Source organism: Pseudomonas sp. NFPP07 (assembly GCF_900115645.1).
GTDB lineage: Bacteria > Pseudomonadota > Gammaproteobacteria > Pseudomonadales > Pseudomonadaceae > Aquipseudomonas > Aquipseudomonas chlororaphis.
Map to the genome: position 1 here is coordinate 1 of NZ_FOXG01000001.1, position 57,671 is coordinate 57,671.

General features: G+C 65.0%; 46 protein-coding genes (1 of these 46 running past the window's edge). 30 read left to right on the forward strand and 16 right to left on the reverse strand.

Features of this window, described 5'->3' with window-relative positions; genetic code table 11:
- Positions 1-599: 599 nt before the first annotated feature.
- On the forward strand, positions 600-1,487 hold the full coding sequence (gene rhtA, locus BM019_RS00010) for a threonine/homoserine exporter RhtA (protein ID WP_092417315.1): 888 nt from the start codon (positions 600-602) through the stop codon (positions 1,485-1,487).
- Positions 1,488-1,656: 169 nt separating this feature from the next.
- Positions 1,657-1,938, forward strand: coding sequence for a hypothetical protein (locus tag BM019_RS00015; protein WP_009050041.1), 282 nt, complete (start codon positions 1,657-1,659; stop codon positions 1,936-1,938).
- An 11-nt stretch (positions 1,939-1,949) separates the two neighbouring features.
- On the opposite strand, the gene BM019_RS00020 is transcribed toward BM019_RS00015, so the two are convergent.
- Complete coding sequence (locus BM019_RS00020) at positions 1,950-2,519, reverse strand: TetR/AcrR family transcriptional regulator (protein WP_009044878.1); 570 nt, start codon at positions 2,517-2,519, stop codon at positions 1,950-1,952.
- A gap of 93 nt (positions 2,520-2,612) precedes the next feature.
- On the opposite strand from BM019_RS00020, the gene BM019_RS00025 reads away from it, so the two are divergent.
- Together BM019_RS00025 and BM019_RS00030 are read left to right on the forward strand one after the other, a co-directional pair.
- Positions 2,613-3,353 (forward strand): SDR family oxidoreductase, encoded by a 741-nt coding sequence (locus BM019_RS00025; RefSeq protein ID WP_092417317.1) that lies wholly within the window; start codon positions 2,613-2,615, stop codon positions 3,351-3,353.
- 36 nt (positions 3,354-3,389) lie between these two features.
- Positions 3,390-3,980, forward strand: coding sequence for a 2-hydroxychromene-2-carboxylate isomerase (locus BM019_RS00030; RefSeq protein ID WP_062825135.1), 591 nt, complete (start codon positions 3,390-3,392; stop codon positions 3,978-3,980).
- 69 nt (positions 3,981-4,049) lie between these two features.
- On the opposite strand, the gene BM019_RS00035 is transcribed toward BM019_RS00030, so the two are convergent.
- The 3 genes from BM019_RS00035 to BM019_RS00045 all read right to left on the reverse strand — a co-directional run bounded on the left by BM019_RS00035 (position 4,050) and on the right by BM019_RS00045 (position 7,670).
- On the reverse strand, positions 4,050-5,858 hold the full coding sequence (locus BM019_RS00035; protein WP_092417319.1) for an aminopeptidase P family protein: 1,809 nt from the start codon (positions 5,856-5,858) through the stop codon (positions 4,050-4,052).
- 55 nt (positions 5,859-5,913) lie between these two features.
- Complete coding sequence (locus BM019_RS00040; RefSeq protein WP_092417321.1) at positions 5,914-7,083, reverse strand: cysteine desulfurase family protein; 1,170 nt, start codon at positions 7,081-7,083, stop codon at positions 5,914-5,916.
- A gap of 320 nt (positions 7,084-7,403) precedes the next feature.
- Complete coding sequence (locus BM019_RS00045) at positions 7,404-7,670, reverse strand: hypothetical protein (protein WP_062825132.1); 267 nt, start codon at positions 7,668-7,670, stop codon at positions 7,404-7,406.
- 402 nt (positions 7,671-8,072) lie between these two features.
- Between BM019_RS00045 and msuE the strand changes: the two genes are divergently transcribed.
- The 4 genes from msuE (at position 8,073) to BM019_RS00065 (ending at position 12,280) form a co-directional block, all read left to right on the forward strand.
- The gene (gene msuE / locus BM019_RS00050; RefSeq protein ID WP_092417323.1) at positions 8,073-8,636 is read left to right on the forward strand and encodes an FMN reductase; all 564 of its coding nucleotides are present in this window, start codon (positions 8,073-8,075) and stop codon (positions 8,634-8,636) included.
- A gap of 9 nt (positions 8,637-8,645) precedes the next feature.
- Positions 8,646-9,797, forward strand: coding sequence for an FMNH2-dependent alkanesulfonate monooxygenase (gene ssuD / locus BM019_RS00055; protein WP_092417325.1), 1,152 nt, complete (start codon positions 8,646-8,648; stop codon positions 9,795-9,797).
- Between the two features lie 165 nt (positions 9,798-9,962).
- Positions 9,963-11,150 (forward strand): acyl-CoA dehydrogenase family protein, encoded by a 1,188-nt coding sequence (locus BM019_RS00060; protein WP_007930413.1) that lies wholly within the window; start codon positions 9,963-9,965, stop codon positions 11,148-11,150.
- Between the two features lie 23 nt (positions 11,151-11,173).
- The gene (locus BM019_RS00065) at positions 11,174-12,280 is read left to right on the forward strand and encodes a sigma-54 interaction domain-containing protein (RefSeq protein ID WP_009044886.1); all 1,107 of its coding nucleotides are present in this window, start codon (positions 11,174-11,176) and stop codon (positions 12,278-12,280) included.
- On the opposite strand, the gene BM019_RS00070 is transcribed toward BM019_RS00065, so the two are convergent.
- A complete protein-coding gene (locus tag BM019_RS00070; protein WP_062825128.1) occupies positions 12,277-12,642 on the reverse strand; it encodes an antibiotic biosynthesis monooxygenase in 366 nt (121 codons plus the stop codon). The two genes, BM019_RS00065 and BM019_RS00070, sit on opposite strands and share 4 nt — an antisense overlap.
- 118 nt (positions 12,643-12,760) lie before the next feature.
- Here BM019_RS00070 and soxR point away from each other — a divergent pair, with 118 nt between their 5' ends.
- The 11 genes from soxR (at position 12,761) to BM019_RS00125 (ending at position 21,460) form a co-directional block, all read left to right on the forward strand.
- The gene (soxR, locus tag BM019_RS00075) at positions 12,761-13,216 is read left to right on the forward strand and encodes a redox-sensitive transcriptional activator SoxR (RefSeq protein WP_092417327.1); all 456 of its coding nucleotides are present in this window, start codon (positions 12,761-12,763) and stop codon (positions 13,214-13,216) included.
- Between the two features lie 202 nt (positions 13,217-13,418).
- Entirely contained in the window at positions 13,419-13,880 is a 462-nt protein-coding gene (locus BM019_RS00080) for a VOC family protein (RefSeq protein ID WP_009050054.1), read from the forward strand.
- Positions 13,881-14,163: 283 nt separating this feature from the next.
- A complete protein-coding gene (locus BM019_RS00085; RefSeq protein WP_092417329.1) occupies positions 14,164-15,375 on the forward strand; it encodes a PepSY-associated TM helix domain-containing protein in 1,212 nt (403 codons plus the stop codon).
- A 17-nt stretch (positions 15,376-15,392) separates the two neighbouring features.
- Positions 15,393-15,914: a thiamine pyrophosphate-binding protein gene (locus BM019_RS00090; protein ID WP_092417331.1), complete on the forward strand. Its 522-nt coding sequence runs from the start codon at positions 15,393-15,395 to the stop codon at positions 15,912-15,914.
- On the forward strand, positions 15,911-16,255 hold the full coding sequence (locus tag BM019_RS00095; protein WP_092417333.1) for a hypothetical protein: 345 nt from the start codon (positions 15,911-15,913) through the stop codon (positions 16,253-16,255). Before BM019_RS00090 ends, BM019_RS00095 begins: the two co-directional genes overlap by 4 nt.
- Positions 16,252-16,824 carry a DUF6162 family protein gene (locus BM019_RS00100; RefSeq protein WP_092417335.1) on the forward strand — a complete coding sequence of 191 codons (573 nt, stop codon included), beginning with the start codon at positions 16,252-16,254 and terminating at the stop codon, positions 16,822-16,824. Before BM019_RS00095 ends, BM019_RS00100 begins: the two co-directional genes overlap by 4 nt.
- A 34-nt stretch (positions 16,825-16,858) precedes the next feature.
- Positions 16,859-17,788, forward strand: coding sequence for a metal ABC transporter substrate-binding protein (locus BM019_RS00105; RefSeq protein ID WP_007930423.1), 930 nt, complete (start codon positions 16,859-16,861; stop codon positions 17,786-17,788).
- Positions 17,785-18,540, forward strand: coding sequence for a metal ABC transporter ATP-binding protein (locus tag BM019_RS00110; RefSeq protein WP_087092966.1), 756 nt, complete (start codon positions 17,785-17,787; stop codon positions 18,538-18,540). The genes BM019_RS00105 and BM019_RS00110 overlap by 4 nt, the downstream gene beginning before the upstream one ends.
- Positions 18,540-19,439 (forward strand): metal ABC transporter permease, encoded by a 900-nt coding sequence (locus BM019_RS00115; protein ID WP_009044895.1) that lies wholly within the window; start codon positions 18,540-18,542, stop codon positions 19,437-19,439. Before BM019_RS00110 ends, BM019_RS00115 begins: the two co-directional genes overlap by 1 nt.
- On the forward strand, positions 19,440-20,426 hold the full coding sequence (locus BM019_RS00120; RefSeq protein ID WP_092417337.1) for a metal ABC transporter solute-binding protein, Zn/Mn family: 987 nt from the start codon (positions 19,440-19,442) through the stop codon (positions 20,424-20,426).
- Positions 20,427-20,632: 206 nt separating this feature from the next.
- Entirely contained in the window at positions 20,633-21,460 is an 828-nt protein-coding gene (locus tag BM019_RS00125; RefSeq protein WP_092417339.1) for a class I SAM-dependent methyltransferase, read from the forward strand.
- A gap of 290 nt (positions 21,461-21,750) precedes the next feature.
- On the opposite strand, the gene BM019_RS00130 is transcribed toward BM019_RS00125, so the two are convergent.
- The 4 genes from BM019_RS00130 to BM019_RS00145 all read right to left on the reverse strand — a co-directional run bounded on the left by BM019_RS00130 (position 21,751) and on the right by BM019_RS00145 (position 25,746).
- On the reverse strand, positions 21,751-21,975 hold the full coding sequence (locus tag BM019_RS00130; protein WP_053280257.1) for an MbtH family protein: 225 nt from the start codon (positions 21,973-21,975) through the stop codon (positions 21,751-21,753).
- An 81-nt stretch (positions 21,976-22,056) separates the two neighbouring features.
- Positions 22,057-23,469 (reverse strand): aspartate aminotransferase family protein, encoded by a 1,413-nt coding sequence (locus tag BM019_RS00135; RefSeq protein WP_087092798.1) that lies wholly within the window; start codon positions 23,467-23,469, stop codon positions 22,057-22,059.
- A 273-nt stretch (positions 23,470-23,742) separates the two neighbouring features.
- The gene (locus BM019_RS00140) at positions 23,743-25,068 is read right to left on the reverse strand and encodes an ATP-binding protein (RefSeq protein ID WP_175510545.1); all 1,326 of its coding nucleotides are present in this window, start codon (positions 25,066-25,068) and stop codon (positions 23,743-23,745) included.
- On the reverse strand, positions 25,069-25,746 hold the full coding sequence (locus BM019_RS00145; RefSeq protein WP_007922871.1) for a response regulator: 678 nt from the start codon (positions 25,744-25,746) through the stop codon (positions 25,069-25,071).
- A gap of 154 nt (positions 25,747-25,900) precedes the next feature.
- Between BM019_RS00145 and dsbD the strand changes: the two genes are divergently transcribed.
- Genes dsbD through dsbG form a run of 3 tightly spaced genes read left to right on the forward strand, consistent with a single transcriptional unit; the run spans position 25,901 to position 29,255 of the window.
- The gene (gene dsbD, locus BM019_RS00150) at positions 25,901-27,640 is read left to right on the forward strand and encodes a protein-disulfide reductase DsbD (RefSeq protein WP_092417341.1); all 1,740 of its coding nucleotides are present in this window, start codon (positions 25,901-25,903) and stop codon (positions 27,638-27,640) included.
- Positions 27,640-28,512, forward strand: coding sequence for a TlpA disulfide reductase family protein (locus BM019_RS00155; protein WP_062825117.1), 873 nt, complete (start codon positions 27,640-27,642; stop codon positions 28,510-28,512). Before dsbD ends, BM019_RS00155 begins: the two co-directional genes overlap by 1 nt.
- Positions 28,488-29,255 (forward strand): thiol:disulfide interchange protein DsbG, encoded by a 768-nt coding sequence (gene dsbG / locus BM019_RS00160; protein WP_092417343.1) that lies wholly within the window; start codon positions 28,488-28,490, stop codon positions 29,253-29,255. Before BM019_RS00155 ends, dsbG begins: the two co-directional genes overlap by 25 nt.
- Positions 29,256-29,376: 121 nt before the next feature.
- On the opposite strand, the gene BM019_RS00165 is transcribed toward dsbG, so the two are convergent.
- The 4 genes from BM019_RS00165 to BM019_RS00180 all read right to left on the reverse strand — a co-directional run bounded on the left by BM019_RS00165 (position 29,377) and on the right by BM019_RS00180 (position 45,379).
- Positions 29,377-29,721: a DUF6124 family protein gene (locus BM019_RS00165; RefSeq protein ID WP_092417345.1), complete on the reverse strand. Its 345-nt coding sequence runs from the start codon at positions 29,719-29,721 to the stop codon at positions 29,377-29,379.
- A 466-nt stretch (positions 29,722-30,187) separates the two neighbouring features.
- Positions 30,188-31,240: a hypothetical protein gene (locus tag BM019_RS00170; RefSeq protein WP_092417347.1), complete on the reverse strand. Its 1,053-nt coding sequence runs from the start codon at positions 31,238-31,240 to the stop codon at positions 30,188-30,190.
- A gap of 94 nt (positions 31,241-31,334) precedes the next feature.
- On the reverse strand, positions 31,335-32,153 hold the full coding sequence (locus BM019_RS00175; RefSeq protein ID WP_092417348.1) for an alpha/beta fold hydrolase: 819 nt from the start codon (positions 32,151-32,153) through the stop codon (positions 31,335-31,337).
- A gap of 197 nt (positions 32,154-32,350) precedes the next feature.
- Positions 32,351-45,379 (reverse strand): non-ribosomal peptide synthetase, encoded by a 13,029-nt coding sequence (locus BM019_RS00180; protein ID WP_092417349.1) that lies wholly within the window; start codon positions 45,377-45,379, stop codon positions 32,351-32,353.
- Between the two features lie 375 nt (positions 45,380-45,754).
- Here BM019_RS00180 and BM019_RS00185 point away from each other — a divergent pair, with 375 nt between their 5' ends.
- A complete protein-coding gene (locus BM019_RS00185; RefSeq protein ID WP_007922891.1) occupies positions 45,755-46,303 on the forward strand; it encodes an RNA polymerase factor sigma-70 in 549 nt (182 codons plus the stop codon).
- Between the two features lie 56 nt (positions 46,304-46,359).
- Here BM019_RS00185 and BM019_RS00190 read toward each other — a convergent pair whose 3' ends face one another.
- The 3 genes from BM019_RS00190 to BM019_RS00200 all read right to left on the reverse strand — a co-directional run bounded on the left by BM019_RS00190 (position 46,360) and on the right by BM019_RS00200 (position 48,403).
- A complete protein-coding gene (locus BM019_RS00190; protein WP_062825110.1) occupies positions 46,360-46,797 on the reverse strand; it encodes a hypothetical protein in 438 nt (145 codons plus the stop codon).
- Positions 46,798-46,880: 83 nt separating this feature from the next.
- Positions 46,881-47,672, reverse strand: coding sequence for a substrate-binding periplasmic protein (locus BM019_RS00195; RefSeq protein ID WP_009044909.1), 792 nt, complete (start codon positions 47,670-47,672; stop codon positions 46,881-46,883).
- Positions 47,673-47,779: 107 nt separating this feature from the next.
- Positions 47,780-48,403: a TetR/AcrR family transcriptional regulator gene (locus BM019_RS00200; RefSeq protein WP_009044910.1), complete on the reverse strand. Its 624-nt coding sequence runs from the start codon at positions 48,401-48,403 to the stop codon at positions 47,780-47,782.
- A 211-nt stretch (positions 48,404-48,614) separates the two neighbouring features.
- Between BM019_RS00200 and BM019_RS00205 the strand changes: the two genes are divergently transcribed.
- The 7 genes from BM019_RS00205 to BM019_RS00235 all read left to right on the forward strand — a co-directional run.
- Positions 48,615-50,405 carry an acyclic terpene utilization AtuA family protein gene (locus tag BM019_RS00205; RefSeq protein ID WP_092417350.1) on the forward strand — a complete coding sequence of 597 codons (1,791 nt, stop codon included), beginning with the start codon at positions 48,615-48,617 and terminating at the stop codon, positions 50,403-50,405.
- A 12-nt stretch (positions 50,406-50,417) separates the two neighbouring features.
- Positions 50,418-51,302 carry an SDR family oxidoreductase gene (locus BM019_RS00210; RefSeq protein WP_062825107.1) on the forward strand — a complete coding sequence of 295 codons (885 nt, stop codon included), beginning with the start codon at positions 50,418-50,420 and terminating at the stop codon, positions 51,300-51,302.
- Between the two features lie 3 nt (positions 51,303-51,305).
- Entirely contained in the window at positions 51,306-52,922 is a 1,617-nt protein-coding gene (gene atuC, locus BM019_RS00215) for a geranyl-CoA carboxylase subunit beta (RefSeq protein ID WP_092417351.1), read from the forward strand.
- 210 nt (positions 52,923-53,132) lie between these two features.
- Entirely contained in the window at positions 53,133-54,290 is a 1,158-nt protein-coding gene (gene atuD, locus BM019_RS00220) for a citronellyl-CoA dehydrogenase (protein ID WP_007930006.1), read from the forward strand.
- The gene (locus BM019_RS00225) at positions 54,287-55,084 is read left to right on the forward strand and encodes an enoyl-CoA hydratase/isomerase family protein (protein WP_092417352.1); all 798 of its coding nucleotides are present in this window, start codon (positions 54,287-54,289) and stop codon (positions 55,082-55,084) included. The genes atuD and BM019_RS00225 overlap by 4 nt, the downstream gene beginning before the upstream one ends.
- Before the next feature lie 115 nt (positions 55,085-55,199).
- Positions 55,200-57,158 (forward strand): acetyl/propionyl/methylcrotonyl-CoA carboxylase subunit alpha, encoded by a 1,959-nt coding sequence (locus tag BM019_RS00230; protein ID WP_092417353.1) that lies wholly within the window; start codon positions 55,200-55,202, stop codon positions 57,156-57,158.
- 69 nt (positions 57,159-57,227) lie between these two features.
- Positions 57,228-57,671: the 5' portion of a 3'-5' exonuclease gene (locus tag BM019_RS00235; RefSeq protein WP_009044917.1), read on the forward strand. It continues 99 nt past the right edge of the window; the window shows 444 of its 543 coding nt (coding positions 1-444); the start codon lies at positions 57,228-57,230; its stop codon lies off the right edge, out of view.

Below are 57,671 nucleotides of genomic sequence, written 5' to 3' on the forward strand. Positions count from 1 at the left end.
TCTGACTATCAGTCTGACTCCACAAGCACCCACACGAATTGCTTGATTCAGTTGTTAAAGAGCGGTTGGTTAAGTCTTTCGTCTCAACCGAGGCGCGCATTCTACAGCAGCCTCTGTATCTGTCAAGCGGTTATTTTAAGAAGTTTTCAAAGTTTCCTTTGCAACTTCAACCACTTGCGCTTCCGATCTCTCGTCAGCGGGAGGCGAATTCTACAGCGTTACACGCTGCTGTCAACACCTCTTTTTCTCCGCTTTCGACCGAGAAGATCGAATCGTTAACCCGGCGAAAACATACTGCCGAATCAACTCCTTCGGGCTTCGATGAACTGAAGCGTGAGCGCTGTCGAAAACCGCGCAACTCATTGAATCTCAAGGAGTTTTCCGTTTCGACTGCGCCAGAAGTGGGGCGAATTATAGACTTCCAGAATCTGCCGTCAACCCCTAATTTGTCTTTTCTATCAATAACCTGCAAAAACGGATGAATCCTTCTCTATATAAGAAGAACAGAAACATCATGAGCAATATATTGCTCAAGCGTTTTTAGTTAAGCATCATGTCGGCGCACCAAACCTCCCCCCTGACCCGGATGATGCCTTGCCATGAATGACCAGCCCCGCAGCCTAGCCTCGACCCTGTTCCCGGTGGGACTGCTGCTTATTGCCATGGCGTCCATCCAGTCCGGCGCCTCACTGGCCAAAAGCATGTTCCCGATCGTGGGCGCACAAGGCACCACCACATTGCGTCTGATTTTCGCCAGCATCATCATGCTGCTGCTATTGCGCCCATGGCGCGCGAAGCTCACCGCCAAGTCCCTGCGCACCGTCATCGTTTATGGCATGGCGCTGGGTGGAATGAACTTTCTCTTCTATATGTCGCTACGCAGCGTTCCTCTGGGAATCGCCGTGGCCCTGGAATTCACCGGCCCACTTGCCGTGGCCATTTATGCTTCGCGAAAAGCCATCGACTTTCTCTGGATCGCCCTGGCGATTATCGGTCTGCTGCTGTTGATTCCAACCAGCGATACGAGCGCTGGTATCGACTTGATCGGTGCGGGTTATGCCTTGGGGGCTGGGGTGTGCTGGGCGCTCTATATTCTGTTCGGGCAAAAGGCCGGGGCCGACAATGGCATCCAGACTGCAGCGCTGGGGGTGATGATTGCTGCCTTGTTCGTGGCGCCTATCGGCATTGTGCATTCAGGGGCCGCCTTGCTAACGCCCAGCCTGATCCCCATAGCCATCGGCGTGGCCATTCTCTCCACCGCCCTTCCCTACAGCCTGGAGATGGTCGCCCTGACCCGAATGCCGGCGAGAACCTTCGGCACGCTGATGAGTATCGAGCCTGCTTTTGGTGCCTTGTCCGGGCTGCTGTTCCTCCACGAATTCCTGTCGCTCGCGCAGTGGCTGGCTATAGCCTGCATCATCCTGGCGTCAGTGGGTGCGACCCTGACCATGCGCAGCGAATCGAAACCTTTGGTCGCAGCGGATTGATTCCTGGTTGTACATAGCTCTGGTATTTGCCGCTCAATTAGGCCATGTTTAGACGCTGTAACTCAGCGCCAGTCATGGATTTTTCAGGCAAGGACCGCACAGACGCCAAAGTGACAGCTAACGCAGTCGAACCCGGACAACAGATCCGGGATCAGCAATAGGGACAGGAATGAAACGTTTTTTGATTCTGTTAGCCGTACTGGCCATCGCAGGTTGCGCCGCAACTTCGAAAACCGAGGTCAAGCGCGGAAAGAAGGGCCTGCATATCAACTGCTCCGGCCTGTCCTCCTCCTGGGACAAATGCTACGCCAGCGCTGCTACCTCCTGCGGCCCCAAAGGCTACAAGGTGATCGCCAAGTCCGGAGATACAGTTGAGGATCCGGGCGACTATCCCTTCGGCCTGAATCCCGCCGGCTATACCAGTCGCAGCATGATCGTCATCTGCAAGTAGGCAGCGCCTGCCTACTGCACATCCTGCGTTGGCAATTGACGAACAATTTCGTCATGGCTCGACTTCAGGACCTGGCGCTGAATGTCCGGACTGACCAGCATTCGCGCCACCACCAACGCCCCCACGCATTGCGACAGAATCGACCAGGCCAGGCTGTCGCTGCCCAGGGTATGCGCCCAACTCTGCTGCAAACGGCAAATCCAGTCTTGCGCCTGCTGTCGAACCACCTCGTCCGCCCGTGAGATTTCCGCGCCCAAGGTTGGCAAGGCGCAGCCCGTTTCAGGGCTCTCGACATGCGCCATGCTCAAGTAGTGCTTGAGACAGCGCTCAAGACGCATCCGGCTTTGCTCACCATCGCCCCCCAGACGCTCAAGGCTCTGGCTCAGTTCCCGCTCAACGATCGAACCGAACAGCTCATCCTTGGATGAAAAGTGGCTGTAGAACGCCCCACCACTCAGCCCGATCGCCTTCATCAGGCCATCGACCCCCACAGTCGAAAATCCTTCTTTTTTCGCTGACACCGCGCTGCTCTGCAGCAGCCGCTCCCGGGTTTCCTGCTTGTGACTGGCTGAATAACGCATGACGCCCCTCTCCTCTCTTCGCCTTGACGCTCGGCGGATCGTAGCATAACGTTCGTTTAGTTAACGACCGTTTACCAATAGAGCGATCCCACCATGACTACAGCCACAGAGAACAAGAAAGTCGTTTTGGTCGTCGGAGCCGGCGATGCCACAGGCGGTGCAATTGCCAAGCGTTTTGCCCGGGAAGGTTTTGTCGCCTGTGTCACCCGACGCAGCGCGGACAAGTTGCAGCCCCTGGTGGAGGCCATCCAGCAATCGGGAGGCGAAGCCCATGGGTTCACCTGCGACGCTCGAAAAGAGGAAGAAGTGATTGCCTTGATCGAACAGATCGAGTGCGAGATCGGTCCGATCGAAACCCTGGTGTTCAATATCGGCGCCAACGTGCCCTGTAGCATCCTTGAAGAAACAGCGCGCAAGTACTTCAAGATCTGGGAGATGGCCTGCTTCTCAGGTTTCCTCAATGCGCGGGAAGTGGCCAAGCGCATGGTCACTCGCAAACGCGGGACCATCCTGTTCACTGGCGCCACCGCGGGCTTGCGCGGCGCTGCGGGGTTTGCCGCCTTTGCCGGAGCCAAGCATGGCATTCGCGCGCTGGCGCAAAGCATGGCCCGGGAACTGGGACCGCTGAACATCCACGTTGCTCATGTGGTGGTCGATGGCGCCATCGACACGGACTTTATCCGCAACAGTTTCCCGGAAAAGTATGCGCTCAAGGATGAGGACGGCATCCTCAACCCCGAACACATCGCCGACAACTACTGGCATCTGCACAGCCAGCCACGGGATGCCTGGACCTTCGAGCTGGATCTGCGGCCCTGGAACGAACGCTGGTAACCCCTCCCCCATAACAACAATAAAGGAGCATTACCGATGAGCAAAACCGTCGAGTTCTTTTTCGACCTGGGCAGCCCGACCTCGTACCTGGCCTACACCCAATTGCCGAAGATCTGTGCCCAGACAGGCAGCCAGCTGATTTATCAACCCATGTTGCTCGGTGGCGTGTTCAAGGTCACTGGCAATGCCTCGCCGATCAGCATCCCCGCCAAAGGACGCTACATGCTTCAGGACCTGGCGCGTTATGCCAAACGTTATGAGGTACCACTGGCATTCAACCCGCACTTCCCGATCAACACCCTGCTGTTGATGCGCGCGGTGACCGGCATGCAACTGCGACATCCACAGCGTTTTATCGCCTTTATCGACTGCCTGTTCCGCGCACTCTGGGTCGAGAAGCGCAACCTGAACGATCCGGCCACCGTTGCCGCGGTACTCAGTGAGGGAGGATTCGATCCGCTGGAGGTGCTGGCCCTGACCAACGATGAAGAGGTCAAGAACGCCCTCAAGGACAAGACCGAACAAGCCTTGCAACGCGGCGTTTTTGGCGCGCCGAGCATGTTCGTCGATAACCAGTTGTTCTTCGGCCAGGATCGCCTGGACTTTGTCCTCGAAGCCCTGAGCTAAGCCAAAGCTTCGGTAAGACCAACAACGCAATTCGCGCTGCCGGCCCAAAGCCGGCAGCGCGATTCACGTTCAGAGGGTCGCGGTACGGGTATTCAGCCATTCCAGCGCCGCGCCCTGCAGCAGCGGACTCAGGCGCCGACGCACTTCAGCGTGGTAGGCGTTGAGCCACTCACGCTCGTCCTGGGTCAGCAGCGAAGGTTCCAGGCAGCGGCTGTCGATCGGACATAGAGTCAGGGTTTCGAACTTGAGGAACTCGCCGAATTCGGTAGTGCCTGCCTCACGGTTCATCGCCAGGTTTTCGATGCGCACGCCCCAACGGCCCGGACGATAAGTACCCGGCTCGATCGAGGTGATCATCCCTGGCTGCATCGCGGTTTGCGGTGCTGGCGCCGCCTGATAGGCGATCACTTGCGGGCCTTCGTGGACATTGAGGAAATACCCCACGCCATGACCGGTGCCGTGCCCGTAATCCACGCCTTCGGCCCAGATCGGCGCGCGGGCGATGGAGTCCAGCAACGGCGACAGGATGCCCCGCGGGAATTGCGCCCGGGACAAGGCGATCACGCCCTTGAGCACCCGCGTGCAATCGCGCTTCTGCTCGGCGCTTGGGGTACCGACCGGGACCATGCGGGTGATGTCCGTGGTGCCGCCCAGGTATTGGCCGCCGGAATCGATCAGCAGCAGGCCATCGCCTTCGATCACCGCGTGCTCTTCTTCGGTGGCGTGGTAATGCGGCATCGCGCCATTGGCGTTGAATGCAGCGATGGTGTTGAAGCTCAGGGAGACGTAACCGGGGCGACGGGCGCGCGCCGCGGTCAGGTGCTCGTCGATGGTCAGCTCGGTAATGCGTTCACGGCCCCAGGCCGACTCCAGCCAGGCGAAAAATTCGCAGAGCGCCGCACCGTCCTGCTCCATGGCCTGGCGGATATGCTCGGCATCAGCCAGGCTTTTGCAGGACTTGGCCAAGGTCGTCGGATTCAGGCCTTCCAGCAGCTTCACACCGTTCCCAAGGTTATCCAGCAAACCGGCGGTAACCCGCGCCGGATCCACCAGCAGGCTGGCGCCGTCGGAAATCGCACTCAGGGCCGCGGCCACTTCGCTGTAGTCACGCAGGGTGATGCCGTCCTGTTCCAGCACGGCACGCAAGGCGTCATCGACTTTGCTCAGCGCCACGAACAGCGTCGCCTGCTGTTGGCTGATCAGGGCGAAAGAGACGAACACCGGGTTGAACGAGACGTCACCGCCGCGCAGGTTGAACAACCAGGCGATGTCGTCGAGGGTGGCGATGAAATGCCAGTCCGCGCCTCGCTCTTTCAGGGTTTCGCGCAGCTTGCCGAGCTTCTCGACCCGGCCGACCGTGGCCTGGGGCGGCAAATGCTGGTAGATCGGCTGGTCCGGCAGGCTCGGGCGGTCGCTCCAGACTTCGTTCAGCAGATCGATATCGGTGCGCAGGCGAGCACCGCGCTCCTGCAGCTTGTTGCCCAGGGTACGCGCCGAAGCCAGCGCCATCACCGCGCCGTCCACCGCGACCACGCCCCCTTCCGGGGTCTGTTCGGCCAGCCAGTCCAGCGGGCCGGGCTGGCCCGGCAACAGTTTGACCAACTCGATGCCGCTGCCCTTGAGTTCCTTGGTCGCCTGCTCCCAATAACGGCTATCGGCCCAGACCCCGGCGAAATCCGCCGTCACGATCAGGGTGCCGACCGAACCGTGAAAACCCGACAGCCACTGCCGGCCTTGCCAGTAACCGGGCAGGTACTCCGACAGGTGCGGGTCGGCCGACGGCACCAGCAGGGCATGAATGCCCTCGCGGTTCATCAGCTCGCGGGTGCGCGCCAGGCGCTGGGGGACCACTCCATTGGTCAAGGGCTGCGTACTCATTGTGTCTCCTGCTACCAGGTCAATCATTGTTATTGGATACCGAGGGCATCGACCCTCAGGGTTGGGCAACCGCCCAGAACGCCGGTGCACTGGCGGATGAAGCCTTGATCAGCTGGACGGCCTGATCGATGTCCTGCTCGGTGGTGAAGCGACCCAGGCTCAGGCGGATGGTCCGCCCCGCCGCCCGGGCGTCGAGCCCCAGCGCCAGCAACACATGGGACGGCGCATTGCTCGCCGAGTTGCAGGCCGAGGTCGCGGAAAACGCGATGGAGGCACTCAGGGCCGCCGGGTTGAACTCCCCTTCACCGAAGGTGAGGCTCAAGGTATGGGGAATGCGCTGGGCCGGGCTGCCGTTCAGGCGTAGCCCCGGCACGTCGGCCAATTGTTCGAGCAGACGCTCGCGCAGACGGGCGATGGTCGCCGCTTCTTCGTCGAAGTGTTCGGCGGCCAGGGCAAAGGCGGCGCCCATGGCGGCAATCTGATGGGTCGCGAGCGTCCCGGAGCGCAAGCCGCCTTCATGGCCGCCGCCGTGGATCTGCGCCTGCAAGCGCTGCTGCGCGCGCGGGCCGACGTAGAGCGCGCCGATGCCCTTGGGGCCGTAAATCTTGTGGGCGGAAAAGGACATCAGGTCCACCGGCCACTGCGCCAGGTCGATCGCCACCTTGCCCGCGCCCTGTGCCGCGTCGACATGCAGCAGCGCCCCGCGCTCGCGGACCACGCGGCCAATGCCCGGGATGTCGTTGAGCGTACCCAGTTCGTTATTGACCAGCATCAGCGACACCAGGAAGGTGTCGTCGCGCAGAGCCTCGCTGACCGCCTCGGGCGTGATCAGCCCGTCGCTGTCCGGCACCAGGTAAGTCACCGCCACGCCGGCAGCCTGCAACTGGCTGGCGGTGTCGAGAATGGCCTTGTGTTCGATCTGGCTGGTGATGATGTGCCCGCCGGAGATGCCCCGGGCCTGGGCCACGCCCTTGAGCGCCAGGTTGTTGGATTCGGTGGCGCCGGAGGTCCAGACAATCTGCTCGGGCGCCGCGCCTACCAGCTGGGCGACCTGCTGGCGCGCCAGCTCGACGCTGCGCCGGGCCTGTTGGCCGAAGGCGTGGGAACTGGACGCCGGATTGCCGAAGTTACCGTTGAACCCCAGACATTCCACCATCACCTGAATGACGCGCTCATCCACCGGCGTGGTGGCGGCGTAGTCGAAATAGAGAGGACGTTTATTCATCGCAAAAATACCCGCAGAGCCTGTTCCAGGATCAAGGTTCGCTCGGTGCCGAACGCCGATACGCGCCCTTTCGGCAACGCAAAAACGGCAGACCGTCAGCAATACCCGATCGGATGCAGTTAAAGAAGGACAACTTCATTTAAAAGTGCGTAGGAACGCTCCCGAGGGGCAGCTTAACAGGCTCCGGGAGCCGGGTTAAGCAAGGTTCGGCCAGGGGGCCGAAGAACAAGGCGCAAGGCGGGAAAATCATCACAGGGTTTTGCCGACGCTCACCGGCAGTCCGTCAGCCTGCGCGGGCAAGGCCGTGGCAGATCGGCAAATCAGCTGGCCCGGCCATGCAGGGTCACGCTGTGCTCGGCGTTCATTTCACCCTGCTGGTCGAAACCGAAGGTCCGTTGCGGGGCAAGCAGCTCGGCCTTCTTCTGTTGGTATTCGTCAAAGGACAGCCCGCGCCGGTTCAGTGCTTCCAGCGCCAGTTCGCGGGTTTCCTCGGCGGTATAGGGACGCGACTCCGGGCCAGGCTGGCTGGCACAACCGGCCAGCACCGCAGTGGCGACAAGCAAGGAAAAGACAAGCGAACGGTTCATGGCAAAAGCTCCTGGATCTGGGCTGCGAGGCAATGAACACAGGCTACCGTCGCCCTTCCCGGGACAGAAATCATCACGCTCGATAGTGGCTATCGATTCCCCCTATCGCAGCCCATCGCAGCCTCGCATATTCCTAAAAGACCTATAAATATGGAAATAAAGTATTTTTTAGGAATATCAGTAAGCCTTTATAACAGGTCCATCGCGCCGCCTGCTGTTGCCTGAGCAACTGTTCGCCAGGCAACAGCCAATCAACAAAACAGTGTCTTCCCAACAACAGCCTGCTCCTGCAACAGCGCCACAAGCCCCGCCACTCAAGGCTTTGCGTCGCTGGTACAGCTCTTGCTCAAGCTCTGGGACTACTCACTGCTCGTTGAGCCCTGTTCAACAAAGGAACTGATCATGTCGCGTCCATTAAAAGTCGTTGCCCTGTCCGGTGGATCCTGGCGCCCCTCGCGTACCCTGGTGCTGACCCAGGCGCTGCTCGCCGAACTGGCGGGGCAATTGCCGATCGAGAGCACGCTCATCGAACTGGGCGACATCGCCCGCCCCCTGGGCGCGGCCCTGTCCCGCCAGGAGCTGGCGGCGGAAGTCGAAGCGCAGTTGCAGGCCATCGAAAGCGCCGACCTGCTGATCGTCGCAGCGCCGGTGTACCGCGGTTCCTACCCGGGCCTGCTCAAGCACCTGTTCGACCTGATCGACCTCAACGCGCTGATCGACACCCCGGTGCTGCTGGCCGCCACCGGTGGCAGCGAACGTCACGCCCTGGTGCTGGATCACCAGCTGCGGCCGCTGTTCAGTTTCTTCCAGGCCCTGACCCTGCCCATCGGGGTCTATGCCACCGAGGCCGACTTCGCCAACTACCAGATCACCAGCGAGCCCTTGAAGGCCCGCATTCGCCTTGCGGCAGAACGCGCCGCGCCACTGTTCGGCGTGCATCCGAAAAATCTGCTGAAAATCGCTTAAGGACCTGTCATGGATGTTTTCTGGTTTCTTCCGACTCACGGCGACGGCCATTACCTGGGCACCACCCAGGGCGCGCGTCCGGTAACCCTCAACTACCTCAAGCAAGTGGCCCAGGCCGCGGACAGCCTGGGCTATCACGGCGTCCTGATCCCCACTGGGCGTTCGTGCGAAGACTCCTGGGTGATCGCCTCGGCGCTGGTGCCCCTGACCGAACGCCTGCGCTACCTGGTGGCGATCCGCCCGGGGATCATCTCGCCGACCGTCTCGGCGCGCATGGCCGCCACCCTCGACCGGCTGTCCAACGGGCGCCTGCTGATCAACGTGGTGACCGGCGGCGACCCTGACGAGAACCGTGGCGACGGCAGCTTCCTCAGCCACAGCGAGCGCTATGAAGTCACCGACGAATTCCTGAGGATCTGGCGCCGGGTGCTGCAAGGCGAAGCCGTGGACTTCGAAGGCAAGCACCTGCATGTGCAGAACGCCAAGGCCCTCTATCCGCCGGTGCAGAAACCTTACCCGCCGCTGTATTTCGGCGGGTCCTCGGACGCCGCCCATGACCTCGCCGCCGAACAGGTGGACGTGTACCTGACCTGGGGCGAACCACCGGCCGCGGTCGCCGCGAAACTCGCCGACGTGCGCGAACGGGCCGCCCGCCATGGCCGCACGGTGAAATTCGGCATCCGCCTGCATGTGATCGTGCGCGAAACCGCGGAAGAGGCCTGGAAGGCCGCGGACAAGCTGATCGAACACATCAGCGACGAGACCATCACCGCCGCGCAGCAATCCTTCTCGCGCTTCGACTCCGAGGGCCAGCGGCGCATGGCCGCCTTGCACGACGGGCGGCGCGACAACCTGGAAATTTCCCCCAACCTCTGGGCCGGCGTCGGCCTGGTGCGTGGTGGCGCCGGCACCGCGCTGGTGGGCAACCCCGAGCAGGTGGCGGCGCGGATCAAGGAATACGCGGACCTGGGGATCGAGAGCTTCATTTTCTCCGGCTACCCGCACCTGGAAGAAGCCTATCGCTTTGCCGAACTGGTGTTCCCGCTGCTGCCGGAACCCTACGCCAGCCTGGCCGGACGTGGCGTGACCAACCTCACCGGGCCGTTCGGCGAAATGATCGCCAATGACGTGCTGCCGAGCCAAAAAGCGGCTGGAGCTTGAGGGTGTTTATCGCCTGACAGAACGCTATCGCGGGCCAGCCTCGCGCCTACAGAGACCACCTGCACCCTGTAGGAACAAGCTTGCTCGCGATCGAGCGCCCCGCGCTCGCCTCACAGCCCCACCGACTTCACGGCCGCCCAACCGGCCCCAAACGAGGAACACCGCGTGACTGCCAAGCCGCAAAGCGCCTTGTTGTCCCCCTTGCAGACCGCCCGCCAGCTGGCGGCCGAGTTTGCCCTGACCGCTGTCGAACGCGACGAACGCGGCGGTACCCCGAAAGCCCAGCGCGACGCCCTGCGCCAGAGCGGCCTGCTGGCCCTGAGCATTCCCACCCAGTACGGCGGCCTCGGCGCCAGCTGGAGCGAGACCCTGAACATCGTCCGCGAGTTCGCCAAGGTCGACAGCTCCATTGCCCACGTCTTCGGCTTCCATCACCTGATGCTGGCCACCGTGCGCCTGTTCGCCCGCCCGGAACAATGGCAACCCTGGTTCGAACAGACCGCGCGCAAGAACTGGTTCTGGGGCAATGCCCTAAACCCGCTGGACACCCGTACCGTGGTGAAGAACCTCGGCGGCTGGCGCGAGTTTTCCGGCAAGAAAAGCTTCTGCTCCGGCGCCAGCGATTCGGAAATGCTCATCGCCTCGGCGGTCGACGAAAGCAACGGCGGCAAGCTGCTGATTGCCGCCATTCCCAGCGGCCGCAGCGGCATCACCCTGCACAACGACTGGAACAACATGGGCCAGCGCCAGACCGATAGCGGCAGCGCCAGCTTCGAGCGGGTGCGGGTCGAGGAATCGGAACTGCTGCTGGACCCGGGGCCCTTGAGCACGCCCTTCGCCTGCCTGCGCCCACTGATCGCCCAACTGACCTTCACCCACATGTTTCTCGGCATCGCCGAAGGGGCTTTTGAAGAAGCTCGCCAATACACCCTCACCGAAACCCGGCCCTGGCATAAGTCCAGCGCGCAGGAGGCCTATCAGGACCCTTATGTGCTGGGTCACTACGGTGATTTCTGGGTGGCCCTGGAAGGCATGCGGCTGTTGGTGGAGCGCGCCGCGGAGCTGCTGGACAAGGCCTGGGCCAAGGGCCCGAACCTGAGCGCCGAAGAACGCGGCCACCTGGCCACGGCCATCGCCACCGCCAAGGTCGCCACCACACGCCAGGGCCTGGAGCTGTGCAGCCGCCTGTTCGAGGTCACCGGCGCCCGCTCCACCCACGCCTCCCTGCGCCTGGACCGGCATTGGCGCAACCTGCGCACGCAAACCCTGCACGACCCGGTGGATTACAAACTCCATGAGTTGGGTGACTGGGCCCTGAACCAGTCCCTGCCGACCCCGACTTTCTATTCCTAGCCTTCTGCTCCCGGAGCTTGTCCATGCAGCTTTTGACCCTACCGCCCTCGCCGGCCCTGGCCACCTCGATCCGGGCCACCGCCCAGGTATTCGAAGACCCGAAATCCCAGGCCTTGCTGGCGCATCTGCAGCAGGTCGCGCCGAGCGAGGCCAGCGTGTTGATCATCGGCGAAACCGGTACCGGCAAGGAGCTGGTGGCGCGCCATATCCACAACCTCAGCGCCCGGCGCAACCGGCCCTTCGTGGCGGTGAACTGCGGCGCGTTCTCCGAGTCGCTGGTGGAGGCCGAGCTGTTCGGCCATGAAAAAGGCGCCTTCACCGGGGCCCTGAGCGCCAAGGCCGGCTGGTTCGAAGAGGCCAATGGCGGGACCCTGTTCCTCGACGAAATCGGCGACCTGCCGATGGCGATCCAGGTGAAGTTGCTGCGGGTGCTGCAGGAGCGCGAAGTGGTGCGCCTGGGTTCGCGCAAAAGCATTCCCATCGATGTGCGGGTGCTGGCGGCGACCAACGTGCAACTGGAGAAAGCCATCAACGCCGGGCATTTTCGCGAGGACCTGTACTACCGCCTCGACGTGGTCAGCCTGGAACTGAGCCCGCTGCGCGAGCGCCCCGGCGACATCCTGCCGCTGACCCGGCACTTTATCGAAGCCTACAGCCAGCGCCTGGGCTACGGCGCCGTGACCATCAGCAGCGAGGCCGAGCACAAGCTGCGCAGCTACAGCTGGCCGGGCAATATCCGCGAACTGGAAAACGTCATCCACCACACCCTGCTGATCTGCCGCGACGGCGTGATCGAGCGCGACGACCTGCGCCTGTCGAATATGCGTATCGAGCGCCAGGACGACGGCCACCACAGCCACGACGACTCAGCCGAAGCGCTGTTGGAGCGGGCCTTTCACAAACTCTTCGAAGAGCAGGCCGGCGCCCTGCATGAAAAGGTCGAGGACGCGCTGCTGCGCGCGGCCTACCGCTTCAGCCACTACAACCAGGTGCACACCGCCAACCTGCTGGGCCTGAGCCGCAATGTCACCCGCACCCGGCTGATCAAGATCGGCGAACTGGCGGTGAACAAGCGCCGTCCGCCGGAAAAACCCGGCCAGCACGAGCGCACCCTGCAACTGTCGATCTAGCTGGCCAAACGGCAATGCAGCGCGTTGTCCGGGCTGCGCTCGATGCTACGCACCACCTGGAACGAGCCAAAGGTCACGGTCTTGGCCTGATAAGCACGCAGCAGTTGCCAGAAGTCCTGTTCGCCCTTCTCGAAACTCTGGAAGGCCGCCTCGCCGGCTTCCCGGGTTTGCCATTGCAGGTAGTTGAGCACCCGACGGCCGTCCTCGCTGGCCTGCACGCTGCCACTCAGGAAACCCGGGTAGCCCTGGGCCAGGCGCTCGGTCTGCTCGGACAGCGCCGACACCAGGCCGGGTTGTTGATGGGGTTCGATTTCGAATTCGATCAATTGCGTAAAGCTGCGGTTTTGCGCAAACGCGTGCATGGCGAGTCCCCACTGACGGATAAACGGAATCTTGTGATTCGAAGGCCCGCAGGGTAAAACCTCCAGTTAAGTAAAGGTCAAGCGGCTTTTGCTCATTCCCCACCCGCAGGAGCGCTGCATGCTCAGCCCCGAAACCGTGCACAAGGAACTCACCGTCGGCCAAGTGGCCGCCCGCAGTGGCGTAGCGGTCACCGCCCTGCATTTCTATGAAAGCAAGGGGCTGATCAAGAGCAACCGCAACGCCGGCAACCAGCGCCGTTATCCGCGGGAAGTGCTGCGCCGGGTGGCGCTGATCAAGGTGGCGCAGCGCCTGGGCATTCCCCTGGCCGAGATCGGCCAGGCCCTGCGCAGCCTGCCGGACCACCGCGCGCCGACGGCCGCCGACTGGAGGCGGCTGTCCGAGCAGTGGAGCCAGGAGCTGGATGAGCGGATCAAGCAACTGACCCTGCTGCGCGACCGCCTCAATGGCTGCATCGGCTGCGGCTGCCTGTCGATGCAAGACTGCCCGCTGCGCAACCAGGGCGACCAGCTGGGCGAACACGGCCCGGGCGCGCAATTGCTGGAAACCGACTGAGCGGCGGCACAACGGTTTCCCCAGCCCGACCGCAGCCTGCGGGCAGCGGCTGCACCTCTTCTCCTGATCGCTGGCTCACTGTTGCCAGGCGGACACCTCGTCAGTTCAAGCCAGACTGTGGACTGCCCGGGCCTATAGTGAACCAACCGGAAAACCGGCCAGGTTCACTTCGACAAACCCATGACAAGAAAGGAGAACCGAGATGAGCGTCAAACCCATCCCCGAGGGTTACCCCAGCATCACGCCCTACCTGGGGATTACGCAGGCCGCCGAGGCTATCGAGTTCTACAAGAATGCCTTCGGCGCTACCCAGGTCATGCGCCTGGACATGCCCGACGGCAGCGTCGGCCATGCCGAGCTGCGCATCGGCGACTGCCCGATCATGCTGGGAACGCCCTGCGATCAAGGGCCACTGAGCAATCCCGACCAATCCCCCTCCGTAGGCCTGCACCTGTACGTCAACGATGTCGACAAACAGTTCGCTCAGGCCATCGCCGCCGGCGGCCAGGTGGTGTCCGAGGTCAAGGACCAGTTCTACGGCGACCGCAGCGGCACCCTCAAAGACCCGTTCGGCCACCTGTGGTTTCTCGCCACCCGCAAGGAAGACCTGAGCGAAGAGCAGATCAAGCAGCGGGCCGTGGAGATGTTTAAACAACAGGGATAAGCCCTGAGCCTGTAAACCGTTGATCGCGGGCAAGCCTCGCTCCTACAGAAGAAGCGCGCGAGGCTGGCCCGCGATAGCGCCCCCCAACGCCCCACAGCGCGGGCCTTGTGCACGCCATTGGTCGCGCGGAAACATTTACTTTCATATCGTCTTTCGGGATTTACGATTCTCATTCGTCTTAATTAGATGCAGCAGGTCGCGTTGGCGAAGGTTACGCCGCGGGTTTCTCTCCGGGCTTACCAGCCGCCCGCGGCTCCACTCCTCGAATCAAGACGCGTGCTCAATGTCGAAGAAGTCCCGCTCGAAAATCTGGTTTCTCGTTCACAGCTGGCTGGCCCTGCCCATCTGGTTCTTTGTGCTGATCGTTTGCGTCACCGGCACCCTGGCCGTGGTCAGCCAGGAAATCGTCTGGCTGGCCAACCCCGACATCCGCGCCAGCAAACCCACAGGCGACGCCCAACCGCTGAGCTACGACCAGATCGTCAAAGCCATCAAGCAGGCCGAACCGCAGACCCTGGTCGAAAGCATCAGCACCCCCGACGAAGCGCATTTCGCCCTGACCGTGGGCGTCAGCTACCCCGATGGCCGTTCCGTCGAGGTCTATGTCAACCCGTACACCGGCGTCATCCAGGGCGTCAGCCCGCAGTTCAACTTCCAGGCCTTCACCCGCGCCCTGCACGGCTGGTGGCTGGTGCCTTTCACCAACGGCTACAGCTGGGGCTGGTACCTGGTATCGCTGCTCGGCCTGCCGATGCTGGCCTCGCTGGTCACCGGCCTGGTGGTCTACAAGAAGTTCTGGAAGGGCTTCCTCAAGCCGACCCTGCGCCTGCGCCATGGCGCGCGGATTTTCTGGGGCGACTTCCACCGCCTGAGCGGCATCTGGTCGATCTGGTTCATCGCGGTGATCTCCATCACCGGCACCTGGTTCCTGATCGAGGCGATTCTTGGCGACAACCAGATCACCCTTTCCAGCGAACCCATAGTTCCGGTGATCGCCCGCGAAAGCGTGCCGACCTCCGCCGACGGCAGCCCGGCGCCGATGATCGGCGTCGATGAAGCCATCCGCATCGCCACCCAGCAGATACCGGGCTTCGAGGTCAGCTTCGTCATGCTGCCGAGCAATGCCTACAGCCACCTGTTCATTGGTGGCCGCGGCTGGTACCCGCTGATGTACCAGACCGCCAACCTCAACCCTTACAGCGGCTCGGTGGATACCACGCACCTGCTGTCCCATCGCTCGGCCCTGGAGTTCGTCACCGAGTCCATGCGTCCGCTGCACACCGGTGATTTCGGCGGCATCTGGATCAAGCTGATCTGGTGCTTCTTCGGCCTGCTGCTGAGCATGATGGTGCTCAGCGGCCTGCTGATCTGGACCAAGCGCACCGCCCTGGCCACCGCCGCGGCCCTCAAGCGCAGCACCAAGACAGCGCGCCCCGTCCTCGCCCAGCGCCCGGTTGCGGCCCTGCACAGCGACACGCCGGAGGGCAACCTGTGAGCAAGACAGACAACCCAATGCCGGTTTCGCCCCTGCGCCAGCTTTGGCTGAAATTGCGTTTCCACCTGAACATCCTGCTGTTGCTGGTCCCCCTCGGCTTCATGCCCAAGTACTTCGCCGACGCGGCACTGGCACGTGGCGACAGCGGCCTGGGCGAACGCGAGGTGGGCGAGGTGCAGGTCGGGCCCTGGAGCCTGCGCCTGGCCGAATTGCGTAACCAAGCGCCGCAACTCCAGGGGCCGGCCGGCTATATGAAGGGCTTCAATGCCGCCCTGTGCGACGCCTGCATCGACCAGGTCAAGGCCACCTACCTGCGCATCGGCAAACCCCGCAGCCTGCGCGCCGCCGGGGTGATCTTCTTCGGCACCCCGTACCGCATGGGGGCCAGCCTGCCCGTTCCGGAAAAGACCAAGGCCGACGCCGAGCTGTGGATCACCATGGAAGGCTGGGACGGCAGTATGCACCAGGCGGCCATCCCCCTGGGCCAGGCATCCCCGGCCACCCTCGCCTGGCTGAACCAACAAGGAGGCAAACCATGATTGCTGTACCCACCGCCCGCCTGCGCCTGCTCGGTGCCGGCGCACTCCTGCTGGTCAGCGCCGTATTCAGTGGCGGCGCCCTGGCCCACAACCCGATGTGCGAGTGCAAGCAGATCGACGGCGAGCAGATCCGCTGCACCGGCGGCTTCTCCGACGGCAGCGGCGCCCCGGGGGTGACCCTGGACGTGATCGGCTACGACGAAACCATCCTGGTGCCCGGCAAGCTGGGCGCCGACTCCACCCTGACCTTCAAGAAACCCGACGCCGAGTTCTACGTGCTGTTCGACGCCGGCCCCGGCCATGTGGTCGAGATCGACCAAGCCGACATCGAGGCCCCATGAGCACCTCCACCCCCCAAGTCGTGCGCCCGGCCGGTGCCGGCCATGAAACCCTCTACGTCCTGCTGTTGTGCCTGTTGATCCTCTGCGTGGCCGGCACCGTGGTGCTCTGGCGTGGCGAAAGCAGCGAAGTGGCGAGCGTCGACAGCCATCAACTGGACGCCCGCCGCGACCTCACCGCCGGTGAACAGGGCCTGTACGCCGACCTGCGGGTGACCCTCGACGAAATCCGCCTGCTGCGCGAAGAAGCCCAGGCCCTGCCGACGCCCGAACAACTGGCCGAGGAAGGTTTCGCGCCCTTTGCCCAGGACGCCAGTTCGGTGAGCCGTGGCGGGCATGCCTGGCAACTGCGGCAACAGGCCTATGTCGGCCTCAGCCAGAACAATGCAGTGGCCGGCTCCTTCCTGATGCGCATCGCCGCCGACCCGGCCGCCGCCCCGGACATCTGGCTCAACCGCGGCCCGTCCCTCGCCGCCCCCGACGACCTCAGCGACGCCGCCCTGGCCAGTGCCGGCTGGCAGCAGGTGGTCGCGCAATTCGATGCCGGAGTGACCCGCCAGCATCGCCACTGAACCCACGCATTCACCGAGAGAAGACCGCTAGCCCATGCCTATTTCATCTCAACGCCGCCCACTCCTGCGGGTGCTGCTGGTCAGCCTGTTCGCCCTGTTGCTCAGCCCTCTCGCCACGGCCGACCAGGCCAAGCGCCTGCGTATCGGCATCACCCTGCACCCCTACTACAGCTACGTGGCCAACATCGTCGGCGACAAGGCCGAGGTCGTGCCGCTGATTCCCGCCGGCTTCAACCCCCACGCCTATGAACCGCGCGCCGAAGACATCAAGCGCATCGGTACCCTGGACGTGATCGTGCTCAACGGCGTCGGCCACGACGACTTCGCCGACCGCATGATCGAGGCCAGCGAACGCCCAGACATCCCGGTGATCGAGGCCAACCAGAACGTACCGCTGCTGGCCGCCACCGGCATCGCCGCGCGCGGCGCCGGCAAGGTGGTCAACCCGCACACCTTCCTGTCCATCAGCGCCTCCATCGCCCAGGTCAACAACATCGCCCGCGAGCTGGGCAAGATGGACCCGGCCAACGCCAAGACCTACACCCAGAACGCCCGCGCCTACGGCAAACGCCTGCGGCAGATGCGCGCCGACGCCCTGGCCAAGCTGACCAAGGCGCCCAACGCCGACCTGCGGGTGGCCACGGTGCATGCGGCCTATGACTACCTGCTGCGCGAGTTCGGCCTGGAAGTCACTGCCGTGGTCGAGCCGGCCCATGGCATCGAGCCCAGCCCGAGCCAGTTGAAAAAGACCATCGACCAGCTGCGTGAACTGGACGTCAAGGTGATCTTCTCCGAGATGGACTTCCCCTCCACCTACGTCGACACCATCCAGCGCGAGTCCGGGGTCAAGCTGTACCCGCTGTCGCACATTTCCTACGGCGACTACAGCGCCGAGAAATACGAGAAGGAAATGGCCGGCAACCTCGACACCGTGGTCCGGGCGATCCAGGAGGCCGGCGCATGACCGCCCTGCACAGCCTGGCCCGCGGCCCGTCCATCGAATTCGACCAGGTCGGCCTGACCCTGGGCCGCACCACCATCCTCGACAACGTCAGCTTCAAGGTGCAGCCCGGCACCGTGCATGCGCTGGTCGGCCCCAACGGCGGCGGCAAGAGCTCGCTGATCAAGACCCTGCTCGGGCAGATGCCCCACCAGGGCCAGTTGCGCCTGCAATGGCCGGGCGAGCCGGGGGTGATCGGCTATGTGCCGCAAGCCCTGGAATTCGACCGCGGCCTGCCGATGACCGTCGACGACTTCATGGCCGCCATGTGCCAGCGCCGCCCGGCTTTCCTCGGCCTCAGCCGGCATTACGCCACGGCCATAGGCGAAGCCCTGGAACGGGTCGGCATGCAGGACAAACGCAAGCGGCGCATGGGCGCCCTGTCCGGCGGCGAACGCCAGCGGGTGCTGCTGGCCCAGGGGCTGATCCCGGCACCGCAGTTGCTGGTGCTGGACGAACCGATGTCGGCCCTCGACGAAGCCGGCATCCAGGTCTTCGAGCGCCTGCTCGGCGACTGGCGCCAGGCCGGGATCACCCTGCTGTGGATCGAGCACGACCTGGAAGCGGTCGGCCGCCTGGCGGACCGGGTCACCGGCCTGCATCGCCGCGTGCTGTTCGACGCCCACCCGCAACAGGCGCTGACCCCGGAACGCCTGCTGACGCTGTTTTCCACCCACCCGCGCAGCGCGGATATCGTCAGCGGGAGTGTTGCCTGATGAGTTACGAAGCCTTTCGTCTGATGATCCAGGGCTGGGCCTCCTCCGGTTACCTGCCAGAAGCCCTGGCCTATGGGTTTGTGGTCAACGCCCTGCTCGCCGGCTTGCTGATCGGCCCGGTGCTGGGCGGCCTGGGCACTTTGGTAGTGGTCAAGCGCTTCGCGTTCTTCTCCGAAGCGGTGGGCCACGCGGCGCTGACCGGCGTGGCCATCGGCATCCTGCTCGGCGAACCCTACACCGGCCCTTACGGCAGCCTGTTCGGCTACTGCCTGCTGTTCGGCATCCTGCTCAACTACCTGCGCAACCGCACCGGCCTGGCGCCGGACACCCTGATCGGGGTGTTCCTGTCGGTGTCCCTGGCCCTGGGCGCCAGCCTGCTGCTGATCCTCGCCGGCAAGATCAACGTGCACATCCTGGAAAACGTGCTGTTCGGTTCGGTGCTCACGGTCAACGGCAACGACCTGCTGGTGCTGCTGATCGTCGGCGCCCTGGTGATGGGCCTGAGCCTGCCGCTGTACAACCGCATCATGCTGGCCAGCTTCAACCCGCAACTGGCGGCGGTGCGCGGCGTCGCGGTGAAAACCCTGGACTACCTGTTCGTGATCCTGGTGACCCTGATCACCGTGGCCGCGGTGAAAGTCATAGGCGCGATCCTGGTGGGCGCCCTGCTGGTGATCCCGGCGGCGGCCGCGCGCCTGTTGAGCCAATCGCTCAAGGGCTTTTTCTGGATCTCGGTGCTGATCGCCACGGTCAGCACCTTGTGCGGCATCCTGCTGCCGATCCTCTTCGACCTGCCCGTCCCCTCCGGCGCCGCGATCATCCTGGTGGCCGGTGTCGCCTTCGCCCTGGCCGCCATTGCCCGCGGCATTGTCCCCAGCCTCAAAGGGAATATCGGATAAATGCACAGTTCATTACGTCACCTGACACGCCCCCTGACTTTGGCCCTGGCCCTCGCTGGGCTGGGCAGCGCGCCGGCCCTGGCCCAGCCGGACCGTTTCGAACCGATGCGCGTCACCGCCAACCAGAGCCTGGGCACCACGGCGCTGCACAGCGCCAGCTCACCCAAGCCACTCACCGTGCTGGCCTCGCTCCCGATCACCTTCGGCCTCGGCCAGTGGCTGCTGCAAGGCACCGATGTGCGGCTCGAGCGCGCCGCCCCCGACAACCTGCCGGGCTCGCGCCAGACCGCCTACTTCACCGGTCGCGGCGCCCCGGCGCTGCACAAGCTGGCCCTCGACGCCGACGCGGTGATCGGCCTGCGCTCGATCTGGCCGGACGACCCGCTGTACCCCAACGCGCGGCGCAGCAATATCCGCATTGTCGAAGTCGATGCCGCGCGCCCGGTGGACGGTGCCCTGCCCGGCGTAGCCCTGCAGCCCGGCAAGAGCGATGGCCTGAACAGCCAGCCGTGGCTGTCGAGCAATAACCTGGGACGCATGGCCGATGTGCTGGCCGCCGATCTGGTGCGCCTGGCCCCCGCCGCCAAGCCGAAGATCGACGCCAACCTGGCCAGCCTCAAGCAGCGCCTGCTCAAGCTCAGCGCCGATAGCGAGGGGCAACTGGCCAACGCCGACAACCTCAGCGTGCTCAGCCTCAGCGACCACTTCGGTTACCTGGTCAGCGGGCTCAACCTGGAACTGCTGGAGGTCGACGCCCGCGCCGACAATGAGTGGACTGCCGAAGCCCTGCAGCAACTGCAAACCCGGCTCAAGGCCAACGATGTGGCCATCGTCCTGCACCACCGCCAGCCGTCCGCTGCCATCAAGGCCGCCATCGACGCCGCCGGCAGCCAGTTGCTGGTGCTGCAAACCGACAGTGCCGACCCGTTGGCGGAGCTGGAGAACAACATCGGCCAGATCACCAGTGCCCTCGCCCCGAAAACCTGACCCGCCACTCCCTCTGTAGGAGCGAGCTTGCTCGCGATGAACGTCAACGATGACGCGTATTGCCTGAGTGGACGCGTTGTTCTTGCATTTATCGCGAGCAAGCTCGCTCCTACAGGGGAAATGGCGCGGCTTACACATTCCCCCAAGAATCCCCGCGTCGCCGATGCTAGCCTGCTGCTCCTATTGAACGGACAGGAAGCCCCGCCATGAGTGACTACCTCAAGCTCAACCAGGCCAACTGGGACGAGCGCGCACCGCTGCACGCGGCCTCGCCGGACTACCAGGCACAGATGTTTGTCGACGACCCGCGGCACCTGTCCGAGGTGGTGCGTTTCGACCTGCCGCTGCTGGGCGACATCAGCGGCCTGCGCGGCGTGCATCTGCAATGCCATATCGGCACCGACACCCTGTCGCTGGCGCGCCTCGGCGCGCGGATGACCGGGCTGGACTTCTCCCCCGCGTCCCTGGCCGAAGCCCGCAGCCTGGCAGCGCGCACCGGGAGCGCCATCGAGTTCGTCGAGTCCGACGTCTACAAGGCCTGCGAGGTGCTGCCCAAAGGCGCGTTCGATCTGGTCTACACCGGTATCGGCGCGCTGTGCTGGCTGCCCAGCGTCGACACCTGGGCGCGTAATGTCAGCCAATTGCTCAAGCCCGGCGGACGGCTGTTTATCCGCGAAGGCCACCCGATGCTCTGGGCCCTGGACGAAAGCCACGAGGATGCGCTGGTGGTCGACCTGCCCTACTTCGAGCGCAGCGAACCGCTGGTGTGGGACGACGACAGCACCTACGTCAGTACCGACCGACCGCTCAAGGCCACGGTGACCCATGCGTGGAACCATGGCCTGGGGGAAATCGTCAGCGCGCTGCTCAAGCACGGCCTGGACATCAGCGGCCTGGTGGAACACCAGAGCATCCCCTGGGAAGCCCTGCCCGGGCAGATGCGCTATGACGGGCAAGGCGAATGGCACCTGCAACACGCCCCTTGGCGCCTGCCATTGAGCTACACCTTGCAGGCCATCAAGCGCCTGGGCTGACGCCCACAAAAAAGCCCCGCTTCTCTCACGAGGGCGGGGCTTTTTGCTAACGGCACCTGATCAAATCACCTGTAGGAGCGAGCTGGCTCGCGATAGCGTTATCCGCCTCGACATCGGCGTTGGCTGGAGGGTCGTTATCGCGAGCAAGCTCGCTCCTACCCAGGTACGTAGCCGCTGCCGCAGGCTGCGATCGACCGGAACGGTCGCTGGCGATATTCAGATCGCCGAAGCCCTGGCGGGCTTATCGCAGCCTGCGGCAGCGGCTACAGGTCAACGTCAGTACGGGGTAATCAGTTGGCAGCCGCCTGGGCGTCCATCTTCTGCCGCAGGCTCAGCGGGCGCATGTCGGTCCACACCTCTTCGATGTAGGCCAGGCACTCCTTCTTCAAGCCGCTCTTGCCCACGGTGCGCCAGCCCTGTGGCACAGCCTTGTAGTCCGGCCAGATCGAATACTGCTCCTCATGGTTGACCACTACCTGGAAGAGGATGTCCTCGCGGTCGAATACTGAAGTCATTACGTGTCTCCATCGCTATAAGGCTCGCCGCGCTGAAGGCGCAGCGGTTGTGAATAAGGAACGTTCAAGGCCCATGAAAAATTAGAGGCTGGCGACCGCCGCCGCCAACGCCCGGCTGAAAATATCCGCCACCTGGTCGATTTGCGCCGCGGTGATCACCAGCGGCGGCAGGAAACGCACCACACTGCCATGGCGCCCGCCCATTTCCAGGATCAACCCGCGCTTGAGGCATTCACGCTGCACCAGCGGCGCCAGGCGGCTGAACTGCGGCGGATGGCCCAGGGCGTCTTTCTCGCCGGCCGGGTCCACCAGCTCGATCCCCAGCATCAGGCCGCGCCCGCGAATGTCGCCCATCTGCGGATAGTCGCGCTGCAGGATCCGCAGGTGCTCGCTCAAACGCTCGCCCATGGCGGCGGCATGCTCGGCCACCCGGTGTTCCTTGAGGTAGCGCATCACCGCGGAACCGGTGGCCATGGCCATCTGGTTGCCACGGAAGGTGCCGGCATGGGCGCCCGGCAGCCAGGTGTCGAGCCAGTCGCGGTAGACCACCACCGCCATCGGCAGGCTGCCGCCGATGGCCTTGGACAGCACCACCACATCCGGAATGATCCCGGCGTGCTCGAAGGCGAACATCTTGCCGGTACGAGCGAAACCGCTCTGGATCTCGTCGACGATCAAGGCCACCCCGGCCTTCTCGGTGATCCGGCGCACGCCGCGCAGCCAGTCGAGGTCGGCGGGAATCACCCCACCCTCGCCCTGCACCGCTTCGACGATGATCGCCGCCGGCAGCTGTACGCCGGCTTCCGGATCGCTCAGCAGGTTTTCCAGGTAGCTCAGGTTGGCCTTGACCCCGGCTTCGCCACCCAGGCCGAACGGGCAGCGGTAGTCGTAAGGGAACGGCAGGATCTGCACCCCATTGGTCAGCAGCGCACCCAGCGGGCGCTTCGGCCCCAGGCTGCCCATCAGGCTCAAGGCGCCCTGGGTCATGCCGTGGTAGGCGCCTTGGAACGACAGCACAGTGCTGCGGCCGGTGGCGGTGCGGGTCAGCTTCAGCGCCGCTTCCACGGCGTCGGTGCCGGTGGGGCCGCAGAACTGGATTTTCGCTTCGGCGGCCAGGGCCGGCGGCAACAGGCCGAACAGGTCCTGGACGAACTGGTCCTTGACCGGGGTGGTCAGGTCCAGGGTCAGCAGCGGCAGCTCATCGGCCAGCACCTGCTGGATGGCCTCGATCACCACCGGGTGGTTGTGGCCCAGGGCCAGGGTCCCGGCGCCGGCCAGGCAGTCGATGAAACGCCGGCCTTCGACGTCCTCGACATGAATCCCGCTCGCCCGCTTGAGCGCCAGCGGGATCCGCCGCGGATAGCTGCGGGCATTGGATTCCTGCTGGTTCTGCCGGGCCAGCAACGGCGATTCGGTGAACTGGTAAAGCGTCTCGGCAGGCGCGGGACTGGTCCGCGCGGGCTGATCGTCGACAAGGCTGGTAGCAACTGACATCTCTCGAATCCTCACGCTGATGAGTTGAGCGAAACCGCACACCACACAGGTACGCAGCCGGTTCAGCGCGCACTCGCAGGTTTTCCTGTTCTGGAAACGCATCAGCGACGAGAGGATTTACACCCAGGCGAGGGTTTATTGCGTGGGGAGATAACGGGAAGCGGACGAATTGTCAGGGGACTGTGGCGATTCGAGTTTTTTCGCGAGCAAGCTCGCTCCTACAGTGGGCAGCACAACCCTTCTTGTAGGAGCGAGCTTGCTCGCGATAGACCCTCAGGCAGACTGCAACGGCATGGTCAGCTCGACCCGCAAGCCATCGGGCCGGCTGTCGAAATGCAGCACGCAACCGCAGCGCTGGACAATCGCCTGGACGATGGCCAGGCCCAGGCCGCAACCGGTGCTCTGGCCGTTGCGCCAGAAGCGCTGGGTCAGGTGCTGCAAGTCATCCTCGGGAATGCCGTCACCGTGGTCGCGCACCTGGAAACGCACGCGGTTGCCGATGGTTTCCAGGTTCAGCTCCACCGGCGCATCGCTCGGGGTGTGGCGCAGGGCATTGTCCAGCAGGTTGCGCAGCGCGGCGATGGCCAGCACCGAGGGCATTTCCAGCGGCGCCGTCGACACCCGCTCGTCGATGTGCAGCCTGACCCGCTGCCGGGCACCGCTGGCGGCGTCCTGGATCGCGGTTTTCGCCACCTGTTCGGCACTGCACTGCACGCCGTCCTCGAACGACAGGCTGCCTTCGACCCGCGCCAGCAACAGCAGCTGCTCCAGGGTCCGGTGCAGACGGTCGGCGCCTTCTTCGGCGCGCGCCAGGGATTGATCGCGGGCCGCGCCGTCGGTCATCCGCGCCACTTGCAGGTGGGTCTTGATCGCCGTCAGCGGGCTGCGCAATTCGTGGGCGGCGTCACCGGTCAGGCGGCGCTCGCGCTCGAGGGTCTTGCCGATGCGCTGGAACAGCTGATTCTGGGTTTCCAGCAATGGCCGCAGCTCGCTGGGCAGCGGCTGGATCTGCAACGGCTCCAGGGAGTCGGCGCTGCGGCGCATCAGGGCATCGCGCATGCGGTTCAGCGGCGCCAGGCCCTGGCCGATCCCCAGCCACAGCAACCACAGGCAACCGAGCAAGGCCACGCCGACCGGCACCGAGGCCGCCAACAGCACCGACATGTTCAGCGCTTCACGCTCGACCTGGCGATCGGCGGTAGTGATGCGCAGGTCGCCCCGGGCCAGGGTGAAGCTGCGCCAGCGCACGCCGTCGATCATCTGGTCGTGAAAACCCATGCGTTCGGCTTCGAGCTTTTCGTCGGGATGGTTATGGCTGCGGGCGAGGATCTCGCCGCGCAGGGAGCTGACCTGGCAGGCCATGCCCCCGGGAATGTTCAACTGTTCGGCGCTGAAATGGGTGCCCTCACCCTTGCTCGGCAAGGCCGGCAATTGCTCCAGCAGGCCGGCGACCATGCGCGCCGACGCCACCAGGCGCTGGTCGAGGGAAAACATCATCTGGTTGCGCAGGTCGCTGAACATCCAGGCCGCGGCCAGCGCCCAGATCAGCACAAAGGCCGCGCCGATGGTCAGGCTCAGGCGCAAACGCAGGCTCATCACTTACGACTCCTCCCCGCCATCCGCCGGCCCCAGGCGATAGCCCAGGCCGCGCACGGTCTCGACGATGCCGTTGCCGAGCTTGCGCCGCAGGTGGTGGATGTGCACGTTGAGGGCATTGCTTTCCAGTTCGTCGTTGAAACCGTAGACGCTGTCCTTGAGCTGCTCGCTGGACAGCACCCGGCCGCGGTTGTGCAGCAACGCCTGGAGCAGCGCCTGCTCGCGCCGCGACAGGTCCACCGGCTGGCCGCCGAGCTGGGTTTCGCGGGTGCTCGGGTCGTAGGTCAGGCGGCCGTGCTCGATCAGGTTGACGCTGCGCCCCGCCACCCGGCGCAACAGGGTATGCAGGCGCGCCGCCAGTTCCCGCAGGTCGAAGGGCTTGAGCAGGTAATCGTCGGCGCCGGCCTGCAGGCCGTCGACCCGGTCGGTGACCGAGTCCCGCGCGGTGAGGATCAGCACGGGGATTTCCAGGCCGTTGTGGCGCAGTTGCTTGAGCAGCTTCAGGCCGTCTTCGTCGGGCAGGCCGAGGTCGAGCACCATCACGTCGAATTCCGCCACGCCGAGCATGGCCCGCGCCGCCGAGGCGGTGGCCACGTGCTCGACCGTCAGGCCCTGGGCCGTGAGGCCGGCCACGATCCCGCTGGCAATCAGCTCATCATCTTCACAGACAAGTACGTGCATGGTGGAACCTGTAGAAAAGGGGTGCATTAAAACCAGCGCCGATTAAGCCGACATTATGCCTGCACCGCCAGTGCCACAAGGCGTGCAGGGTTAATCATCGGTTAATCGCCATCGGCCATTGTGCCCCCCACTTGCACCGGTTTAAGGCTTTTCCATGCGTCGTCTGTTCATCCTGTTGTTCATGCTGCTGTCGGGCCTGGCCCAGGCGGGTAACAACCCGTTCGAGGTCAAGCCCGACTTTCTCCCGGTCGGCAAAGCCTTTGTCTTCACCTCCGAACGCCTGGCGTCGGGGGAAACCCAGCTGTTCTGGCAGATCGCCGACGGCTATTACCTGTATCAGCAACGGCTGAAATTCGACGGCCTGGCGGACGCACACAAACCGGCCCTGCCCGAGGGCGAGGCCCACAGCGACGAATTCTTCGGCGCGCAGCAGGTGTATCGCCAGGGCCTGGAACTGAAAATCCCCGCCGGCGCCACCGGCAAGGTCAAGGTCGGCTGGCAAGGCTGCGCCGATGCCGGCCTGTGCTACCCGCCGCAATCCTTGGAAGTGGACCTCGGCGGCAGCCCGGCCGCCGCCAATGCAACCAATACCACCGAGGCCAGCGACCAGGCGCTGGCCAGCGGCCTGCAACAGCGGGCCCTGGGCTGGAGCCTGCTGGTGTTCTTCGGCCTCGGCCTGTTGCTGGCCTTCGCCCCCTGCTCGCTGCCGATGCTGCCGATCCTCGCCGGCCTGGTGGTGGGCAGCGGCGCCAGCCCGCGGCGCGGCTTCGCCCTGGCCGGCAGCTATGTGGTGTGCATGGCGTTGGTCTATGCCGCCATGGGCGTGCTCGCCGCGCTGCTCGGCGCCAACCTACAAGCCCTGCTGCAACAGCCCTGGCTGCTGGGCAGCTTTGCCGCGGTGTTCGTGGTCCTGGCACTGCCGATGTTCGGCTTCTTCGAGCTGCAACTGCCGGCGGCCCTGCGCGATCGCCTGGAAAACGCCAGCCGTTCGCGCAGCGGTGGCAGCCTGGTCGGCGCCGGGGTACTCGGCGCCCTGTCCGGCCTGCTGGTCGGCCCGTGCATGACCGCGCCGCTGGCCGGCGCCCTGCTGTACATCGCCCAGAGCGGCAACGCCCTGCACGGCGGGTTGATCCTGTTCGTCATGGGCCTGGGCATCGGCCTGCCGCTGTTGTTGCTGGTGACCGTGGGCAACCGCTTCCTGCCCAAGCCCGGCCCGTGGATGAACCTGCTCAAGGGTGTGTTCGGCTTCCTCTTTCTCGGCACCGCCATCGTGCTACTGCGCCCGGTGCTCGACGAATCGCTGTGGATCGGCCTGTGGGGCGCGCTGGCGCTGGTCCTGGCCTACACCGCCTGGCAGCAGATGCGCGCGGCCGGGCGCGCCGGGCATGTGTTCGGCGCCGGTTCAGTGGTATTCGGCCTGTGGGGCAGCCTGCTGCTGGTGGGCGCCGCCGGTGGCAGCGACGACCTGTGGCGACCGCTGAAGGTCTATAGCGGCGGCAATGGCGTGGCGACCGTCAGCGCCCACGACGCCTTCAGCACCGTCAACGACCCGGCCGCCCTGCAAGAGGCCCTCGACACCGCCAGGGCCCAGGGCCAGTGGGTGCTGCTGGACTACTACGCTGACTGGTGCGTGTCCTGCAAGATCATGGAAAAACAGGTGTTCGGCCAACCCCAGGTCCTCGAGGCCCTGAAAGACGTGCGCCTGCTGCGCCTGGACGTGACGGCCGACAACGCCGCCAGCCGCGAACTGCTCAACCGGTATAAAGTGCCGGGGCCGCCGAGCCTGCTGTGGATCGGCCCGGACGGCGAAGAACGCCGCAGCCAGCGGATTACCGGTGAGGTAGACGCGGCTGCCTTCCTGCAACGCTGGACCGCTACCCGAGAAACCCGTTGATGCTGACCTTTACCATCGGCACCTTTGCCATCGCGCTCAACCACCTGCTGCTGATCAGTGCCCTGGCGCTGGCCACCTTGGTCGGCTGGCGAGTCGCCAAGCGCGGTGGCGAGAACCCGGAATCGGTGCTGTTCGGCCTGTTCCTGCTGGGCATGCTGGCGGCGCGCATCGGCTTCGTGGTCGCCTACTGGAAGCATTACCGCCACGACCTGTGGCAGATCATCGACCTGCGCGACGGCGGTTTCCTCGCCTGGCCGGGGGCCATCGTCCTGCTGCTGGCCGCCCTCGCCTGGGGCTGGCGCCGCCCGGCCCTGCGCCAGCCGCTGGGCGCCGGGGTCGGCAGCGGCCTGGCGTTCTGGCTGCTCGCCAGCCTGTCCCTGAGCCTTTTCGAACAAGGCACGCGGCTGCCGGAAATCGCCCTGCGCAACCCCGACGGCGGCACCGTGCAACTGACCAGCTACCAAGGCAAACCGCTGGTGATCAACCTCTGGGCCACCTGGTGCCCGCCCTGCCGCCGGGAAATGCCGGTGCTGGAAAGAGCCCAGCAGCAGCGCCCGGACCTGACCTTCCTGTTCGTCAACCAGGCCGAAAGCATGCAGAGCGTCAGCACCTTCCTGGCCACCCAGGAGCTGAACCTGAACAACGTGCTGTTCGACGGCAGCGGCCGCCTGGGCAAGGCCGTGGGCTCCATGGCGCTACCGACTACGCTGTTCTACAGCGCCGACGGGCGCCTGCTCGGCAGCCACCTGGGCGAGCTGTCCGAAGCCAGCCTGGCCCGCGCCCTGGAACATTTCGACTCAGCGCATTCGACCACGGCCACGCAGGCCGCCCCTTCAAGGAAATTGCCATGCCTTTCATCCGCCACCTGCTGAGCCTGTCCCTGGGCGCCGCCCTGCTCCAGGCCCCGCTGCTGCACGCCGAAGAACTGCCCGAGGCGATCAAGAAGATCGAAGCCAAAGGCGCCAAGATCGTCGGTAGCTTCGATGCCCCGGACGGCCTCAAGGGCTATGCCGCGCAGTACCAGAACCGCGGCATGGCGCTGTACCTGACCCCGGACGGCAAGCATGTGCTGCTGGGCAACCTGTACGACGCCGACGGCAAGGACCTGAGCGCCGAGCCGCTGCAGAAACTGGTGTACGCGCCAATGGCCAAGGCCGTCTGGGCCAAGATGGAAAAGAGCCACTGGATCGCCGATGGCAAGGCCGACGCGCCGCGCGTGGTCTACCTGTTCAGCGACCCCAACTGCCCCTACTGCAACATGTTCTGGGAACAGGCGCGGCCCTGGGTGAACGCCGGCAAGGTCCAGCTGCGGCACATCATGGTCGGCATCATCCGCGAAGACAGCCCGGGCAAATCCGCCGCCCTGCTGGCCGCCAAAGACCCGCAGAAAGCCCTGCAGGACCACGAGAAAGCCGGCAAGGGCAGCAGCCTCAAGCCCCTGGCCAAGATCCCCGCCGAGGTCCAGGCCAAGCTCGACGCCAACATGGCGCTGATGGACGAACTGGAGCTGTCCGCCACCCCGGCGATCTTCTACATGGACGACAAGGGCGAGCTGCAACAGCAACAAGGCGCGCCCGCGCCGGACAAGCTGGGCAAGATTTTCGGGCCTAAATAAGGCGCAGATTTGGCGGCGTTCGATACGCCGCCATCGCGGGCAAGCCTCGCTCCTACGGTTGACCGCGTTCTTCCGTAGGAGCGAGGCTTGCCCGCGACAGGACCCTCAAAAACACCGAAAATCAACGATCCTGACGCCCATCCAACAACGCATCCACCACCGCCCTGGCCATTTCCACGGAATGGACCATCGACCAGATCAACCCGCGCTCCAGGCCACTGCCGCGTTCGGTGATCTCGTCGCTGACTTCTTCGGCGCATTTGAGCAAGAGCGAGACATGCACCAGGGCTTCTTCGGCGGTGATGCCTTGGCGGACACAGAAAAGAGAATCCGGACTTACCGGCCCTGCCGCAGTGGCAGGAAGAGCATCGAATGATTCGGCAGGCGAATTGGCCAGAGATTGGCGCAAGGTCTGATTGGCAGTCTTCAGTTCAGGGTAGCGATACACAGGAATTGGCTTTTTCATGGGTGCAGTCCTCAACACAGTGGATATGAATACCCAGCGATTACTTCTGGGTCTTCGTACGTTCCCGACAGTTTTTCGGACTTGCACTTCCGGCCATCGATTTGGCGACGACCCACGCAGACTAGTAGCTCAGAACAGCCACCTTCAAGCCGCAAACTGCGTCTCGGAAATACCCTACAAAAGAAAGCGAATTGGCCCCCTGTAGCCGCTGCCGAGCCTGCGAGGCTGCGATCGACTGCGCAGCAGGCGCCAAACCTGCCCATGCGGTGTGTCAGGCAAGATACCGTCGCCTGGTTTACGGCCGCTTCGCGCCCGATCGCAGCCTTCGGCAGCGGCTACAGGAGCGTGTCTGAATTCGGCGCCTGTGCATAAGCCGCTTCGTCGGAATGCCGCGCAGTCGATCGCAGCCTCGCGGAGCTCGGCAGCGGCTACAGGGGCGTCAACATTCGGCGTTTGTGCGTAAGGCTCAGGCGAACTCGTCCGGCGCTTCGCGGGCGAGGATGTTCTCCAGTTCACCCGTGTCGCCTCGTTCGTTGAGGAGGCCGCTGACCTGATCGACCCAGACCTTTTCCGAGGCAATCCCGGCCCACGACTGGCTGCCGAAGCCGTGATACGGCCGGTCATCGAAGGTGCTGATCAGCAGTTGGTTGAAGCGCACCGTTTCCAGGTTCTTGCGTTGGATCTGCATCTGCAGCGCCCCCAGCACCTTCTGCTGCTCTTGCGGGTTCGGGCGATAGCTGAACAGCCGCGGCGAGCTGAGCACCAGGAACTCCGGGGGAAGGTTTTCATCGATGGCCGCCTGCAAGCGGTAATGGCCATCGAGAATCAGGTGGCAGCTCAGGCCGCTGACGTACCACAGCAGGATGGGCGGCAAGCTGCCTTCGCGGGCTTTCTTGCGCCACCATTTGAGGCGCCCGGAATGCGGGTCCACTGCATGCAGGCCGACCACCGCGCCGCCACTCTCGCCCAACTCGACCCAGCGCACCGCGCCGGGTTGCCGGTTGTCGAGGATGTTGCGGCCGTAGATCGCCCACTGCGGCATATGGCTCAGGGCGTCTTCGCCGCCCTTGAAGTACCAGGCTTCGGTGCCGCTCAGCAACGGCCGCATCGGCTTGAGGGATTCCGGGCGCAGGGCCCGTACCAGCCAGTAGCCGGGGTAGAAAAAGTCCGGCTGGTGTTGCATCAACTGCTGGACGAAAAAGCGGCTCCAGGCCTTGAGGCGCGGGGCCGGGTCGAGGCGTAGCTGTTGCTCCACCTGGGGCGAATCGATGGGCCCCACCAGGGTTTGCGGCAAGTGCTCCAGCAGGTGATTGCGCACCAGCCACACGCCATAAAGGCAGCGGGACATGGTGCCCCAGAGCAGCGTCTGGTCACCCAGCACCAGCTGCATGCGTCGGTTGTGGCCACTGAGCAGGCGCAAGTTCGGCTTGCCGCTGGCCGGGCGCTTGACGTCCACCCCGAGGCCGTTCCAATTGCCGGCCAAGTCCTCGATATCGCGCCAGTAAATATGTTCCGTCATCGCCCCTGTCCCTGAATGAAAACGCCCGGCGCAGGTGCTTGGACCTGAGCCGGGCGCGACTATAGCAGAGGGTCGGGTGGTGGTAGCTGCACTGTCAGCAGGAATGCCGCTCCGCCAAAAACGCCAACAACGCCTCGGTGACAAACGCCGGATTCTCCAGGTTGGAGATATGCCCGGCCTCGGGCACCAGTTGGTAAGGGCAACCGATCAGCTCGGCCATTTCCCGGGTTTCCGCAGGTGGGCGCGGTTTGTCCTGGTCGCCGCACAGCAGCAAGGTGGTCTTGGGGTCCAGCTGGTCCAGGCGCGACAGCAGGTCTGCGCGGCTGAAGGTGATGCGGCCCATGGGCACCACGCTTTCGCGCAGGCGTTCGCTGGGCAGGGCCGCGAGCACGGCGCGGAAGTCCTGGTACAGCGCCGACTGCGGATCGATGCCCGGACGGAAGAAAATCGGTACCACGATGTCCAGCAGCTGCGGCGCGATCACCCCGCTCTCTTCGATCTGCTTGAACAACGAGAAGTAATACTGGCGGGTCGGCTCCGGCTCGGCCCCCAGATAGGTGTCCATCAGCACCAGGCCATTGATGCGCTGCGGCGCCGCCAGGGCCAGGCGCGCGCCCCACATGCCGCCCACCGACAGGCCGACCAGGCTGATGCGTTCGATCTCAAGATGATCCAGCAGCGCCAGCACCTGCCGGGCGATGTCGTCCAGTGAAGCAGTGCCTTGCGGCAGCGCGCCGGATTGGCCGTGGCCCCACAGGTCCAGGGCGATCACCCGGTACTGCCGGGACAGTGCCTCGATCTGCGGCGCCCACATGTTCAGGTCCCACAGGTAGCTGCCGGCCAGCAGCACCGCCGGGCCGCTGCCCTGGTCCAGGTAGTGAAGGGCTTGTCCATCAATAGTCGCGAAGGGCATCAACTGTCTCCTGTTGAGGGGGGCTCCAGAAAAGCTTCGCTAGCCTGTGCCGGTGAAAGGGTTCAGTCAATCGGACGAGTTCGAAGAAAAGTGCAGGCCTGGAGATTTTTCGCGAGCAAGCTCGCTCCTACAGGGTTTGATATGACCTCTGTAGGAGCGAGCTTGCTCGCGATAGCGCCAGGCCTGACAACGCCGGACTACAACCCTTCCAGCTCCGCCATCAGGTCGCTCAGGCGATCGACCTTCTCCTCGTTGATTTCACTGCTCGCCAGGCCGTCGATGTACTGCGCCAGCTCTTCCACCGTGCTGCACTCGAACATCGCCCGCAGCGGCACGTTGCGTTGCAGGGTCTTCTGCACCCGCGAGGCGATCTGCGTGGCCAGCAGCGAATGCCCGCCCAGCTCGAAGAAGTTGTCCTGCACGCCGACCCGCTCGACCTTGAGCACCTCGGCCCAGATATCGACCAGGGTCTGCTCCAGTTCGCTGCGCGGTGCCAGGTAGTCCTGGCTGTGCAGCTGGCCGATCTCCAGGGCCGGCAGGGCCTTGCGGTCGAGCTTGCCGTTGGCGTTGAGCGGCTGGCGCTCCAGCCACAGCCAGTGCAGCGGCACCATGTATTCCGGCAGCTCGGCGCGCAGGCGTTGCTTGATGCGCTCCAGGCGCTCCGTCGGGTTCAGCGCCGAGTCGCTGGCAACCAAGTACCCCACCAGATGCTTACCGTTGACGCCTTCCTGCACCCCGACCGCCGCTTCGCGGACTTCCGGCTGTTCGTGCAGGCGGGCTTCGATTTCCCCCAGCTCGATGCGGTAGCCACGGATCTTCACCTGATGGTCGATCCGCCCGACGTACTCCAGCACGCCATCGGCGCGGCGCCGTGCCAGGTCGCCGGTGCGGTACAGGCGTTCGCCCGGGGCACCGAACGGATGCGGCACGAACACCTGCGCGGTGCGCAGCGGATCGCCGACATAACCACGGCCGACCCCGGTACCGGCGACGCACAGCTCGCCCACCGCGCCCAGCGGCACCAGCTCCAGCGCGCCATCCATCAGGTACAGGCGGTTGTTGTCGGTCGGCGTACCGATCGGCAGGTAGCTGCCACGGGTCGAGGCCATGTCGACGCGGTAGAAGGCCACGTCATCCGAGCACTCGGCCGGGCCGTAGGCGTTGACCAGGCCGATCTGCGGGTAACGCAGCAACCATTGGTGCGCCAGCTCCGGCGGCATCGCCTCGCCGGTCGGTAGCATCCAGCGCAGGCCATCGAGGTCGATGGACTCCTGGGCGAGCATGCCCTGGATCAGCGACGGCACGCTTTCCAGCACGCTGATGCGCTGTGCCTGCACATGGGCGAGCAAGCCTTGCGGATCATGGGCGATGGCGTTCGGCACGATGTCCACCCGCGCGCCGAACAGCGGCGCGGCGAGGAACTGCCAGACCGAAATGTCGAAGCTCTGCGACGCGGTCTGGGCGATCACATCGGTTTCGCTCAATTGCAGGTACGGCACCTTGCTCAGCTGGTTGTTGAGCATGCCGCGCTGCTCGACCATCACGCCCTTGGGCAGGCCGGTGGAGCCCGAGGTGTAGATCACATAGGCCAGGTTGTCCGGGCCGCTGTAGATCCCCGGGTTGTCCTGCGAATGATCGGCCGCTTGCACCTCTTCCCACACCAGCAAACGTGGTCGGTTGGCGCAAGCGAACTCGTCGAGCAAGGCTCGCGCCTGTTCCTGGCAGGCCGCGGTACACACCAGCAACGGCGTGCGGCTCAGCTCGATGATCCGCCCCAGGCGCTGGCCCGGCAGGCCCGGGTCCAGCGGCAGGTAGCCAGCGCCGGCCTTGAAGCTGCCGATGATCATGCCCAGCAGGTCCAGGCTGCGCTCGGCCAGCAGGGCCACCGGCTGGTCCAGGCCCACGCCGTTGGCGATCAGGGCATGGCCCAGGCGGTTACTGCGCTGGTTCAGTTCGGCATAGCTGTAGTGCAAGTCCTGGCAACTGGCGGCGATGCGTTGCGGATGCGCCGCCACCTGAGCCTCGAACAGTTCGACGTAGCTGCGCTGCAGCGGGTACTCATGCTCGCTCTGGTTGCAGCCGGCGAGCAGGAAGTCCTGCTCTGCTGCGCCCAGCAGCGGCAGCTCGGCCATGTCGCCATGGAAGCCCTGCACCAGCGCCAGCAGCAGCCGCTTGAACTCGCCGAGCATGCGCTCGATGGTCGCCTGCTCGAAGTAGCGCTGGTCGTAGGACAGGTGCAGCCCCAGGTCATCCCCCGGGTAGCACACCGCGGTCAGCGGGAAGTTGGTGTGGGTGCGGCCGGAATCCGAGGTGGCATTCAGGCTTTGCGCGCGGTCCAGCACCGAGACTTCCACCGGCGCGTTCTCGAACACGAACAGGCTGTCGAACAGCGGCTGGCCCTTGGGCAGCTCGCTGTTTTCCTGGATCGCCACCAACGGCAGGTATTCGTACTCGCGCAGCTCCATGTTGCGTTCCAGCAGGCTGCCGAGCCATTGACGCACGCTCAGGCGCTGGCCGTCTTCGGGCAGCTGCACCCGCAGCGCGATGCTGTTGATGAACAGGCCGACGGTGCGCTGCATCTCGGGCATTTGCACCGGACGCCCGGCCACGGTGACGCCGAACAGCATGTCACGCTCGCCGCTCAGGCGCCGCAGGACCAGGGCCCAGGCCGCCTGGGCGAAGGTGTTGACGGTCAGCTGATGCTGCTGCGCCAACTCACGCAATTGCGCGCCGTCGCGGGCATCGAGACGGGTGTAGCAGTCACCGACGATCATGCCGCCGCTATCGCCGGCGTGTTCGCGCAGGAACGGCCGGTCGCTCGGAATCGGCGTGGTGCGCTCGAAGCCTTGCAGGTTGTTTTTCCACCACTGGCGCGCCTCGGCCAGGCTCTGGCGTTGCAGCCAGCCGATGTAGTCGCGGTAGCGTGGCGGCACGCTGAGCTGGGCTTCGCGACCTTCGCCCAGGGCGGTGTAGATCTCGAAGAAGTCGTTCATCAAGAGCGAACGGCACCAGGCATCGATCAGGATGTGGTGGTTGCTCATCATGAACCAGTAGCGCGCAGCCCCCACGCGGATCAGCCGCAGGTGGAACGGCGCCTGGCTGAGCAGATCGAAACCGGCCTCGCGCTCGCTTTTCAGCAGCGCCTGCAACTTCGGTTCCTGCTCGTCTTGCGCGACAGCGCTCCAGTCGAGGAACTCGATCGGCGTGCCGCCCGGCTTGTGGATAACCTGCAGCATGTCTTCGCCGACGTTCCAGCAGAAGGACGCGCGCAGGGCTTCGTGACGGGCCACCACCGCCTGCCAGGCCTGGGCGAAACGCGCCGGGTCCAGCTCGCTGTCGATGCGGTAGCGGTCCTGCATGTAGTACAGGCCGGTGCCCGGCTCCAGCAGGGTGTGCAGCAGCATGCCCTCCTGCATCGGAGTCAGCGGGTAGACGTCCTCGATGGCGCTGGCCGCTACCGGCAGCGCGTCCAGTTGCGCCTGGGTCAGGCGCGCCAGGGGGAAGTCCGATGGCGTCAGGCCGCCGGCATCATCCTCCAGACAATGGCCGATCAGGCTGTGCAGTTCGCCGAGGTAGGCCTGGGCCAGCGCGTCGATGTTCTGCACATCGAAACGCTCGCCGCTGAAGGTCCAGCGCAGCACCAGCTCGCCGGCGTAGACCTGGCTGTCGATGCTCAGCTCGTTGGGCAGCGGCGCTTCCGGCGAATGGGCGGCGCCCACCGGCTCGTCCAGCGGACGGAACAGCGCGTCGCTGGCAAAGCTCTGGTCGAACTGCCCCAGGTAGTTGAAGGTGACCGGCGCTTGCGGCAAGGCCGCCATGCCCTGCTGGATCGCCGCGTCGGCCAGGTAGCGCAGCACGCCATAACCCAGGCCTTTATGCGGCACGGCGCGCAACTGCTCCTTGATCGCCTTGATCGAGGCGCCCTGCCCGGCCGCCGCTTCGACGGCCAGCGGGGTCAGGCGCAGCGGGTAAGCGCTGGTGAACCAGCCGACCGTGCGGGTCAGGTCGATCTCGTCGAACAGGGTTTCGCGGCCATGGCCTTCCAGTTGGATCAGCGCCGAAGCCTCGCCGGTCCAGCGGCACAGCACGCGGGCCAGGGCCGTCAGCAGCAGGTCGTTGACCTGGGTGCGGTAGGCACTCGGCGCCTGTTGCAGCAGCTGCCGGGTGCGCTCGGCATCCAGCCTCACGCTGACGGTCCGGGCATGCTTGTTCTGCCGCCCGCCCTGGGCGTGCTGCACCGGCAGCGTCGCCGCCGGGCCAGCCAATTGGTCCTGCCACCAGCTCAACTCTTCGCGCAGCGACTCGCTGCCGGCATAGGCCTGCAGGCGTGACGCCCAATCGCGCAAGGCGCTGGTTTTCGCCGGCAGGCGCGGCGTTTGCTGAGTTTCAAGCTGGCGGTAGAGGTTTTGCAGATCCTCCAGCAGCACCCGCCAGGACACGCCGTCGACCACCAGGTGGTGGATGGCGATAAACAGGCGTTGCTGCGCATCCGGACCGTCCACCAACAGCGCGCGCAACAGCGGTCCGTTGGCTAGGTCGAGGCTACGCTGCGCCTCGGCGAACAGCGCCGGGCATTGCTCCATGGAAGCCACGCGCAGCTGCATCAGCAGTGGCGCCTCGGACAGCGGCTGGTGCTCGGCCCGCCATTGGCCGTCGGCCTGGGTGAAGCGCAGGCGCAGGGCGTCATGCTGGGCCAACACCGCGTGCAACGCTTGCTCCAGCAACTGCCCGTCGAGCACTTGGGTCGGCGCCAGCAGCAGGGCCTGGTTCCAGTGCTGACGCTCGGGGATCGCGCTGTCGAAGAACCAGTGCTGGATCGGCGTCAGGCCCGACTCGCCGCTGAGCAGGCCTTGCTCGGCGACGATCCGCTCGCTGCGGCTGGCCACCGCGGCCAGGGTTTGCACGGTCTGATGCTGGAACAGGTCCCGCGGGCTGAAATGAATGCCCAGCTGACGGGCGCGGCTGACCACCTGGATCGACAGGATCGAGTCGCCGCCCAGTTCGAAGAAGTTGTCGTGCAGGCCGACCTGCCGCAGGTTCAGCACGTCGCACCAGACCTGGGCCAGGGTCTGCTCCAGCTCGTTGCTCGGCGCCACGTACTGCTGGCGGTTGAGTTCCAGGTCCGGGGCCGGCAAGGCGCGGCGGTCGAGCTTGCCGTTGGCGGTCAGCGGCATGCTCGCCAGCAGGATCAGGTGGGTAGGCACCATGTAATCCGGCAGATGGATTTTCAGCTGCGCCTTGATCGCCTCGCGCAGGGCCGCCTGTTGCGCGTCGCCCTGCTCGGCAACGTCGCTGACTAGATAGCCGGCCAGCTGTTTGCCGCCCGGCATGTCCAGGGCCAGCACCACCGCTTCGCGTACCGCGTCATGTTCCAGCAGGCGGTTTTCGATTTCCCCCAGCTCGATACGGAAGCCACGAATCTTCACCTGATGGTCGACCCGACCGATGTATTCCACCTGGCCGTCGGCGCACTGGCGCACCAGATCGCCGGTGCGATACAGGCGCCCGCCAGTGGTGCTGAACGGGTCGGCCACGAAGCGCTCGGCGCTCATGCCCGGACGCTGGTGGTAACCCTGGGCCAGGCCGGCCCCGCCGACATACAGCTCACCGGTGGCGCCTTGCGGCAGAAGGGCCAGATCGGCGTCGAGGATATAGGCCACGCGCTCACCGACCACCGTGCCGATCGGTACGCTGCCGGCGCCCTCTTCCAGTTGTTCCGGCGCCAGGCTGGCCAGCGGCATGACCACGGTTTCGGTCGGGCCGTAGGCGTTGAAGAACAGACTCGGCTTGAACGCCGCGCGAATACGGCTCAGGTGTTCGCCGGTCAGCGCCTCGCCGCCGGTGATGCACATGCGCACCGGCAGGGTCTGGCCCTGGGTCGCCAGCCACTGCGCCAGCTGGCTGCCGTAGCTCGGGGTAAAACCGAGGATGTTGATACGGTGCTCACGGATCAGCTGGCAGATCTCTTGCGCATCCCACTGCCCTTGCGCCCGCAGCACCACCTGGGCGCCGCTGAGCAGCGGCACCAGCAGACGCTCGGTGGCGGCGTCGAAGTTGATGGAATAGAAGTGCAGCTCGCAGTCGTCCGCACGCATGCCGAAGCGCTCGATCACCGCGCGACAATGCATGGCGATCTCGCCATGGGACACCACCACGCCCTTGGGCTTGCCGGTGGAGCCCGAGGTGTAGATCAGGTACGCCTGGTGCTGCGGCAGGCTGATAAAGGGCAGCTCGCTGGCTGGATAGTTGGCCAGTTGCGCGCCGTCCTCTTCCAGGCACCAGCGCGCCACGCTGGCTGGCAACTCACCCAAAGCCTGGAACATCGCCGCATCGCTGAGCAGCAAACCGATACCACTGTCTTCGATCATGTAGTGCAGGCGGTCCAGCGGGTATTCCGGGTCCAGCGGCACGTAGGCGCCGCCAGCCTTGAGAATCGCCAGCAGGCCGATGACCATTTCCAGCGAGCGCTCCAGGGCCAGGCCGACCCGCACCTGCGGGCCGACGCCACGCTCACGGAGCATCCAGGCCAGGCGGTTGGCGCGGCTGTCGAGCTCGGCGTAGCTCAGGGTCTGCCCGGCGAACGTCAGGGCCGGCGCGTCCGGGCGCAGCAGCGCCTGCTCGCTGAACAAGTGATGGATGCACTGGTCCAGGCGATGTTCGCCGGGCTCGACACCCAGGCTGTCCAGCAGCTGCTGTTGTTCGACGCGGTCGAGCAGCGGCAATTCGCTCAAGCGCTGCTCGGGGCTCTCGATCAAGGCCGCGATCAAGGCCTCCAGCAGGTTGCGCCAGTGCGCCGCCATGCGCGCGATGCGCGGTTCGTCGAACAGGTCGGTGCTGTAGGTCAGGCAGCAACCCAGGCGATGATCGAGGTCGGTGACTTCCAGGTTGAGGTCGAACTTGGTGGCCCGCGCATCGTTGGCCAGGTATTCCACGGTCATGCCGGCCAGGCTGCGGCTCTGCTGGAACTCCCAGCGCTGGACATTGCACATCACCTGGAACAGCGGGTTGTAGGCAGCGCTGCGCGGCGGTTGCAGGGCTTCCACCAGGTGGTCGAACGGCAGGTCCTGATGGGATTGGCCTTCGATCACGGTATGCCGCACCTGCTCGAAAAGCTCGCCGACGCTCATCTGCCCGTCGAGCTGGCAACGCAGCACCTGGGTGTTGAGGAAAGCGCCGATCAGCCCCTCGCTTTCCGGGCGGATGCGGTTGGCCACCGGCGCACCGATGCGCAGGTCGGTCTGGCCGCTGTAGCGATAGAGCAGCACGGCCAAAGTGGCGGTCATGGTCATGAACAGGGTCAGGCCATGTTCGGCGTTGAAGCGCCGCACCCGTGCCGCCAGCTCGTCGCTCAGGTCGAAGCGGTACAACTCACCGCGGTGGCTCTGCACCGGCGGCCGCGGCCGGTCGCCCGGCAGTTCCAGCAGCGGATGTTCGTTGCCCAGTTGCACAGTCCAGTAATCCAGCTGGCGCTGACGCTCGCCGGACTCCAGCCACTGGCGCTGCCAGACGCTGTAGTCCAGGTACTGCACCGGCAGCGGTTCCAGCGGCGAGTCGCGGTCGTCGATAAAGGCTTCGTATAACGCGCTCAGCTCACGGGCGAAGATGTCCATCGCCCAGCCTTCGGTGACGATGTGGTGCAGGGTCAGCACGAAGTAGTGCTCATGCTCCGCCGCCTTGACCAGGCAGGCGCGCAGCAGCGGACCGGTCTCCAGGTCGAACGGCCGGTGCGCCTCGCTGTCGGCCAGCTGTTGCAGGCGTTGCTCGCGGGCCGTTGCATCCAGCATGGAGAAATCCTTCCAGCCCATGCGCACGCCGGTTTCCCCGTGCACCCGTTGTTGGGCCACGCCGTCGACGCTAGGGAAGGTGGTGCGCAGGGTTTCGTGACGCAGGATCAGCGCCTGCAGCGCCGCCTCGAAACGCCCGACATCCAGCACGCCCGTAAAGCGCGCCATGCCGCCGACGTTGTAGGCCGGGCTGTCCGGCTCCATCTGCCAGAGGAACCACATGCGCTGCTGGGAATAGGACAGTGGTACCGGCTGGCTGCGATCGACCTTGGCGATCGGCGGCTGCTGGTTGCGCTTGCCGGCTTCCTGGATCAACCGCACCTGCTCGGCGAAGTCGCCCAGCTCGCTGGCTTCGAACAGGGTCCGCAGCGGTAACTCGACGTCGCAGGCCTGGCGGGTCCGGGAAATGATCTGCGTGGCCAGCAGCGAGTGGCCGCCCAGGGCAAAGAAATCATCGCGCAAGCCAATGCGCTGCTGCCCCAGCACCTCGCGCCAGATCGCCGCGATCTGCTGTTGCAACTCAGTGACGGGTTCGACGTGTTCGCGCACCTGCCATTGCGGTTCCGGCAAGGCGCGGCGGTCGAGCTTGCCGCTCGGGCTCAGAGGCATGGCCGAAAGAAGCATCAGTTGCGCCGGCACCATGTACTCCGGCAGCTCACTGGCCAGGGCGGTTTTCAGGCGCGCGGTCTGCGCCCCCTCCTCTTCCCCATCCGCGCTGGCGGTGTAATAACCGATCAGCTGCGCACCGGCCGCGGTCTCGCGCACCAGGACCGCCGCCTGGACCACGCCCTCCTGGGCCAGCAGGCGCGCTTCGATTTCCTGGGGTTCGACGCGAAAGCCGCGCAGCTTGACCTGCTGATCGAGACGCCCGAGGTATTCCAGCGCGCCATCGGCCGCCCAGCGCACCCGGTCGCCGGTGCGGTACAGGCGCGCGCCGTCGCTGCTCAGCGGGTCGACGACAAAACGTTCGGCGCTCAGCCCCGGGCGCCCCAGGTAACCGCGGGCCAGGCCGATCCCGGCAATGCACAGCTCGCCCGGCACGCCTATCGGCACCGGGTTGAGGTCGGCGTCCAGCACCCGGCAGATCACGTTGCCCAGCGGACGGCCGATGGGCGAACGCTGGCCATCGACACTGCGGCAATGCCAATGGGTAACGTTGATCGCGGTTTCGGTCGGGCCGTAACGGTTATGCAGTTGAGCGTTCGGCAATTGCTCCAGCACCCGGTCGCGTAATTCGGCCGGCAAGGCTTCGCCACCGGAGAACACCCGGCGCAGGCTGCTGCATCCGGCGCTCAACGGCTCATCGACGAATAGCTGCAACAGCGGCGGCACGAAGTGCAGCGTGGTCACGCCGTATTGCTGCACCAACTGGGCGATGCGATGCGGGTCGCGGTGTTCGCCCGGCGCGGCCAGCAGCAGGCGGCAGCCGGTGATCAGCGGCCAGAAGCACTCCCACACCGACACGTCGAAGCTGATCGGCGCCTTTTGCATCAGCACATCGCTGGCGTCCAGGCGGTAGCTGTTCTGCATCCACTGCAAGCGTTCGCTCAGGGCCGCGTGGGTGTTGCCCACGCCCTTGGGCTGCCCGGTGGAGCCGGAGGTGTAGATCACATAGGCCAGGTTGTCGCCGTGCAGGTGCAGGCCCGGCGCATGGCTCGGCCAGCTGTCGAGCTTGGGGCTGTCCATGGCGATGGCGCTGACGCCGGCGGCCTGGGGCAGGCGCTCGAGCAGCTGGGTCTGGGTCAGCAGCAGCTCGACCCCACTGTCGGCCAGCATGTAGGCCAGGCGCTCGGCCGGGTAGTCCGGGTCCAGCGGCACATAGGCGCCGCCGGCCTTGACGATCGCCAGCAGGCCGATCAACAGCTGCGGCGAACGCTCGGCGGCGATGGCCACGCAGACATCCGGGCCGACCCCTTTGTCGCGCAGGTAATGGGCCAGGCGGTTGGCCTGGGCATGCAGCTCGGCGAAGCTCAGCTCGCCGCCCTGCCACACCAGTGCGGTGCGTTCCGGGGTCTGCTGCAGTTGTGCCTCGAGCAGCTCGGGCAGCCATTGGCTGGCCGCCGCGCACGGGGCTTCGCTCCACTGTTGCTGCTGCGCCTGCTCGCAGGGGTTGAGCAGCGGCAAATCGGCGATGGCGGTTTGCGGACGCGCGCAGGCTTCGCGCAGCAGGCTGACGTAATGCTCGGCCAGGCGCTCGACGGTCGTGGCCTCGAACAGCTCGGCGGCGTAGTCGAAGGACAGGCTCAGGCGGCCGTTGCGATCTTCTTCACTGTGCAGTTGCAGGTCGAACTTGGCCTCGCGGCTGTGCCACGGCAACTCCTCGGCCAGCAGCCCGGGCAGCCGGCGCAGGGCGCCGAGGTCGCGCTGCTGGTGGTTGAACATGACCTGGAACAGCCCCTGTTCGCGGGCCTGGGGGAAGGCTTCGAGCAGTTGCTCGAACGGCAGGTCCTGATGGGCCTGGGCCTGCAGCGCGGCCTGGCGGGTCTGCGCCAACAGATCAACGAACGGCAGGCGCCCGTCCACCTCGGCGCGCAGCACCAGGGTGTTGATGAAGAAACCGATCAGGCCCTGGGTTTCCAAGCGCGGACGGTTGGCGTTGGGCACGCCGATACGGATGTCGCGCTGGCCGCTGTAGCGATGCAGCAGGCTCTGGAACGCCGTGAGCAACAGCATGAAAGGTGTGGATTCATGGGCCTGGGCGGTCTGGCGAATGGCGTCGCTCAGGCTCGCGCCCAGGCGCAGGCTGTGCCGCGCGGCGCTGTGTTGCCGTTGCGCCGAACGCGGGTGGTCGGTGGCCAGCCCCAGGCTCGGGTGCTCGTCGCCCAACTGCTGCTTCCAGTAGGCCAATTGCCGTTCGCCTTCGCCCTGGGCCAGCCACTGGCGCTGCCAGCTGCCGTAGTCGGCGTACTGCAACGGCAGCGGCGCCAGGCTCGTCGCCTGGCCTTGCGAGGCGGCGGCATAGAGGCGCGAGAACTCGTCGATCAGCACATTCAGCGACCAGCCGTCGGCGATGATGTGGTGCAGGGTCACCAGCAGTTGGTGCTCTTCGTCATCGAGGCGCACCAGGGTCACCCGGAGCAGCGGGCCTTGTTCCAGGTCGAACCGGGTACGGGCTTCCTCCTCGCGGATCTGTTGCGCCCGCGCTTCGCGCTCGGCCGCCGGCAGGTCACTGAGGTCGATCACCTGCAGGTTGAATTCGCTGGCGGCTTCGACCTGTTGCAGCGCCTGGCCGTCGCGCTCGAAAAAGCGCGTGCGCAGGGATTCGTGGCGTTCGATCAGTTGCTGGAAGCTGGCGCGCAGGGCGTCTTCGTCCAGCTCGCCACGCAGGCGCAGGCCGCCGGGAATGTTGTAGGCGCTGCTGTGCGGGTCGAGCTGCCAGGTGATCCACAGGCGGTTCTGCGCCAGGGATTGAGGCAGCGCCTCGGCACGCGACAAGGCATTGATCGCGCCCTGGGCCAGGCCGCCGTCCTGTTGCAACTGAGCGACCTGCGTGGCGAAGGCGCCAAGGGTCGGCGCCTCGAACAGCAGGCGCAGGTTCAGCTCCAGGCCGAGTGCTTCACGCAGGCGCGCGACGACCTGGGTCGCGGCGATGGAGTTGCCGCCCAACAGGAAGAAGTGATCGTCGCTCGCTACTTGCTCGACTTGCAGCTGTTCGCGCCAGATGCGGCCGATCAGCTCTTGCAGTTCGCTGGTCGCTTCGCCGCTGGCCTCGCCGGCCACAGCTTGGCGACTAGGAAACTGGGCGTAACTGTCGAGGCTGCCATCGGCCAGGCGGTTGCGGCAGGCCGAACGTTGCAGCTTGCCGCTGGACGTCTTGGGCAAGGCGCCGGGATTGAGCAGGACCACCACGCTCGGCGCTTGCTGACAGGCCTCGGCCACGGTCTGGCGAATCAGCTTGATCAGCGCGTCCGGCGTGAGGATCTTCTGCACGCTGCGGCTGATTTCCGCGGCGATACCGATGCCTTCCTCGCCCTGCTCGGTGACGGCGAACGCCGCGACCCGACCCTTGCGCACCACCTCGACTTCACGCTCGATGGTCTGCTCGATGTCCTGTGGATAAAGGTTGTGCCCACGCACGATCAGCATGTCTTTCAAGCGGCCGGTAATGAACAGCTCGCCATCGCGCATGAAACCCAGATCGCCGGTGCGCAGCCAGGTCCGGCCGGCATGCTCGACGAAGGTCTTGGCCGTGGCCTCGGGGTTGCGCCAGTAACCATGGGCGATGCTCGGGCCGGCGGCCCAGACTTCACCGACCCGGTTCTCTTCCAGCTCGACCTGGGTGTTCGGCTCGACGATCAGCACCGCGTGCTCGGGCTGGCTGGTGCCGCAGCTCATCATGGCGTTGCCGGTGCCCGGCTCGGCGCGGTTCTGCGCCAGGGCCTGCTCGTCCAGGCGCAGGGCCGGGATGCCCTGGCCACGGGTGCCGCCGGCGACAAACAGGGTGGCTTCGGCCAGGCCATAAGAAGCGAAGAAGTTGTTCGGGGTGAAACCGCAGGCGGCGAACTTCTCGGCGAAGCGCTCCAGGGTGTCCAGGCGGATCGGCTCGGACCCGGAATAGGCCACGCGCCAGCGGCTGAGGTCCAGGCGCTCCAGGGCCGACTCGCTGACCCGCTCGCTGCACAGGCGGTAGGCGAAGTCCGGGCCGCCGCTGATGGTGCCGCCGTATTCGCTGATCGCCTCCAGCCAGCGCAACGGTCGGCCGAGGAAATACGCCGGCGACATCAATACACAGGGCACACCGCTGAAGATCGGTTGCAGCAGGCCGCCGATCAGGCCCATGTCGTGGTACAGCGGCAGCCAGCTGACGATCACGTCGTCGGGGTTGAGATCGATGCCGAAGCCGCGGCGGATCAGCAGTTCGTTGGCCACCAGGTTGCCGTGGCTGACCTGCACGCCCTTGGGCAAGGCGGTGGAACCCGAGGTGTATTGCAGGAAGGCGATGTCGTCGCCGCGCAGTTCGGTGGCGGTCCAGCCTTCGGCCAGGCTCGCCGCCAGGGTATCCACGCAGAGCAGTTGCGGCGCGTCGACACCTTGCAGCTCGTCCATCTGCGCCAGGGAGTCGCGCAGCCCGCTGCTGGTCAGCAGCAGCCGCGGCTCGGCGTCGGCGATGATCGAGATCAGCCGCTCCTGGTGATGGCGTCGGCTCGACTCCGGCGGATAGGCCGGCACCGCGATGACGCCGGCATACAGGCAGGCGAAAAAGGCCGCGACATAGTCCGGGCCGCTGGGGAACAGCAGCACCGCGCGATCGCCCAAGCCGGCATTGGCCTGCAGCGCCGCGGCGATGGTCCGGGCACGCAAATCCAGGTCGCGATAACTGAGGACCACGCTCTGATCCTGCTCTTCGGCAAGGAAGCGCAAGGCCACTTGATCGGGGGTCTGAGCCGCCCGGCGTTGAAGGGCTTGAGCCAGAGTGCTGGGGAGTTCGAACGCGTCCATCATGGGGTTTCCTGCGCGGATTGTGCTTGCACGTAGAGCCGCGGGAAAAAGCCGCGGCCGTTACATAAACCTTTGAAAAATAAAGGCCCCTGCCCTCGGAATGGGACATCTGGAGAGCGCTGTGGCGGGATGTTCCACCCGGAACCTTTCTCCAATGAGAACGGATGGCGTCTTGAAATAATTAGTCCGCACTCTGCCCTCGAACCCCTTCACAAAGTGCGACAACGAGCCGCAGTTCTCACTCTGCACCAAAGATGCTCATTAATTCTCTTTCTCAATTGACAATCATTATCATTAAGAATAATTTGTCGCTCGATGTGTAAGACGAATCTGAAATTTCTGTCGTCCTACTAACCCTTTTGCAGCAAGGTGATTTCCATGACGGAACAAGTATCCACAAGCAGGTGCGATTCACCGCTACTCCAGGCCTTCGTCGACAACCGCCTGATCTTGGTCAAGATCGCGGCGCGTATTACCGGCTGTCGTTCCCGTGCCGAAGACGTGGTGCAAGACGCGTTCTTCCGGCTGCAATCGGCGCCGCAGATCACCTCGTCGTTCAAGGCGCAGTTGAGCTATCTGTTCCAGATCGTGCGCAACCTGGCGATCGACCACTATCGCAAGCAGGCGCTGGAGCAGAAGTATTCGGGCACTGAAGAAGAGGGTCTGAATGTGGTCGTGCAGGGAGCGTCGCCGGAAACCTCACACATCAATTTCTCGACCCTGGAACACATTGCCGACGCGTTGACAGAGCTGCCCAGCCGCACCCGCTATGCGTTCGAGATGTATCGCCTGCATGGGGTGCCGCAAAAGGACATCGCCAAGGAACTCGGGGTCTCGCCGACCCTGGTGAACTTCATGATTCGCGATGCGCTGGTGCATTGCCGCAAAGTCTCGGGCAACCGCGCCGACACCTACGCCCGTCACTGATCCGCGCCACACGCTACTCCCGCACCTGATCGCGATAGCCACCGTCAGCCACGGCGCTACCGCGAACAGGAACGCTCCCGCCAGATTTTCTCGACCGCCTGATGCCGTCCGACACCCCGCCCCTGCGCCAGAATCAGTAGGGCGGCGCGCTTGTGGGAAAAATCGAAGGCTCTCCCACAATGCAGGCAACGCTCCTGCTGCTCGAGCCTCTGGCCAGCGTCCTCGGCCAGCCATTCGCGCGGCCCGTGGTCGAGGCATAACGAATGCACCAGGGTCGATAACCAACCGGCCATCCACTCGTCACGCCATCCTTCTTGCCCACGCAAGGCTTGCAGCACCTCGCTGCCCGCCGGTGGCAGTGGCGTGCCAGGCCCGCGACCGGCACCGCTGGTTTCAATACCGGCCAGGCGCAGCGGTTGCAGGCCAGCGGGATCGGCGGCGCAACGGCAGGGATCGGCAACGGCCACAGCGGACAGCGTATCGAGAGAGGACATGGCACGGACTCAGCGTCATCAGTGTTCAACCAAGTGACGTGAGCCGCACAGGGAAATTTAGGCAAGCCGCCTTGGGGGCGGCTTCATTTGGCCGGTGGCATGACCACGATGCGGTAGGGATCGAAGATCTTCAGCAATTCACCGCTGTCGCGCAGGCGCCCCAGCAACTTGGCGAAGTTTTCGCCGCTGATCGGCGCCATGGGGCGAATCAGCGCGTAGTGGTGGTAGACCTGATCGATCCGATCGGAGGCGAACAATTGCTGCGCCGTGTCGGCATTGTGCGAAAGGAAATCACTGAGGTAAGAACGGGTCACCAGCGCAATGTCGGCACGACCGCGCAGCACCATCAGCAGGTTGCTGTCGTGGGAATAGGTCAGGGTCGCGTTGTAGGTGTCGGCCAGGTACTTGGGGTCGGCATTGAAGTTGGCGAACGCGTAGTGGTAACCGCTGAACAGGGCCAGGCGCTTGCCCTTGAGGTCGGCGAAATACTCCTGGCCGCGGCCGGGCTCGCGCTGGGCGGTGAAGATTTCGGCATCTTCCAGGCCCATGTCGACGCTGGTGTGGGGAATGTTCTGCCAGCCCCAGGCCGGGTTCTCGAAAATCGCCATGTCGACGCGGCCCTGCTCGAAATCGCGAAAACGCCGGGGAATCGAGGTCGGCACCAGTACGAATTGGTAGTCGCTCTGCAACGCGTTCAAGGCGTCCACCAGTTGCGGCAGCAGCCCAGTGTCGGCGCCCTGCTCGGGACGCACGGTATAAGGGGGAAAATGCGCCGCCCCCACGCGTACCAACTGCGCAGCGCAGGCCGGAAAAACCGTCAGGGTGGCCAGGCCCCACACCAGCACTCGCAAAGCCGTCCGCATTGGCGAAGACATCAAGGCAACTCACCTCAAGATAAAGAAACAGAGCAATGCCATTAAAGCTAGGCGGTTTCCCTGGCTTCAACAACTTTCCACTGAAGAATTAATTACTTGCAGGAGGCCTACGGCTCCTTGAGCACCAGGGTCAGCGCTTCCTCGGCCAGTTGCTCGAGGGTCATGCTGCCCTCGGCGCGAAACCAGGTGGTGGTCCAGGACAGCGCCCCGGTGAGAAAACGCCGGGTAATGAACACATCGCCCTTGATAAAGCCGGCCTCCTTGGCCTCGCCCAGCACCTGCAACCAGATCCGCTCATAAATGTCGCGCAGCGCCAGGACGTCGGCCTGGCCCTGGGCCGACAACGAGCGCCATTCGTAGACCAGCACCGCCATGGCCTCGCCGCTGCCGCCCATGATCGATTGCAGCTCGCAGCGGATCAGCGCCAGCACCCGCTCGCGCACGCTGCCGGCTTCGGCCAGTTCGGCGCGCATCAGGGCGGTGTTGTAGTGGATGGTTTCCTCCATCACCGCGCGCAGGATGTCATCCTTGCTCTTGAAGTGATGAAAGATGCTGCCGGACTGGATGCCCACCGCGCCGGCCAGGTCGCGCACCGTGGTGCGCTCGTAGCCTTTGTTGCGAAACAGGTGAGCCGCGGTTTGCAGCAGCTTGCCGCGGGCGCTGTCCGGGTCGGTCAGTTGCCCGTTGGCGACCAGCTGGCGCATCACCAGCAAGGCTTTTTGCTCGTCCACGGCCTCTCTCCTACATTCGCTCGATCGTTATGCGGCGCAGCCCCCTGAAACAGGGAGCTTGCGCGCGCAATTTAAGCCCGCGGGGAAGACCAAGCAAGCGCTTGGGAATAAGATATTTCCGACATTTACAAACCAAGCGCTTGCTTGGTAGTCTCGATCCAGTTCTGTCATCGCGTCTTTTTATCGAGTCTTTTATCGAGAGCCCCCAGCCATGACCAAGACCCTCCGCATCGGTTGTGCCAGCGCCTTCTGGGGCGACACCTCGAGCGCCGCCGCGCAACTGGTGCAGGGTGGCCGCCTGGATTACCTGGTGTTCGACTACCTGGCCGAGATCACCCTGTCGATCATGGCCGGCGCGCGAATGAAGGACCCTACTGCCGGCTACGCCACGGATTTCGTCGAGGTCTTGAGCCCGCTGCTGGGCGAGATCGCCCGGCAGGAGATCCGGGTCATCAGCAACGCCGGCGGGATCAACCCGCAGGCCTGTGCCGCGGCCCTGCAAGCAGCCTGCGACCAGGCCGGCGTGGCCCTGAAAATCGCCGTGCTGCTGGGCGACGACCTGCAACCCCGCTTCAAGCAACTGAGCGGCAGCGGCATTCATGAGATGTTCAGCGGTGCGCCGCTGCCGCCGATGTGCGTGTCCACCAACGCCTACCTCGGCGCTCCCGGGATAGTCGAAGCCCTGAAGCTCGGCGCCGACATCGTCATCACCGGCCGCGGGGTCGACAGCGCGGTGGTCAGCGCGGCGCTGGTGCATGAATTCGGCTGGTCCTGGCACGACTACGACAAACTGGCCCAGGCCGCCCTCGCCGGGCACATCATCGAATGCGGCGCGCAGTGCACCGGCGGCAACTTCACCGACTGGCGCGACGTGCCGGACTACGAACACATCGGCTTTCCCATCGTCGAAGTCAGCGCCGATGGCCAGTTCGTGGTCAGCAAGCCCGAAGGTTCCGGTGGCCTGGTCACACCGCTGACTGTCGGCGAACAACTGCTCTATGAGATCGGCGACCCACGGGCCTATCTGCTGCCGGACGTGGTCTGCGACTTCACCCAGGTCAAGCTGCGCCAACAGGGCAAGAATGCGGTCAGCGTGCATGGCGCCAAGGGCCTGCCGCCGACCGGCCAGTACAAGGTCAGCGCCACTTACCCGGACGGTTTCCGCTGCACCGCCAGTTGCCTGATCGCCGGTATCGACGCGGTGGCCAAGGCGCGCCGGGTCAGCCAGGCGATCATCGACAAGACTACGCAAATGTTCGGCCAACGCGGCTGGGCGCCCTACAGCGAAGTCAATATCGAACTGCTCGGCAGCGAAGCCACCTATGGCCCCCACGGCCAGCGCCAGGACAGCCGCGAAGTGGTGATCAAGCTCGCCGTGCGCCATCCGGACAAACGCGCGCTGGTGCTGTTTTCCCGGGAGATCGCCCAGGCCGCCACCGGCATGGCCCCGGGCCTGACCGGCATCGTCGGCGGCCGGCCCACGGTCTATCCGCTGATCCGCCTGTTCTCGTTCCTGATCGACAAAAACGCCTGCACCCTGGAAGTCGAGATGGCTGGCCAGCGCCACCGGGTCGAGCTGCCCGAGCTCGACAGCCTCGACGCCAGCGCCCTGCCCGCGCCCCATGCCGTGGCCAGCCCCGTGGGCCGCGCCGATGCCAGCGTGGCGCTGGTCAAGCTGGCGGTGGCGCGCTCCGGCGACAAGGGCAACCACAGCAATATCGGGGTCATGGCCCGCGCGCCCGAATACCTGCCGTGGATCGCCGAGGCCCTGACACCCGCCGTCGTGGTGGACTGGATGAGCCATGTGCTGGACCCGGTGCATGGCCGGGTCCAGCGCTGGTACCTGCCGGGCACCCACAGCCTGAATTTCCTGCTGGAGAACGCCCTCGGTGGCGGCGGTGTCGCCAGCCTGCGCATCGACCCGCAAGGCAAGGCCTTCGCCCAGCAGTTGCTGGAAATCCAGATCCCGGTGCCACAGAGCATCGCCGACGCCGTCAACTGAAGGAGGCTTTTCGTGGGCTACGACTCGATTTTCAAACCCGACCTGTTCGCCGGCCAGACCATCGTCGTCACCGGTGGCGGCAGCGGCATCGGGCGCTGCACCGCCCATGAACTGGCGGCCCTTGGCGCCCGTGTGCTGCTGGTGGGGCGCAAGGCGGACAAGCTGCACAAGGTGGCCGCGGAGATCGCCGAAGACGGCGGCCAGGCCAGCGGGCATGCCTGCGATATCCGCGACGAGGACGCGGTCAAGGCCCTGGTCAGCGAACTGATCCGTGACCACGGGCCGCTGCATGGCCTGGTCAACAACGCCGGCGGGCAGTACCCCTCGCCCCTGGCCTCAATCAATCAGAAAGGTTTTGAAACCGTGCTGCGCACCAACCTGGTGGGCGGTTTTCTCATGGCCCGGGAAGTCTTCAACCAGTCCATGAGCAAGCACGGCGGCAGCATCGTCAACATGCTCGCCGACATGTGGGGCGGCATGCCCGGCATGGGCCACTCCGGCGCCGCCCGTTCGGGAATGGACAATTTCACCAAGACCGCCGCGTTCGAATGGGGCCATGCCGGGGTGCGGGTCAACGCCGTGGCGCCGGGCTGGATTGCCTCCAGCGGCATGGACACCTACGAAGGCGCGTTCAAGGCGGTGATCCCGACCCTGCGCGAACACGTGCCGCTCAAGCGCATCGGCACCGAGTCGGAAGTCAGCGCCGCCATCGTCTTCCTGCTCAGCCCGGCGGCAGCCTTCATCAGCGGCAGCACCTTGCGCATCGACGGTGCCGCCAGCCTCGGCAGCCGTGCCTGGCCGCTGCACAAGGCGTCCCACAGCGAGTCCTACAACGGCTTCCACCGCGCCTACCTGCCGGACGTGCTCAAGGACGAGCCACTCAAGGACGGGAAATAAGCCATGCCAGCCATACAGTCCCAGCTCGATCCCCACGGCCCGCAGTTCCAGCAGAACCGCGAAGCGATGCTGGCCGGCATCGCGCAGATCCGCCAGCTGGAACAGAACCTGCTGGCCAAGGCCGCCGAGGCCAAGGCGAAATTCGAAAAGCGCGGGCAACTGCTACCCCGCGAACGCCTCAATCTGCTGCTCGACCCCGGCGCGCCCTTTCTCGAACTGGCGAGCCTGGCCGGCTACAAGCTGCACGACGACAAGGATGGCAGCCAGGCCGGTGGCGGATTGATCGCCGGCATCGGCTACGTCAGTGGCGTGCGGGTGCTGGTGGTGGCCAATAACAGTGCGATCAAGGGCGGCACCATCTCCCCCAGCGGCCTGAAAAAATCCCTGCGCCTGCAGCAGATCGCCATGGAAAACAAACTGCCGGTGGTGACCCTGGCCGAGAGCGGCGGCGCCAACCTCAATTACGCGGCGGAGATTTTCGTCGAAGGCGCGCGCAGTTTCGCCAACCAGGCGCGCATGTCGGCCATGGGCCTGCCGCAGATCACCGTGGTCCACGGCTCGGCCACCGCCGGCGGGGCCTACCAGCCGGGGCTGTCGGATTACGTGGTGGTGGTGCGCGGCAAGGCCAAGCTGTTTCTCGCCGGCCCGCCATTGCTCAAGGCCGCCACCGGCGAGGTGGCCACCGATGAAGAACTGGGCGGCGCCGAGATGCATGCGCAGGTGGCCGGCACCGCCGAATACCTGGCGGAAAACGACGGCGACGGTGTGCGCATCGTGCGGGAAATTCTCAACGCCCTGCCGTGGAATGCCCGGCTGCCGCTGCAGCTACCCCGGCCTTATGCGGAGCCGCTGTACCCGATCGACGAGCTGCTGGGGCTGATTCCCGACGACCCGAAAAAGCCTTACGACGCCCGGGAAATCATCGCGCGCATTGCCGACGGCTCGAACTTCCTCGAATTCAAGGGCGAGTTCGACCAGCAGACCCTTTGCGGCCATGTGCAGATCCAGGGGCGTCCTTGCGGATTTATCGGCAATAACGGGCCGATCACCCCGAAAGGTGCGAGCAAGGCCGCGCAGTTCATTCAGTTGTGCGACCAGAGCGGCACCCCGCTGCTGTTTTTCCACAACACCACCGGTTTCATGGTCGGCACCGAGTCGGAGCAGCAGGGCGTGATCAAGCACGGTTCCAAGCTGATCCAGGCAGTGGCCAATGCCCGGGTGCCGAAGCTGACGATCGTGGTCGGCGGCTCCTACGGCGCCGGCAACTACGCCATGTGCGGCCGCGGTCTGGACCCGCGCTTCATCTTCGCCTGGCCCAACAGCCGCACCGCGGTGATGGGCGGCGCCCAGGCCGGCAAGGTGCTGCGCATCGTCACCGAGGCCAAGCACGCCAAGCAGGGCCAGGCGGCCGATCCGCAGATGCTGGATATGCTGGAACAGGTCACGGCGCAGAAACTCGACAGCCAGTCCACGGCTTTGTATGGCAGTGCCAACCTGTGGGACGACGGGCTGATCGACCCACGGGATACCCGCACCCTGCTGGGTTATCTGCTGGATATCTGCCACGAGGCGCAGGTTCGCCCATTGCAGCCCAACAGCTTCGGCGTCGCACGCTTCTGACCTGTAGCCGCTGCCGCAGGCTGCGATAAGGCCCGAAGGGTCTTCGAGGGCCTCAAGGGCACGTCCCCTGCGGGGCCGATCGCAGCCTGCGGCAGCGGCTACAGGGACAGCGAGCAGTTCCGCAACGGCGGTGTTTTCGGCCTGCGGCAGTGGCTACAGGGAAAACAAGGTTCAGGGATTGCGTCACTCAACTTGAGGAGAACAATAAAAATGATCTTCACCCAGGAACATGAAGAACTGCGGCGCACGGTGCGCAATTTTGTCGAGCGCGAGATCAACCCGCATGTCGAGGAATGGGAAAAGGCCGGGCGCTTTCCTATCCACGAGATTTTCCGCAAGGCCGGCGAACTGGGCCTGCTGGGTATCTCCAAGCCGGAGAAGTTCGGCGGCATGGGCCTGGACTACAGCTATTCGATCGTCGCCGCCGAAGAGTTCGGCACCATCCATTGCGGCGGCATCCCGATGTCCATCGGCGTGCAGACCGACATGTGCACCCCGGCCCTGGCGCGTTTCGGCTCCGACGAGTTGCGCGAGGAGTTCCTGCGCCCGGCCATCAGCGGGGAAATGGTCGGCTGCATCGGTGTCTCCGAAGTCGGTGCCGGCTCCGACGTGGCCGGGCTCAAGACCACCGCGCGCAAGGACGGCGACGACTATGTGATCAACGGCAGCAAGATGTGGATCACCAACTCCCCCAGTGCCGACTTCATCTGCCTGCTGGCCAACACCTCGGACGACAAGCCCCACGTCAACAAGTCGCTGATCATGGTGCCGATGAACAGCCCCGGCATCAGCCTCAGCCCGCACCTGGACAAGCTCGGCATGCGCAGTTCGGAAACCGCCCAGGTGTTTTTCGATAACGTGCGCGTGCCCCAGCGCTATCGCATCGGCCACGAAGGCGCGGGTTTCATGATGCAGATGCTGCAATTCCAGGAAGAGCGGCTGTTCGGCGCGGCCAACATGATCAAGGGCCTGGAGTACTGCGTCGACAGCACCATCGAGTACTGCAAGGAGCGCAAGACCTTCGGCAGCGCGCTGATCGACAATCAGGTGATCCACTTCCGCCTGGCCGAGCTGTCCACCGAAATCGAATGCCTGCGGGCCCTGGTGTACCAAGCCACCGAGCAATACGTGCGCGGCCAGGACGTCACCCGCCTGGCGTCCATGGCCAAGCTCAAGGCCGGGCGCCTGGGCCGCGAAGTCAGCGACAGTTGCCTGCAATACTGGGGCGGCATGGGCTTCATGTGGGACAACCCGGTGGCCCGCGCCTACCGCGACGTGCGCCTGGTTTCGATCGGCGGCGGCGCCGACGAAATCATGCTGGGCATCATCTGCAAACTCATGGGCATCCTGCCGGGGAAAAGAAAATGAGTCGCCTGCCCGCCTGCGAAACCCTGCTGCTGGCGCCCCGTGGCGGCGTCCTGCACATCACCCTCGATCGCCCGGACAGCCGTAACGCCATGAGCCTGCACATGGTCGCCGAACTGCGCGCGGTGCTGGCGGCGGTACGCGATGACCGCGGCATTCGCGCCCTGGTCCTGAGGGGCGCCGGCGGGCACTTCTGCGCCGGCGGCGACCTGAAAGACATGGCCAGTGCCCGTGCCCAGGGCGCCAGTGCCTATCAGGAACTGAACCGGGCGTTCGGCACACTGCTCGAAGAAGCCCAGCACATCCCGCAGGTGCTGATCGTGCTGCTGCAGGGCGCGGTGTTGGGTGGCGGCTTCGGCCTGGCCTGTGTCAGCGATATCGCCATCGCCGATCATCAGGCGCAGTTCGGCATGCCGGAAACCAGCCTCGGCCTGCTGCCAGCGCAGATCGCGCCGTTTGTGGTCAAGCGCATCGGCCTGACCCAGGCCCGTCGGCTGGCCCTGACCGCCGCGCGCTTTGATGGCAACGAAGCCGAGCGGCTGGGCCTGGTGCATTTTGTCGAAGACGGCCCAGAGGCCCTGGCCGAACGCCTCGATGAGGTGCTGGCCCATGTGCTGTGCTGCGCGCCCGAGGCCAACGCCGCGACCAAGGCCCTGTTGCTGGCCAGCGCGGAAGAAGCGCTGGCGCCGCTGCTCGATCGCGCGGCGGAACAGTTTGGCGCCGCCGTCACCGGTGCCGAAGGCATCGAGGGAACCATGGCCTTCGTGCAGAAACGCAAACCGGCGTGGGCCTCATGAGCCCCATCGCGAGCAAGCTCGCTCCTACAGGTCCGTGACTGGCCTACGCCTTTGTAGGCGCGAGCGTGCTCGCGAAATGCCCGACCAAACACCACCGATCTCAGGAAACCACCTCATGCCCGCCTTCAGCAAAATCCTGATCGCCAATCGCGGTGAAATCGCCTGCCGCATCCAGCGCACCGCCCAAGCCCTGGGTTATCGCACCGTGGCGGTGTTCAGCGACGCCGACGCCGATGCGCTGCATGTGCGGATGGCCGACGAGGCGGTGCATATCGGCCCGGCGGCGGTCCAGCAGTCCTACCTGAACAGCCAGGCGATCCTCGATGCGGCCCGGCGCACGGGCGCCGACGCGCTGCATCCCGGCTACGGCTTTCTGTCGGAGAACGCCGAGTTTGCCAGCGCCTGCGAGGCAGCCGGCATCACCTTTATCGGCCCCAGCGCCGAGGCCATCGAACTGATGGGCAGCAAGCGCCTGTCCAAGCTGGCGATGCTCGCGGCGGGCGTGCCCTGCATCGCCGGTTATCAGGGCGCGGAACAGGACGATGCGACCCTGCAACGCGAAGCCGAACGCATCGGCTACCCGCTGATGATCAAGGCCAGCGCCGGTGGTGGCGGACGCGGCATGCGCCTGGTGCAGCGAGCCGACGAGCTGCTGGCCCAGGTGCGTACCGCGCGCTCCGAGGCGCTGCACGCCTTCGGCAGCGACGAGCTGATTCTGGAGCAGGCGCTGATCGAACCGCGGCATGTGGAAATCCAGGTGTTCGGCGACCGCCACGGCCAATTGATCTACCTCGGCGAGCGCGATTGCTCGATCCAGCGCCGTCATCAAAAAGTCGTCGAGGAAGCGCCCTGCCCGGTGATGACCGCCGAGCTGCGCCAGGCCATGGGCGAAGCCGCCCTCAAGGCCGGCCGGGCGGTGAATTATGTCGGCGCCGGCACCGTGGAATTTCTTCTCGATGCACGGGGGCAATTCTACTTTCTGGAAATGAACACCCGGCTGCAGGTCGAACACCCGGCCACCGAAATGATCACCGGCCTGGACCTGGTGGCTCTGCAACTGCAGGTGGCGGCCGGTCAACCGCTGCCACTGCGCCAGGAACAGGTCGAACTCAAGGGCCATGCCATCGAAGTGCGGCTGTATGCCGAGGACCCGGCGCAGGATTTCCTGCCGCAAACCGGCCAGGTACGGCGCTGGGAACCGGCGCTGGGTGCCGATGTGCGTATCGATCACGGCCTGCTGGAAGGCCAGAGCGTCAGCCCGTTCTATGACCCCATGCTGGGCAAGCTCATCGCCCACGGCACCACCCGCGAAGAAGCGCGTCGCAAGCTGTTGCGCGCGGTCGAGGACACGGTGCTGACGGGCGTGGCGAGCAACCAGAAGCTGTTGGCGAACCTGCTTCGCCATCCCGGTTTTGCCAGCGGCGAATTCAGCACCGCCTTTATCGCCGAACATTTCGCCGACGATCCAAGCCTGCGCCCGCAACCGCCAAGCGGCACCGAACTGGCCCTGGCCGCGGCACTGTTTTATCAGCACGCGGCCCAGCCTCACGGCGCGGCGCTGGCCGGCTGGCGCAACAACGCCAGTGTGCCGCTGCACTATCGCCTGGGCTCGGGTGAAACCCTGTGGAACCTTGAACTGAATAACCAGGCCGGAACGCTGCGGATTCAACACGCCGACCAAGGCTTCGAGGTACAGCTGCTGGAGACGGATGGCCGCTGGGCCTGCGCGACCATCGACGGTATCCGCCGCCGCTACGCCTACACCCTGGAAGCCGGGCAGCTCTGGCTGTTCACCCGTCCTGGCAGCCTGCACCTTCACGACCTGAGCCACGCACCGGTCGCCAGCCAGGCCGGCGCCCACAGCGGCATGCTCAAAGCGCCCATGGACGGCGCCATAGTCGACGTACTGGTCAGCGAGGGCGCGACCGTCAGCAAGGGGCAACTGCTGCTGGTGCTGGAGGCGATGAAAATGGAGCATCCGCTGAAGGCCGGGATCGATGGCGTGATCAAGCGGCTGCAGGTCAACCTGGGCGATCAGGTGAAAAACCGCCAGATTCTGCTGGAGGTGGAATAAGCCGCTAGGCGCAGACGTCGGGTTTGGCTACGCTCAAGCCTCATCGGGATGTTGAAGCTGGAGCCTGTGATGCCCCACTGGTTGGTAATTGATCTGGAAGCCACCACGGACGAAGGAGGCTGGCCGGTGACCGACATGGAAATCATCGAGATCGGCGCCACCCTGGTGAACCGCGAAGGGCGTGAACTGGATCATTTCCAACGCTTCGTGCGCCCGCTGCGGCGGCCGATGCTGACGCCGTTCTGCCGTGAACTGACCCACATCACCCAGGCCCAGATCGACGGCGCCCAGCCGTTGAGCGAAGTCTGGCCGCTGTTCGAACGCTGGCTGGGCCAGCATCACACACGCCTGGAGGGCTGGGCCAGCTGGGGCGACTACGATCGCAAGCAGCTGCTGCAGGAGTGGCAACGCTCGCAACTGCACAGCGCCCTCGCCCAACTGCCGCACATGAACCTCAAGCAACGCTTCGCCAAGGCCCGCCGCCTCGAACGACCGCTGGGCCTGAACGGCGCG

What these genes read in the sequence shown, in the direction of transcription:
- rhtA (WP_092417315.1), top strand. Translation starts at nt 600, where the DNA reads ATGAATGACCAGCCCCGCAGCCTAGCCTCGACCCTGTTCCCGGTGGGA.
- BM019_RS00015 (WP_009050041.1), top strand. Translation starts at nt 1,657, where the DNA reads ATGAAACGTTTTTTGATTCTGTTAGCCGTACTGGCCATCGCAGGTTGC.
- BM019_RS00020 (WP_009044878.1), bottom strand. Translation starts at nt 2,519, where the DNA reads ATGCGTTATTCAGCCAGTCACAAGCAGGAAACCCGGGAGCGGCTGCTG.
- BM019_RS00025 (WP_092417317.1), top strand. Translation starts at nt 2,613, where the DNA reads ATGACTACAGCCACAGAGAACAAGAAAGTCGTTTTGGTCGTCGGAGCC.
- BM019_RS00030 (WP_062825135.1), top strand. Translation starts at nt 3,390, where the DNA reads ATGAGCAAAACCGTCGAGTTCTTTTTCGACCTGGGCAGCCCGACCTCG.
- BM019_RS00035 (WP_092417319.1), bottom strand. Translation starts at nt 5,858, where the DNA reads ATGAGTACGCAGCCCTTGACCAATGGAGTGGTCCCCCAGCGCCTGGCG.
- BM019_RS00040 (WP_092417321.1), bottom strand. Translation starts at nt 7,083, where the DNA reads ATGAATAAACGTCCTCTCTATTTCGACTACGCCGCCACCACGCCGGTG.
- BM019_RS00045 (WP_062825132.1), bottom strand. Translation starts at nt 7,670, where the DNA reads ATGAACCGTTCGCTTGTCTTTTCCTTGCTTGTCGCCACTGCGGTGCTG.
- msuE (WP_092417323.1), top strand. Translation starts at nt 8,073, where the DNA reads ATGTCGCGTCCATTAAAAGTCGTTGCCCTGTCCGGTGGATCCTGGCGC.
- ssuD (WP_092417325.1), top strand. Translation starts at nt 8,646, where the DNA reads ATGGATGTTTTCTGGTTTCTTCCGACTCACGGCGACGGCCATTACCTG.
- BM019_RS00065 (WP_009044886.1), top strand. Translation starts at nt 11,174, where the DNA reads ATGCAGCTTTTGACCCTACCGCCCTCGCCGGCCCTGGCCACCTCGATC.
- BM019_RS00070 (WP_062825128.1), bottom strand. Translation starts at nt 12,642, where the DNA reads ATGCACGCGTTTGCGCAAAACCGCAGCTTTACGCAATTGATCGAATTC.
- soxR (WP_092417327.1), top strand. Translation starts at nt 12,761, where the DNA reads ATGCTCAGCCCCGAAACCGTGCACAAGGAACTCACCGTCGGCCAAGTG.
- BM019_RS00080 (WP_009050054.1), top strand. Translation starts at nt 13,419, where the DNA reads ATGAGCGTCAAACCCATCCCCGAGGGTTACCCCAGCATCACGCCCTAC.
- BM019_RS00085 (WP_092417329.1), top strand. Translation starts at nt 14,164, where the DNA reads ATGTCGAAGAAGTCCCGCTCGAAAATCTGGTTTCTCGTTCACAGCTGG.
- BM019_RS00090 (WP_092417331.1), top strand. Translation starts at nt 15,393, where the DNA reads ATGCCGGTTTCGCCCCTGCGCCAGCTTTGGCTGAAATTGCGTTTCCAC.
- BM019_RS00095 (WP_092417333.1), top strand. Translation starts at nt 15,911, where the DNA reads ATGATTGCTGTACCCACCGCCCGCCTGCGCCTGCTCGGTGCCGGCGCA.
- BM019_RS00100 (WP_092417335.1), top strand. Translation starts at nt 16,252, where the DNA reads ATGAGCACCTCCACCCCCCAAGTCGTGCGCCCGGCCGGTGCCGGCCAT.
- BM019_RS00105 (WP_007930423.1), top strand. Translation starts at nt 16,859, where the DNA reads ATGCCTATTTCATCTCAACGCCGCCCACTCCTGCGGGTGCTGCTGGTC.
- BM019_RS00110 (WP_087092966.1), top strand. Translation starts at nt 17,785, where the DNA reads ATGACCGCCCTGCACAGCCTGGCCCGCGGCCCGTCCATCGAATTCGAC.
- BM019_RS00115 (WP_009044895.1), top strand. Translation starts at nt 18,540, where the DNA reads ATGAGTTACGAAGCCTTTCGTCTGATGATCCAGGGCTGGGCCTCCTCC.
- BM019_RS00120 (WP_092417337.1), top strand. Translation starts at nt 19,440, where the DNA reads ATGCACAGTTCATTACGTCACCTGACACGCCCCCTGACTTTGGCCCTG.
- BM019_RS00125 (WP_092417339.1), top strand. Translation starts at nt 20,633, where the DNA reads ATGAGTGACTACCTCAAGCTCAACCAGGCCAACTGGGACGAGCGCGCA.
- BM019_RS00130 (WP_053280257.1), bottom strand. Translation starts at nt 21,975, where the DNA reads ATGACTTCAGTATTCGACCGCGAGGACATCCTCTTCCAGGTAGTGGTC.
- BM019_RS00135 (WP_087092798.1), bottom strand. Translation starts at nt 23,469, where the DNA reads ATGTCAGTTGCTACCAGCCTTGTCGACGATCAGCCCGCGCGGACCAGT.
- BM019_RS00145 (WP_007922871.1), bottom strand. Translation starts at nt 25,746, where the DNA reads ATGCACGTACTTGTCTGTGAAGATGATGAGCTGATTGCCAGCGGGATC.
- dsbD (WP_092417341.1), top strand. Translation starts at nt 25,901, where the DNA reads ATGCGTCGTCTGTTCATCCTGTTGTTCATGCTGCTGTCGGGCCTGGCC.
- BM019_RS00155 (WP_062825117.1), top strand. Translation starts at nt 27,640, where the DNA reads ATGCTGACCTTTACCATCGGCACCTTTGCCATCGCGCTCAACCACCTG.
- dsbG (WP_092417343.1), top strand. Translation starts at nt 28,488, where the DNA reads ATGCCTTTCATCCGCCACCTGCTGAGCCTGTCCCTGGGCGCCGCCCTG.
- BM019_RS00165 (WP_092417345.1), bottom strand. Translation starts at nt 29,721, where the DNA reads ATGAAAAAGCCAATTCCTGTGTATCGCTACCCTGAACTGAAGACTGCC.
- BM019_RS00170 (WP_092417347.1), bottom strand. Translation starts at nt 31,240, where the DNA reads ATGACGGAACATATTTACTGGCGCGATATCGAGGACTTGGCCGGCAAT.
- BM019_RS00175 (WP_092417348.1), bottom strand. Translation starts at nt 32,153, where the DNA reads ATGCCCTTCGCGACTATTGATGGACAAGCCCTTCACTACCTGGACCAG.
- BM019_RS00180 (WP_092417349.1), bottom strand. Translation starts at nt 45,379, where the DNA reads ATGATGGACGCGTTCGAACTCCCCAGCACTCTGGCTCAAGCCCTTCAA.
- BM019_RS00185 (WP_007922891.1), top strand. Translation starts at nt 45,755, where the DNA reads ATGACGGAACAAGTATCCACAAGCAGGTGCGATTCACCGCTACTCCAG.
- BM019_RS00190 (WP_062825110.1), bottom strand. Translation starts at nt 46,797, where the DNA reads ATGTCCTCTCTCGATACGCTGTCCGCTGTGGCCGTTGCCGATCCCTGC.
- BM019_RS00195 (WP_009044909.1), bottom strand. Translation starts at nt 47,672, where the DNA reads ATGTCTTCGCCAATGCGGACGGCTTTGCGAGTGCTGGTGTGGGGCCTG.
- BM019_RS00205 (WP_092417350.1), top strand. Translation starts at nt 48,615, where the DNA reads ATGACCAAGACCCTCCGCATCGGTTGTGCCAGCGCCTTCTGGGGCGAC.
- atuC (WP_092417351.1), top strand. Translation starts at nt 51,306, where the DNA reads ATGCCAGCCATACAGTCCCAGCTCGATCCCCACGGCCCGCAGTTCCAG.
- atuD (WP_007930006.1), top strand. Translation starts at nt 53,133, where the DNA reads ATGATCTTCACCCAGGAACATGAAGAACTGCGGCGCACGGTGCGCAAT.
- BM019_RS00225 (WP_092417352.1), top strand. Translation starts at nt 54,287, where the DNA reads ATGAGTCGCCTGCCCGCCTGCGAAACCCTGCTGCTGGCGCCCCGTGGC.
- BM019_RS00230 (WP_092417353.1), top strand. Translation starts at nt 55,200, where the DNA reads ATGCCCGCCTTCAGCAAAATCCTGATCGCCAATCGCGGTGAAATCGCC.